This is a genomic window from Streptomyces sp. NPDC039480 (assembly GCF_055597165.1).
The window spans coordinates 55,941-109,763 of record NZ_JBVITX010000002.1 but is presented as its reverse complement, the minus strand read 5'-3'; the positions used below and the strand labels follow the sequence as shown (position 1 = coordinate 109,763).

Sequence of the window (53,823 nt, the reverse complement as noted above, 5' to 3'; positions counted from 1 at the left end):
CGCCTGCAACGCGTACGTGGAAATACGGTTGAAGACCTCGCTGGAGCTGTTGGCGTGGATCGTGGAGAGCGAGCCGTCGTTGCCCTGCGACATCGCGTTCAGCATCGTCACGATCTCGTCGCCGAGGACCTCACCGACGATGACGCGGGAGGGGTTCATACGGAGGGACCGGCGGACCAGCTCGGCCATCGAGATCTCGCCCTGGCCCTCGGAGTTGGGCAGCCGCTCCTCGAACGCGACGACGTTCGGGTGCAGGTCGGCGAACTGGTCGAGGCCGAGTTCGAGGGCACGCTCGACGGTGACGAGGCGCTCGTGCGGCGGGATCTCGTTGGCGAGGGCGCGCAGGAGCGTGGTCTTGCCGGCGTTGGTGGCGCCCGCGATCATGATGTTCTTGCGGGCACGGACGGCGCAGGCCAGGAAGTGGCCGATCTCCGGGGTCAGGGTCCCGTTCCCCACCAGGTCCGACATGAAGACCTTGCCCATGCGGGCGCGGCGGATGGAGAGCGCGGGGCGGCGCGTGACGTCCATGACGGCCGACAGACGCGAGCCGTCGGGCAGCCGCAGGTCGAGCTGCGGGTTGGCGGAGTCGAAGGGACGCGACGAAAGACCGGAGTACGCGCCGAGCACCTGGATGAGCTCGACGAGCTCCTCGTCGGTCTCGGCGACCGGGTCGGCCTTGGCCTCGCGGCCGTCGGCGTATCCGACGAAGACCTGGTCGCAGCCGTTGATGTCGATGTTCTCGACCTCGGGGTCGTCGAGCAGCGGCTGGAGCCGGCCGACGCCGAAGAGCGCGGCGTGCACGGCGGCCGCGTACTGCTCCTCGGTCTCCGCGTCGAGGGGGGTACGCCCGGCGTTGATCTCCGCGCGTGCGTACTCCTCCAGGATCTGCGCGATGACGGCGCGGGCGTAGTGCCGCTCGTCCTCGCCCGACATCGGGGTGACGCCGGAGACCTGGTCGAGACGGCGCTGCTCGGCGATGCGGTCACCGGCGTCCTGCCGGAACCGCTTGACGAGCTGGTGATCGACGGGTGCGCTCATCGGCCCGTCCCCGGCTGCTGCGCGACGGGGTTGGTCCAGGCGGCGCCGTACTGCTGGTACAGGTCGACGGTGACCTTGCGGGCGGAGCGGATGAGCAGCGACTTGTCGAGCCGGCCGCGGCGGCGGCCCGCCAACTGGTCGGAGCCCGCCGGGTCGTCGGCCAGTGTGCCCACGACGCGGGCGCCGGTCTGCGCGGCCATCAGCATGTCGTTGACCTGGTGGACGAGCTTGGCCGATGCCGACGGGTCCGCGATCAGGAGGACGCCGATGAGGGGCTGCGCCAGGGACGCGGCGCCGCGCGGGCCGCCGTGCAGCTTGGCGGCGAGGGCCGCGGCACGGTCGCGGACGCGCGCGATCGCCTCGGGCTCGGTGCGCGAGACGAGCAGCACGAGCGCCGCGTGCGGGAACAGCTCGACGGCCGGTCCGTCACCGCTGATCCGGCCGCAGTCGGCTATGACGTCGGCGGGCTGGTGCGGCGAGTCGGCGAGCTGGGAGAAGGCGCGGCCGAGCGTGGGCCAGAGCCCGGCGAGTCCGGCGGCCTGCTCGGCGATGCCGAGCCCGACGAGCACTTCGAGCCCGCCGCTCAACGGCTGGGTGTGGTCCCAGAGTTGGTCGGGCACGAGGCCGCGGCGCGCGGTGGCCGCGATGCTGAGCATGCCGGTGTTGGGGTTGAGCGGACCGCCGTGCGCGGCGGCGCTGCGGTAGACCAGGTCGCCGCCGGCCGGGTCGGTCTCCGCCACGAGCACGCGGCGCGGCCAGACGGCGGCGAGCGCGACCGCGGCGGTGGTGACGCCGGGGGATCCCTTGTCGGCGGCGAGAGCGATGAGCGCCATGTCTCTTGTACTCGCCTTTAGTTGGTGTCGTCGGAGACGCGGGCCACGACGGCCTTGCCTTCGGATGCCGCGCTGGCCAGGGCCGCGGCCTCCTCCTGCGGGACGAGGAGGGTGATGTTGAGGTTGCCGGTGCTCACGGTGGCGTCGCTCTTGGCCGCGACGGTGTTCACCTTGGCGCCGGTGACGAGCGGGGTGCCGCTCGACGAACCGCTGCTGCCACTGCTGCCGCTGCTCGAACCCTTGCCGGTGGAGGTGCCGGACAGGACCGGGTAGACGGCGACGGTGTCGCCGGGCTTCAGGTCGGAGGGGTACTGACCCTCCTTGAGCGAGAGACCGACGGAGGCCTTACCGGCGGGCAGTCCGCTCTTGGCGCCGAACATCTCGCCGACGGCGACGGTGCCGGCGGGGATGGTGCTCTTGGCCTTGAGCTTGCCGAGTGCGTCGGCCTTCTCCCACGGCACGTAGTTGATGGCGTCGTCCTCGGCGACCATCACCGACTTGATGTTCTCGTTGGCGACCGGCGACTCACCGGCCGGGATCTCCTTGACCACCTTCACGACCTCGATACGGTCACCGGCGCGCAGCACGAGCACGGTGGCGCCGAGGGCGCCGACGAGGATGAGGAGGACGGCCAGCGCGGCAAGTGCCGGTTTGCGCTCGCGAGGCGGCGCGGGAAGGCGCTCACCGACTCCCGGCTGAACCGGTGCGGCAGAACGGCTGTTGCCCGCCCCCGTACGCTCCTGGATCTTCACGCAACTGCTCCCCGCACACCCAAGAAGATTCGGTCAAATTCCGTCATTTGTGATACTCGCGGCTTTGTCGCCGCGTCCCGGACGGGCCATTCAGCCCCAGGTCCAGTGTCAAGTCATCGCACCGTATCAGCAGCACATAAGCCCCTCAAGGCGCGTTAAAGATCGCGAACCTCACAGCTCTCATCGTTATGCACGCGCAATCCGTGCCGCTTGGTTCCTCCTTGGACGGTGCCGAGTTTCCGTCCGTTTCCGGGGGTGGATATGTGTGCGTACGCGAAGTGCGGTGCCGTGCACCGGACTAGGCGCCGTGCCATGATCCGTCAGCCTCAGGGATGACGCCTCGGGGGGCGGGTCCGGTTCCCGCCCGCATCACTTGCCGCACTGCTTGCCACCTGACCCGTGAATCACGTGCACCTGACTCATGAAGGGACACGCCTCCACCATGGACACCCCCACCGAACACCCCTCACTCCTCCCCATAACCCACGCAACTCTCGCCGCGGATCCCCGACTTCTGGCGGCCGTACGGCGACACTCCTCATGGGGGCCGGAAGCTGGCTCTGGGGCCCTGGGGGCTCGGGGTGCTCGTGTGGCGCCGGTGGAAGCGGGAGTTGCGGCATCCGCTCCTGACCGGGTACCGCGAGGTGACGCGGAGGTGGGCCCTCGTCCGGAGGGTGACGCCGCACCGAAGCCCCCACCCGCCCCTACCACTACCGCTTTCGCCACCAGCCCCACCATTCCGCCCAAACCGGCTGCTGTCACGGCATATGAGGTGACAGTGGACCAGGGCGGCTGGCATGACGAGGCGGGCTGGCTCCTCTTGTTCGCGGGCGGGATCGGCATCGCCTGGGGCTACACGCAGGACGCCCCGGTGGGCTACCTGGCAGGTCTGCTCATTCCGTTGGCGATCGTGACGTGGCTGGCGGGCAGCCGCCAGGGCAAGGAGAAGCAAGAACTGCGGGACGCGGCGGTGGCGTACGTACGGGCAGTCGCGGCCGCGCAGGCGGCGGGGGCGCGGGCGCCGGAACTGTCACCGGCGTTGCAGAAGTTGCTGGCGGAGGAATCGGCCGGCGCCGGGGGACTCCCCGGGTGAACCGACGAACCCGCGACACCCGAGCGCGCGCCGGAATGAACCCGCACGACGCATTCCCCCTCTCTCCTTTCAGCGCGAGGGGAACCGTGCGAGATGATTGAACGGCTGACCAAATGCCGTTCAGGTCAACACCGTTGACCCCATTCTGGTCCGGACCTTTCGCGCGCTCAGTGAATACGCAATTCCTGCCGTACGAAAGAGAAGCCACCCCCATGCGTTTCAAGAGAACCCCCACCACCCCCACCGCCACCGCCCCCGCCCCCGCCCGCAAGACGTCCGTCGCCGCGGGCCTCGCCGCGACCACCGCCGCCCTCGCGATGGTCGCCACCTCCGCCCCGGCGGCGCACGCGATCATCGGCGGCACCGAAGTCCCGAACGACTCGTACCCGTTCATGACGGCGGTCCTGGACAAGGGCGCGGGCAGCGCGCGTGACCGTCAGTTCTGCGGCGCGAGCCTGGTCACGCCGGACACGGTCGTGACGGCGGCGCACTGCCTGGTCGACGAGGCGGGCAAGCCGGTCAAGGCGAAGACCCTCCAGGTGGCGGTGGGCCGTACCGTCCTGTCCTCCCGGCAGGGCCAGATACGCAACATCGCCAAGGACGGCGTGGTCGTGCACCCCCGCTACCTCAAGGGCAAGGAGGCGTACGACGTCGCCTTCCTCCAGCTGGAGAAGCCGGTCCGCGGCATCTCCGCGGTCGCGCTCCCCACGCAGGGCACCGACGCGCTGATCCGCCCGGGCCAGAAGGCGACGGTCGCGGGCTGGGGCAACACGGACACGGACCTGACCCACACGCCGGACCGCCTGCGCCAGGTGAGGGTCCCGATCCTCTCCCACGCGGAGTGCGGGACGAGCTACAAGGAGTACGACGCGAAGGTCAACTTCTGCGCCGGCGTGGAGACGAAGGACTCCTGCCAGGGCGACAGCGGCGGCCCCATCTTCCGCAAGGTCCCCGGCCGCGAGGCCCCGATCCTGATCGGCGTCGTCTCCTACGGCGACGGCTGCGGCGCACAGGGCGCCCCCGGCGTCTACACGTCCCTCAGCTCGAACAAGCTGTGGAAGACGCTGGACGAGTCCCGGTCGGGCAAGAAGATCAAGCGGGCGCTGAACCGCCGCTGACGCACGGCTGACACGGACGGGCGGCCCGGGGCGTACTTCCACGCCCCGGGCCGTTCGGCCTCCACCGGCGCGCCGGCGAACTCAGCGCCACTCGGCAGGATCGAGCGCAGCCGCCACGAACCCGTCTCCCACCGTGACGATCAGGCCGGACTGCCGCACTCTACGAACAGGGGGAAATGCTCCGCCCCGAGCAGGCTGTCCGCGCGGGTACGAAGACGACCCAGGGAGCGGAGGTCCCCCTGATGTCGAACCGTTTCACTACTCGACGAAGCGGAACGTGGACGTCACCGCGTCGAAGATGTCGAAGAAGGAGTCCGCGAGGCCGAGGACCTGGCTGCTGCCCGAGACTAGGGCGACCTTGCCCTCCTGGCCGGGGACCGGGATGAAGGTCTGCATCAGGACGACGCGGATCGTACGGTCGTCGCCGTCCACGGAGATGTCCTCGATGCCGTGCGTCCGGGCCGCGAGGCCGACGCCGGGGATGTCGACCGTCGTGACCTTCCGCCACGCGTCGCCCTCCCGCTTGGCCTCGCGCACGCCGAGCTGGGCGACGATGCGGTCCGGGTCGGTGGGGAGTACGTCGCCGTCGGGTGTGCGGGCGCCGACCAGGGAGACGGTGACCGATCCCGTGACCGGCGTATCGCCGCCGAAGCTCTCCGCCATGCAGCCGCAGTACAGCGCGCCGGACTGCCAGGCGTCCTTCGACGCCTTGCGCAGGAACGCCTCGAAGGTCTCCCGGTGCGGGGCCAGCTCCGGGCGGGCGCGGACACGGTCGTTGATCACCTGCCGGATGGCGGCGTCACGCGACTCGGGCCGCACGTCGAACTCCCACCACGTCTCCGGCACCTTGATGCTGAATCCGCCGCGCGCGATGGTCTGCGGTGCTGTGTAGCGGGCCATGGCTGGCACTCTCCCCGTCCCCCGGTCCGTCTGTTTCCGGCCGCCAGCCTACGGGGGCTACTCGCCGGTGGCTCCGTCGATCCGTTCCCTGAGCAGGTCGGCGTGGCCGTTGTGGCGGGCGTACTCCTCGATCATGTGCGTGAGGATGTAGCGCAGCGAGTACGTGTCGCCGCGGAAGTCGACGGTGGCGTCGAGGGAGTCGAGGGCGTCCACGATGGCGCGGGAGCGTGCGCACTCCGCGTGCCAGAGCTCGAACGCCTCGTCGGGATCGGCGTCCACCACGTCGAAGTCGGCCAGGTCGCCGGGTACGCGGCTCTTCCAGTTGGCCCGGACCGCCTCACCGTTGAGGACATTGCGGAACCAGCTCCGCTCGACCTCGGCGAGGTGCCGCACCAGCCCCAGCAGCGACATGTCGGACGGCGGCACGGCCCGCTCCTTGAGCTGCTCGGCGGTCAGCCCCGCGCACTTCATCGCGAGGGTCTCGCGCTGGTACTGGAGGAAGGCGGTGAGGGAGACGCGTTCGCCGGCGGCGGCGTGCGGGGGTTCGGTTCGGGGGGTGGGGGTGGGGGTGGAGGTGTGGGTGGTGGTCTGGGTGGAGGTCTTGTCGGGCATCGGGCCATCATGGCCGGGGCGGGGCGGCACTGTCTTGGTGGACACCTAGTGGACGGACGTTCACCTGTGCACGTCGGCCCGGCCCAGCTCCTGAAGCCCGGCGACCGTCACCTCACGCCGCTCTCCACCGCCGAGGTCCACCGTGCAGACACCGCCGGCCCACTCCGCACGCCGCACCTGACCGTGCCGGTTCTCCCACTCGACGTAACTGCCCTCCGCGCTGTCCAGCAGCCCCAATTCCCGGTGCAATGTCGCGTACTGGGTGAGCCCGCGCTCACGGCCGATGCTGTGGCTCCGCGTCCTGGTGTTGTCGTACCGCACCTTCACGAAAGGCACGGGTGTCCGGTCGAGCTTGGTCGGCCGGAGCATCTTGTGGAATCTCCCCCAGGCCTCTTCTTCCGTTTCCCTGCCGGAGAATTCCACCTGGTAGGCGGGGAAGAGCGCGTAGGTCAGCCTATTCAGTTCGGGATCGTCATGCGCGTGGTAACCGTGCACCGCGGGCGCCGCAACACCCACGGCGTCGAAAGGGCTGCCTTCGCACTGGAAACCTTCGAGGGAGGCCAACTGGGGCGTATCCCCGACGAATTCCGAACTGCACCGGCGCCCGAATTCGAGAAGCTCCCGAACAAGACCCTCGTCGCTCGCTCCCCGCACATTGACCTGGAGCAGGTGCCCACGGTCCGCGCTGAGCGCGGCGGTGAAGCTGAACAAGGGGTTGGGCGACCACCGCCAAGCGGCTTCCATATCGGGAAGCGGGGCGAATCCGGGGCGCCCGGAGAGTGCGGAGGCGAAGTCCATGGTGACCTCCTTACGGCGCGGACCGGCAAGAAGGCAAATGGGTGCGCTGGTTGTCCTGAAGAGGCCCTGAGTCGCCCGGGCCACCCGGGTCCCCTGGCTGACCCACCCAGTACAGTGCCGCGGACGCCCGCCACCGACAGGAGCCTCAGCCCCATGAAACGGACCCGGACCGCCCTCGCCGCGACCGCTCTCGCCCTCTTGTCCGTCACGGCCCTGAGCGGATGCGGAGGATCCGACTCGGGTTCCTCCGACGCCTCCAACGGTTCCGCCGACAAGGCGAAGGGATCCCCGGCGAAGCCCGCGGACCCGGCCGCCGAGCTCAGCCGCACCATCCTGGCCAAGAACGACGTCAAGGGCTTCACGGTCAAGAAGCCCGACGCCGAGTACGCGTTCGCCACGTCCCAGGGCCAGGTCAAGCTCGACAAGCCCGTCTGCGCCCCGATCGCCTACGCGACGAACCAGCTCCCCCTCGGCACCCCGAAGGCCGACCTGGTCCGTCTCGCCACGGGAGCGAAGGGGCCCGGCGCCTACACGTACGTCACGCTCGCCACCTACGAGAAGGGCGAGGCGAAGGCCACCCTGGCCGACCTCTCCAAGGCGATCCGCTCCTGCGGGGCGGGCTTCGCGGCCAAGGCGGGCGGCAACACGGGCGCGTTCTCCTCCGTCACTGCCGAACCCGCCGCCACGCCGAACGGCGCCGACGAGTCGGTCGCCTTCAGCGTCACGACGAAACACGAGGATGTCACCCACACCATGCGCGGCCAGGCGGCCCGCCACGGCGACACCCTCGCGCTCTACTACGCGGTGGACGGCTTGGCCTTCACCCAGTCACGCCCCGGCAACGCGAAGGTCAACAAGGCCGTCGTGGACGCGCAGAGCGCGAAGCTGGCGTAGGAACGCGTACTCCGCTCGCGGGGGGGGGAGGGAGGGAAAGGGGCGGTCGGCACGGCTGGATCTCGTGGGGCGCGGCCGAGAGCGGCCGCGGACTTTCGGACACGCGGCGTTACCCCGCCCCGGGATGCAGCCCTCCCAAATCCCAGGCCACTCCCCTACTCCCCCCACTCAACCAATCGGCCCCCAGTCCCTCCGCGGCCGTTCAACCTCATCCGCGGCGCCCCTCGCCGGGGCAGCAGCCGTACGCCGCCGCCCGGACCGCGCATCGCTCACCAGGCCGTACAGCAGGGCGACCAGCGCGCCGATCGCGGGCATTGCGAAGACCCCAGCGACGCCGAGCGAGAACCAGCCCTGGCTGTCACCGGCGTGCAGAGCGCGGATGCCGGTGACGGCGAAACACGTCACCAGCACGGCCCAGGGCAGCAGCCACGGCCAGAACCCGGGCTCGGGGACCGGCTCCTCGCGGCGGCCCTCGCTGTACGCCGCGTACCAGTACCGCGCACACCACCAGACCACCGTCCAGACGGACACCGCCATCGCCCCGAGCCCCACCCGCATCAGCCATCCGATGCCGTCATCGAACGCGCCGAAGGTCAGCCCGACCCCGAGTATCAACGTCACCAGGAAGAGCATCGTGCCGACGGCGAGACGGTGCCGGCGACTGCCGTCGAGAGCGCGGTGCGAGATGTACATGCCACCACTCTAGGAAGCGGGACGGGACCCCCTGGGTAACGTCACCCCGTTCGACATGCCCCTCGCCCCACCGGGAGCCGACCGTGAAACGCCGCACCATGCCCGTCGCCGCCGCGCTCGCCGCGACCGCTGCCCTGCTCCTGACGGCATGCGGCAGCGGCTCCGATTCCGGTTCCGATTCCGATGACACCATCAAGGGAGCGGATCAGGGGGAGAGCGCGGAAGCACCGGAGCCGAAAGCTTCCCCCACCGCTTGGGCCAAGGTCGCGGACTTCGGGCTCCCCGCTGACATCAAGGTCGAGATCGAGTCGAATGCGAGCGGTGACAAAGCAAAGGACCGGATCCTCGAGGAGCAGGCCGAGGCCCTCATGGCCCGGCAGCGGCTCTATGTGGACCTGGACCCCAATTCCCGTTTCCTGACGCGCTATTACGCCGGTGAGGCTCGCGAGTTCTACACCTCGGAGATCACGAAGGCGAAGGCGGAGGGCCGCAGCATCACCGGGACCTACCGCTACTACGACCGAAAGGTCGAGAAGAACACCGACGACCTCGCGATCGTGACCTACTGCGAGGACCGTTCCAAGGCGTACGCCAAGGACATCAGGTCCGGAAAGACCCGGAAGACGGAACCGACTCCCGAGGACTTCATCCGCAACACCGCGACGCTCCGGAAGACCGAGCACAACACCTGGCTGGTCCAGTCGTTCCGCGGCGAGACGGCGGCGAAGGAGTGCCGGTAGTCCGGGGCTTGGCCCGCCCCATCCGCGCGTCACGACACGGTGACAGTCGGCCAGAATGCGGCGACTTGTCCCGCTGTCGACCCTGGCGGAATCAGCGACCCCGCGGTTAACGTCGGCACGCTGAAGACACCCTCGCCCCACCGGGAGCCGACCGTGAACCGCCGCACCATGCCCGTCACCGCCGCGCTCGCCGCGACCGCTGCCCTGCTCCTGACGGCATGCGGCAGCGGGGACGACGGTGACTCGAAGGACAACGACAAGATCGCCGGGGCCGACGAGAACTCGGCGAAGCCGAAGAAGTCGGCGGACCCGTCAGGAGCCCCCGCCGCCGACAAACCGGACGGCGTGGACGTCTCGCTGCCGAAGAGCATGAACCTGGTCTTCGACTGGGACAAGCCGAAGGACAAGAACGAGGCGGCGGCGATGAACGACGCCGCGAACTTCATGCGTGCCATTTACCGGGGCGTCGACAAGCGGTCGACCAAGGACGCCGCCGTGACCGCCTACGGAACCGGCGAAGGGCTGCACTACGCCAAGGTGCAGATCAATGAGTGGATCAAGGGTGGCTGGACCGCGACAGGCACCCGGCGTCACTACCAGGCCACCACACGGTCCGCCCCGAACGGCAACTCCGTCGAGGTCGCGTTCTGTGCCGACACCGGGAAGTTCCACGGCAAGGAGATCAAGTCGGGGAAGGTCATCAAGACCGAGCCCAGCGCCAAGGACTTCGGCTACTACAAGATCGTCATGGTGAAGCACCCCACGGGCAAGGGCCTCTGGCAGGCGTCCAAGGTGTTCGTCGAAACGGAGGCGAAGAAGTGCCAGTGAACAGATCACGCTGCACATCCCTCAGTGCCGGCGCCACCACCCTGGCGCTCACCATCGGTGTTCTTGTCCTCGGGGGACCCAATGCCGCGGCGGAACCCGTCGACTTCGGCAAAGGAGGAGGAACGGAAGCGCAAGGCGGCGGCGACAAGTCCGGCAACGGCATCTACGCCGCCGCGAAAGTCCAGTACTCCGGAGCCGTCACCAAGGGCGGCGGCAGCGGCAATGTCGCCTCGGCCGACGTCAACTGGAACCCGCCGCCCTGCTGGTACGCCCCGACCTACGGCGCCAAGGAATTCAAGAAGAAGATGTCCAAGGAGCTCAAGGACGCCGCGAACTCGCCCGGGATGACCGGGCACGCGGGCGCGGCGATCAACGAGCTCCAGCGGCACTACGAGGACGACTACGGCTGGACGGACACTCCCGGCTACAAGGACTACAACGTCGACAAGGACGGCAAGGGGATGTTCTGGGCGGCCGTCGAGAACCCCGACGAGCCGGACATTCTGAAGCGGACCTCGTGCAGCGACATCCCGTTCTGGGTCGAGAACGGCGAGGCCCCGCCGCCCCAGTACGAGGAAGCCATCTCCCCGGAGATCCTCGCGGCCCTCGCCTACCAGCACATGGAGCTCCCGAAGACCAAGGTCACCCTTGCGCCCGACGGCACCACCAAGGTCAAGCTGCCCACGTGGGCGTGGCTCGACAAGGCCGCCTTCGACGAGGTGAAGGCGACCGCGGCCATCAACGTCCCCGGCTTCACCATCGAGGCGACGACGACCGCCAAGCCCAAGTCGCTCACGCTCGATCCCGGCACCGAGGACGCGACCACTCTCCCCGCCAACGGCGAATGCCCCATCGTCGACGGCAGGATCGGCGAACCCTACGCCCAGGGCAAGGCCAAGGAGACCCCACCCTGCGGCGTCGTCTACGGCCGATCGTCCGCCGGCGCCACCTTCCCCCTGAAGGCCTCCCTCACCTGGGAGATCAGCTGGACGGGCACGGGCCAGGACGCCCCGGTCGGCATGCCCGACGGGAAGATCGAGGCGGTCCAGGACGTCACCGTCGAGGAAGTCCAGTCGATCAACCGATGACAGCCGGCGACAGAGACGCGCGGAGCCAAGCATGACCGACGTTCCGCTGGAGGACCGAGTGAACGTCGCCTTCTCCCTCGACACGGACAGCGACGCCACCGTCTGGCCCGCGATGCCCATCCTCGGCGAAGGACGTGGCGCCGCCCGGGAGCGCAAGAAGTGGGCCCGCCGCACCTCGGAACTGCTCTGGGGGCTCGTCGACGACGAAACGGCCGACAAGAAGCAGATCAAGATGCTGGCGTTCGAGCTGGACTCGGTGGCGGAGCAGCTCCCCCGGACGGTCCCGGTGCATCAGGTCTTCCTCTACGTCCCCGACCCGCGCCGGGAGTTCCTCACCTTCCTCGTACACGCGGGCCCGAGCGAGGGCGACGTCGACGCGACGCTGGACGAGCTCGTCCAGAAGAAGGAGCCCGGGGCCGTACAGGACCCCGAGGTCATCGACTTCGACACCGAGCGTCTGGGCCGCGGCAAGCGCTCGATCCGTTACTTCGTCGCCGCCAAGGCCGAGTCCATGTGCGTCTCGGTGAATTACGCGTGGCGCATCGAATCCCTCGGCATCGACGTGATCGTACGGACCGTCGGCGAGGACATCGGCTGGATCACCTCGAACATCGACGAGTTCGACGCATTCGCCAGGAGCCTGTTCGTCAATCTCGACGCCCGACACAAGGGCCTGATTCCCCCACGCCCGGCTCGACCGTCGGGCCCCCTCCTGAACGGATAGTCCTTTACTCCACCCACGACAGTGAGCCCGCGATCGCGTCGCACAGCCGCTCCATCGGGCCTGCCATCCCGATGAGCGGTGCCGCGAAGGAAAGCGACACGTAGCCGACCGCGCCCGGCAGTTGGGCGTGGAGGTCGAGGGTCGTGGGTCCGAGGACACGTACAGCGGGACCCGCGGGGAGGTTCACCACCGATATCCGGCGGCGGGGGCTCCCGTCGTCGGGTTCTCTCAGTTCGAGCCACGCCGCGTACTGGTCCGGGTCCGCTGGTTTCGCTCCCAGGGGCATCAGCGACACCAGGAGCGAGGCGGGCATGCCACCGTCCCGTGAAGTCGTCAGCAGGTAGAACTCCATGGCCCCCCGCGCCCGACCGGCCTCCGCGGTGTTGCGGAGCGAGGCCCACACCTTCCGGGTGAGGTCCGGGGAGACATGGCGGCCCTCCGCCTGCCGGTCCACGAACGTCTTGAGCGTGCGGCGCCAGCGGTCCTGCGTGAGGTCGACGCGGAACCACTCACGGGGAACCAGGAGCCGGTAGTCGCTCGGGGCGGCCGCTCGCGGCACGGCGTCGGTCTCCGGTGCGTTCGTCACCCCGGCATCACCAAGGGAGATCCCTGGTCGTCGAAGAAGCGGACGCTCTTCACTATGCCGGCGAACATGGCGGAGAAGGTGTCCCACCCTTCGGCGGTCGGGGTGCCCATCTCCAGGACCAGAGCGGTTCCGTTGTTCACCGGGATCTGGACCTGTATGAAGGAGGTCTGGATGGCTTCGGGCTCCCCGGACTGGGTGAGGTTGCCGTCGACCGTGGCCGAGCGGCTGCCGACGCACGTCACCGCCGGGCCGCAGGGCAGCGACACCTCGCTCACCTCTCCGATGTCCAGGTGCCGCATCGTGGTGGCGATGAAGCCGGCGGGATGGCGTCCGGCCCTTTCGTCCAGGTCGGTCATGCTGACGTTGACCGTCGCGGTGCAGCGGACCCCTTCGACCTCGGTCGTGACGAAGCCGGCGTACTGAATGCCCGCCTCGATGAATTCGTCGTAGTTCAGCGCACACATGACGGCCCACTGAATCTGTACTTCCTCGTCGGCGCCGGGCAGCGAGGTCGCCGCGAACTCCAGAAGCTGGTCCGCGAGTTCGTCGGTGTCCTCGGCCTCGAAAGGCAGTTCAAGGAACCCTTCGGGCATGACCCAGCGGGCCTCTATGCCCTCGTCCCCCGTGAGGCTGAGGTGCGCCTCTTCGGCAATGTCAGTGGCCATCTGAACCTTCATTCTCGGACTGCCCGTTCTCGTCCGCCTCGGGGCGGAATTTCGCCGCGAAGGGGTACGGGCCGTAATGCGGGTAGTACGCCGGCACCTCGGCCCCTCCCCGGCGGGCCAAGTGCGCGATCTTCCGGTATGCGTGTGCTCGGGCACGCAGGTTCTGGCGGGCCGGATCGCCCCAGTGCGAGGCGGCGCTTCGTACGAAGAAGAAGAGCTGTGTCGCCACGACGACTCCCGCGATCGCCAGATAGGCCGTGCGGGAGGTGGAGGTTTCCCAGTACTGGGCCACGCCGCCCCAGTACGTCACGGCTCCGAAGCCCACGAGGGCGAGGGGCATGCCGTGCGCGAAGCCCGCCCGGAACATGGCCACCTCGTCCTGGTGCCGACGGCGCAACAGCACGAGCACCGCCCGGTCGTCCAGGAAGTCGAAGCGAAGGTCCTGACGGGCCTGGTCGGCGGCGCGCCTCGCCTCGGGAACGGCGGCGATCACTTCCCCGCCCACCAAAGTCACCACGTCACCGCCTCGGCGCCCGATGAACTCCCGGTCGCCGAGCGCCTCCCGCTCACCGTGCGCCATGGTCGCTCCTTCTGCCGTCAGGCCGCGAGAGCCGCGTTGAACGGCTTCGGCGAGGGCCGGGGCGAGGGGGACGGCGTGGGGGTGACGGCCGGCTTCTTGGGCGGTTCCTGGTATCCGGTCCGCTCGCCGTTCTCGCCGTGCATCATTTTGTTCAGAGCACTGGCGAGGCCCGCTCCCTTGATGGCCGCCGTGATCTTCTTTCCGTCGAGGAGTTCATTTCGGGCCTTGCGCCCCAGAATCTTGTTGGCAGTCTTGACCGCGACACCGTTCAGGAAGTTGTGCCCGACACCGTCAAGAGCGCGCAGGCCGCTGAAGCGGACAGCCTTGAGCTTGGAAAGACCCTTGAGGCCCTTCACCAGCTTGAAGCCCTTCAGGGCGCCGAGGCCGGGCAGCACTCCCAGCAGGTCGGTGCCCAGTTTCATGAAGTCGAGCTTTCCGCCGCGCGCGACCATGTCGTACGCGTGACCGGCAAGCGCGGCGGCGCTGGCCACCACGGCGAGCGTCGCGAAAATCGGCACAAGGAACTGCAGCGGTGGAACAAACGCACAGATCACAGCCAGAACGGAGAGTACGGCCGAAATGTTCGACAGTGCGTCCGCCCAGTCCGCGAGGAAGTTCATGAACCCGCCGGGATCCCGCACGTCGTCATGGTGCACGACGTTCTTGATGTGCTTGGCGGCCTTGTCTCCCGCGTCGTCGTAGATCTCGCGCGCATCGCTCACCAGCTTCCGCGCGCCGCCGATGCGGCGGAGGGAATCGGCTTCCTTCTCGACCCAGCGCTCGTACTCTTCTTTGTCCTTCGCGGGAATGTTGTTCATGGGGTACTTGTCGGTGAACTTCTTGACCTCGCGTTCGGCGATGTCGTGGTCCGCCTTGGCCTCGCGGTAGTCCCTCAGCGCCTTGTCCGCCTTCTTCTGCGCTCTGCGCATCTCGCTGGCGAACTCGTCCGAGCTTCCCTCGCGGACTTCCTCCCCGACGGCCTTGGCAGCCTCGTCGTACCGCTCGTACGCCTTCTTGAGCTTGTCCGCGGTGCCGCCCGCCATCTCGTGGAAGCCCCTGCCGGCTTCACTGTCCCAGCCCTCCACCGAGGAGAGGGCCTTGATGACCCGGGACTGCTCGTCGATCATGTCGGCCATCTTGCGGAGCTTGCGGCCGAGTTCGGCTACTTCCTCCGGATCGCCCGGAGTCGGGTCGTCATGCCACAGCGGCGGCCAGTCACTGTCCGTCCTGCTCATTTCTTCCCCTTGCTCTGCGCCTTGGCGCCCCGTATCGCCTCGGCCAACTCATGATCGATCTTGTCGTACGTCTTGGCGGCCGTGGAAGTGAACTCGGCCAGCTTCTCGAGTTCCTTCATGAGTTTCTTCCGCGTCTTCTTCCAGGTGTCCCCGAATTCCGAGAAGGCATCTTTCAGGCCACCATGGCCTACCGCATGCCCATACTCGTCAGCGGGATTGCCGTTCCGCTCGAACTCGCTGTGGATCTTGCCCAGGTCCCGCGAGCACTTCTTTATGGCGGCGAGATCCGCTTTTGTGTGGTCCCCCATGAGGACCACCCCCCTTCCGGCTGAGGCCGGCCGAGCGCCTGACAACGGCGGTCGCGCCAGCCGATTTCTTCCTCCCGGGCGCCACCCGGCACCCGATACCCTCTCGATTGCAGCAAGTCTGTTCCGTGCCGACGAGGAGAGTCCTGACGTGACATCCAGGGGCGACCAGCGCATGATCACCCAACGCCTCGGCATCCGGGCCGAAGCCGCGGGATGGTGCACGATCGACAAGATCCCCGAGCCCCCGGCCGACGCGCTTCGGGCAGCCGGTGAGCCGCGGCTGCGTCCCGCGGCCATGCCGCCGTTGGGCATGCTCGGCACGGCGCTGGCCGTACCTCTCCTGCCGTTCGTCACGCTGCTGTCCCTGCTGGACCGTCTCCGTGAGTTCTTGTTCGAGAACAACGGAGACGAGAATCGGCGGGCGCGTGAGGACGAGGCGCGGCTCAAGATACTCGTCGACAAGCAGGGGCTCGACCGCGTTTTCGACGGCAACTGGAGCGGAGAAGCAGGGCAGTTCCTGCTGCGCTGGTACAGCCATTCCTCTCACCATCAGCGTTTCGTCGTCGCGACCGAGGACGAGATCGTCCTGGCTGCTCCGCCGCGCCGCGTCTCGGTGGGGCGGGAGAAGCACATGGAGATCGTCGCCCGCCTGCCTGCCGGCGCCGCCGAGCTCGTCGACCCGTTCCACGGTGAGTTCCGGTCCCAGTTGCTGCTGCTGCAGTTTCGTGACGCGTCCTGGATCCGGCTCACGGCGGAGGAGTTCCGCAGTGAACTCCATATGCACGCCATTCGACGGCACACGGTTCAACAGCCCCAGAACGACAACTGAGCGGCGGTGCCGTCCTTCAGCCGCCGCTGACGGGACTGATAGGACACGGGGCAGGGTGTCGGAGCCGGCCTCCGACACCCCACTCCCCGTCGGCGTGACGCCGGTCGGCTACTTCCGCGCAGCCCGCCCCAGCTCGTCATCGATCTGCTCGTACTTGTCGGCGGCGTTCGTCAGGTAGTCGCCCATGCCGTCCAGGCCCTCGAGGGTCTTCTTCGCGCCCTCGACGAAGTCGTCGAAGTTCTCGTCGAACGCCTTCGAGGCGCTCTTCGTGACGAAGCCCGTCTCGACGAGGTTCTTGATGTACTTCTTCAGGCCGTCCAGCTTTTCGTTGAGCTTGTCCTTCTCCTTGACGACGTGCTTCGCCGCGTCACGCATGTCCTGATATGTGACATCAAGGTCCTTGGCCATGAGGCTCTCTCCTATCAACTCGCCGCAGGGCCAACCCCCGTGGCTCCTCTTTGCGGATGGTGCGATCTTCCGCTCGTGCGCCAGCAGCTTACGGGTGAGGTTGCTGGGAACGCAGCCCGGTTGAGTCACAGCTCTGCTATGAGCGAGTGCGAAGTGGTGGGCTTGGTTCCGGTATGGGGCAGGTGCGGGGAGTGTGTGCAGGCCGTTGCCTGTGGGAAGGGGGGAGCGGATACCGCCGGGCGCGAGCGGATATCGTCAGGCGCATTGTTCAGCTCCGGGGAGGACGATCGTGCGCCTGACTCTGACCGTCGTCGACCCGTTCGGCGGGGGCTCCGCCGACGTGGTTCTCGACGCCGATCCCGAGTCCACCGTGCAGGACATCGCGGTGGAACTGGCCCGGCAGGTCGGCCACAGCGGTGCGCAGATCATTCCGATCGGGCAGGGGCAGCAGGCGCCCGGCCGCGGCGCCCCGATGATCTACGTCGACGGGTACGCCGTCGATCCCACCGCCACCGTCGTCACCTCGCCGCTGCGCGAGGGCGCCATCGTGAGCCTCGACGATCCCGCCGGGTGTCTGCCCGGTGAGCCCTCCGGACTCGTCGAGCTGCGCGTCGCGAGCGGGGCCGCCGCAGGCGCCGTGCACCGGCTCGGGATCGGGCGTTACGACATCGGCAGTGGGCCCGCCTCGTACATCCGGATCGACGATCCCGAGATGGCTTCGCGCGCCCTCACGTTGTCAGTTGCAACCGACGGGACCTGCCACGTCACCCTCCACGGGGGAGAGAAGGAGAAGGAGGGCGTCACCGTCGACGGTGAGCCCTTCGGTGTGGAGAAGGAGGAGCCCGAGCCGGCCGGGGTGGCCGTGCCGCCCGAAGGGGAGTCCCGGAAGGAGCGGAAGGCCCGGGAGAAGCGGGAGAAGCAGGCGCGCAAGGAGTGGAAGGAGCGGCGGGACGCCCGGGTGAAGGCGCGGGCGAAAGGGCCGGCCGACACCGTCGCCTGGCCGCTCGGCGCGCAGATCGCCCTCGGCAACACCCTCCTCGAACTCGTCAGGTACACCCCTCCGAACGCCGCCCTCAAGTGGTCCGAGGACGGTGCCGGGCTCGACTACAACCGGCCCCCGCGGCTGCGCCCGCCCGAGCGCCAGACCTCCTTCCGGCTGCCCACCCCGCCCCGAGAGTACGAGGCGCGGCCGCTGCCGTGGCTGATGGCGCTGTTCCCGCTGGTCGGTGCCGTCGTCGCGGCGATGATCTTCGATCGCTGGTACTACCTGATCATGGCGGGACTGAGTCCCATCATGCTGTTCGGCAACTACTTCATGGACAAGAAGCACGGGCGCAAGTCCCATGCGAAGCAGGTCAAGGAGTACAAGGAGACCAAGGCGCGGATCGAGAAGGACGCGCAGGACGCGCTGGTCGCCGAGCGGCTCGACCGGCGCAGCGCCGTCCCCGACCCGGCCACCGTGCTCGCCCTGAGCACCGGGCCGCGGACCCGGCTGTGGGAGCGGCGGCGCACCGACGCCGATCACCTCCTGCTGCGCTTCGGCACCGGGCGGCTGCCCTCCGAGGTCGTGCTGGACGACCCGGAGAAGGACGACCACCGGCGGCAGGTGACCTGGCACATCGAGGACGCGCCGGTCGCCCTGCCGCTGAAGGGGCTCGGAGTCATCGGCATCGCGGGGCCCGACGACTCCGCGACCGCGCTCGGCCGCTGGGCGGTCGCGCAGGCCGCGACGCTGCACAGCCCGATGGACGTGCAGTTCTACGTGCTGACCGAGGCCACGTCGAAGGAGAGCTGGGACTGGGTGCGGTGGCTGCCGCACGCCCGTCCTTCGGGCGGCCAGGACATCAACGTCCTCATCGGGACGGACGCCGAGACCGTCGGCGCCCGCATAGGTGAGCTGACCCAGATCCTCGACGCGCGCGTGAAGGCCATGGAGGAGAACAAGGGACAGGGCGCGAACTTCTCCGATCCGGACATCGTCGTGGTGTGGGACGGGTCGCGGCGGCTGCGGTCCCTGCCGGGTGTGGTGCGGCTGCTGCGCGAGGGCCCCGCCGTGCACATGTACGCGCTCTGCCTCGACACCGAAGAACGGTTCCTGCCGGGCGAGTGCCAGGCCTTCGTGGTCGCCGAGCCGAAGCCGGACCCGAACGCCTACGCGAGCGGCATGGCCCCTCCGGCGCCCCGGGGTGCCGCGCACGCGCCCGCCCCGCCCCAGCAGGCCCCCGGTGCTTTCCCCTCCTTCCAGGCCTGGCACACCACCGCGCCCGACCCGCAGCAGGCCGACGCCCCGCGGGAGTTGAGGCTGCGCGTGGAGATGAGCGGGGCCGAGCGGCTGCGTGACGTGCGCCCGGACTTCGTGACGCCCGCCTGGTGTCTGCGGCTCGCGCGGTCCGTCTCGCCGCTGCGCGACATCAGCGGGGAGACCGAGGACTCCGCGCTGCCCGGGTCGAGCCGGCTGCTCGACGTGCTGCAGCTGGAGCCGCCGACGTCCGGTGCGATCACCGCCCGCTGGCAGGCGGGCGGGCAGTCGACGATGGCCGTCATCGGTGAGTCGTACGACGGTCCGTTCGGCATCGACATGCGCAAGGACGGGCCGCACGGTCTCATCGCCGGTACGACCGGTTCCGGTAAGTCCGAGCTGCTGCAGACCATCGTGGCCGCCCTCGCCGTGGCCAATACGCCCGAGAACATGACCTTCGTCCTTGTCGACTACAAGGGCGGGTCCGCGTTCAAGGACTGTGTGAAGCTGCCGCACACCGTCGGCATGGTCACCGACCTCGACGCGCACCTCGTCGAGCGCGCCCTCGAATCGCTGGGCGCCGAGCTGAAGCGGCGCGAGCACATCCTCGCTGACGCCGACGCCAAGGACATCGAGGACTACCAGGACCTCGTGCGGCGCGATCCGTCGCACGCACCCGTGCCCCGACTCCTCATCGTCATCGACGAGTTCGCGTCCATGGTGCGCGACCTGCCCGACTTCGTGACGGGCCTCGTCAACATCGCCCAGCGAGGCCGTTCGCTCGGCATCCACCTGCTCCTCGCCACCCAGCGGCCCTCCGGCGTCGTCTCCCCCGAGATCCGCGCCAACACCAACCTCCGCATCGCGCTGCGCGTGACGGACGGCGGCGAGTCCACCGACGTCATCGACTCCCCCGAGGCCGGGCACATCAGCAAGAACACCCCCGGTCGCGCCTATGTCCGGCTCGGGCACGCCTCGCTCGTGCCCTTCCAGTCGGGCCGCGTCGGTGGCCGCAGGCCCGGTGCCGCCGACCCGACGCTGCTCGCGCCCTGGGTCGACGCCCTGGACTGGTCGGCGCTCGGCCGCGCCTCGCTGGTGAAGCCGAAGGCGCAGGCCCGCGAGGAGGAGGAGATCACCGACCTGAAGGTCCTGGTCGACGAGATCATCGAGGCCAACCGGGTCATGGGCATCCCCGCCCAGCACAGCCCGTGGCTGCCCGCGCTCGGCGAGACCGTGCTGCTCGACGAGATCCCCGCGCCCGCGCCGCGCACGGCTCCCGGGGCGCTCACGCCCGCCGCGTACGGCGTCGAGGACCTGCCCGCCGACCAGGCGCGCCGCCCGGTCGTCGTGGACTTCGCGAGCTTCGGCCACCTGATGATCGGCGGCGCCCCGCGCTCCGGCCGCTCGCAGGTGCTCCGTACGATCGCGGGCTCCCTGGCGCGCACGCACTCCTGCGCCGACGTCCACCTGTACGGCATCGACTGCGGCAACGGCGCGCTCAACGCGCTGACCCGGCTTCCGCACTGCGGCGCCGTCGTCGGCCGCAACCAGACCGAGCGCGTGGTGCGCCTCATCAACCGCCTCAAGGGCGAACTCTCCCGCCGCCAGGACCTGTTGGCCGACAAGGGGTACGCGGACATCGGCGAGCAGCGGGCCGACGCCACCGAGGACGAGCGCCTGCCGCACCTGGTCGTGCTGCTCGACCGGTGGGAGGGCTGGCTGCCCACGCTCGGCGAGATCGACCACGGCTCGCTCACCGACGAGATCACCACGATCATGCGGGAGGGCGCGAGCGTCGGCATCCACATGGTGATGACCGGCGACCGGCAGATCCTGGTGGGCCGCATCTCCTCGCTCACCGAGGACAAGTACGGCCTGCGCCTCGCCGACCGCTCCGACTTCTCGATGCTCGGCATCCCGGCCCGCAAGGTCCCCGAGGAGATCGCGCCGGGCCGCGCCTTCCGCAACGAGAGCGGTACGGAGACGCAGTTCGCGCTGCTCTCCGAGGACTCGACGGGTCAGGGGCAGGCCGCCGCGATCGCCGCGATCGGCGAGCGGGCCGCGGCCCGCGACGCCGAAGTGCCGCGCCACCGCCGCCCGTTCCGCGTCGACACGCTGCCGAGCCGCATCACCTTCGAGGAGGCGTGGGAGCTCCGCGACCCGGAGGCCTCGCGCTCGAAGCTGTGGGCGCTGGTGGGCATCGGCGGCGACGAGGTCATGGGGTACGGCCCCGACCTGGCGCAGGGCGTGCCGGCGTTCGTCATCGCGGGCCCGGCGAAGTCGGGGCGCTCGACGGTCCTGATGAACATGGCGCGGTCGTTCCGCGCGCAGGGTGTACGTCTCGTCGTCGCCGCCCCGCGCCAGTCGCCGCTGCGTGAACTGGAGGGCGCCGAGGGCGTGTTGAAGGTGTTCACCGGTGACGACATCGACGAGGACGAGTTCGAGGAGCTCATCGACGGGGCGGACGCGTCGCCGGACGAGCCGGTCGTCGTCCTGATCGACGACGCCGAGATCCTGGAGGACGCGGACGCCGCGAGCCAGTTCAAGCGGATCATCCAGCGCGGCGCCGACCTGGGCCTCGCGCTGGTCCTCGCCGGTGACGAGGAGGACGTGTGCAGCGGCTTCTCGGGCTGGCAGGTCGACGCGAAGAAGGGGCGCCGCGGCATTCTGCTGTCGCCGCAGGACAGCTCCAGCGGCGAACTCATCGGGCTCAGGATCTCGCGCAGCGTGGTCGGCGGCCCGGTGACGCCCGGCAAGGGCATGCTGCACCTCGGCACCGGGGAACTCGCCACGCTGACCACTCCGTCGTAGGCGGAGGGGGCGTCCGTGGGCGGATCGGCGAAGAAGGCCCGGCGGCGGGCGGCGGGGGCCGCGCTGCGGTACGAGCATGTGCCGGGGGCGCGGACCTCGCCCCGGTCGGGGAAGCGGTCCGAGGAGCGTGAGCGGGGCGACTGGCTCTTCGGCTCGCTGATGTTCCTCACGGTGACCGTCGTGATCATGCTGTTCGCCCTGGCCGACATGGCCTGGGGCACCACGCTCTGGGGGGAGCTGGCCCCCGCCTGGCCCGGCGGGGGCTACGGTTTCGCGATCACCATCGGGCTGCTCGTGCCGCCCGCCGTCGCCGGGATCGTCGCCCCGCTGAAGCAGGCGAACTGGCGGAAGGAGACGGCCCGTTCGCTGGGCTGGGCGGTCGCCGCGCTGCCCGGCGTGGCGCTGTCGTGCCTGCTCCTGCTGCTCTGCTTCAGTGCGACCCGGCCCAAGCGCCGCCGCCGCGGCCCGGAGTGCTACGACCACGGCCGGTCCTGCTGGATCCAGGAGCAGTACCCCTACCTGTGGGTGCCCGGCATCGCCGCCGCCCTGCTGTGCGCGGCACTGGGCGGCTGGCTCGCGTACCGCTACGTCGAACGCCGCAAGGCCCGGCTCACTCCACCGGAGACAGCCGCGCCTTCGGATCCCCCGCCTTCGGGTCGTCCGACGTGTACATGAGCTTCTTGCCGTCGGGCCGCAGATAGACCGTGTGGGACGTCTGCGAGCACTGGCCGCCGTTGCCCTCCGCCCCCTTGCCCGTCGCCACGAGCCGCTCGGGTGTGGCCGACTTGAGGGTCAGGACGTCCGTGCAGGTGTTGCCGATCGGGTCGCGCTGCAGGACCGTGCCGAGGCGTTCGCCCGGCTTCGCCTGGCGCAGGGTGACCGTGAACGTGCCGAGAGGAATCGTGCCGCCGCTCGCGTCCGCCCGGCCGCGCCACGTGCCTAGATAGGCCTCGGGGACCTTCCCGGCGCCCGAGGAGTCGCCGGGCGCGCTGGGCGCGCCGGTCGCGGCCGGTGGCTGCGGTCCTTCGCCTCCCGACATGTCGTCGTCCTTCGGCAGCATCCCGAAGACGAACACCGAGCCGACCGTGACGGCGGCAAGGGCTCCGGCCACGGCGAGCGCGAGCGTACAGCTCACCTTGCGGCCGCGCCCGTCAGGCCCCTCCGGCACGGAGGTCGCGGCGACGGAGACGGAGAACTTGCCGGGCGAGGGCTCGGTGCGGGGCTCCGGCACCCGGTCGGCCCGCGGGGGCCACGCGGGGGCCGCGGCCGAGTCGTACGACGGGTCGGGCGGCCCGAACGAGCCTTCCACAGACGGGGCGTTGAACGGCACGGGACCGGAGGGAGCGTTCACCGAAGCCGCACCGGCCGCCGCCCCCGCCCCCGCCTCCACGCCCGCCCCCGTGTCCAGGTCCAGCAGCCGCACCGCGCTCCGGCTCACGCGTTCCACGACGGGGCCGGGCAGCCAGCCCGCCGCCACCAGCGCCGCCGCGCCCGCCGGGGCCAGGCGGCGGGCGAGCTCCTCCGGGGTGGGCCGCGCGGCCGCCTCCTTGGCCAGGCAGGCGGCGGCGAGCTCCCGCAGGTCACCGGTGAGCGCGCCCAGTTCGGGCTCCTCGTGGACGACTTTGTAGAGCAGCGCGGCCGACGAGTCGCCCGGGAAGGGTGACTCCCCCGTCGCCCCGTACACGAGGACCGCGCCGAGCGAGAAGACGTCCGCCGCGCCCGTGACGCCCTTGCCGAGGATCTGTTCGGGCGACATGTAGCCGGGGGAGCCGATGGAGACGCCGGTGGAGGTGAGCGACGCCGTGCCGTCGGTGGCGCGCGCGATGCCGAAGTCGATCAGGCGCGGCCCGTCGAGCGTGAGCAGTACGTTCGACGGCTTCACGTCGCGGTGGACGAGCCCCAGGCCGTGCACGTGCGCCAGGGCCTCGGCGAGGCCCGCCCCCAGGACGCGTACGGAGTGCTCGGGCAGCGGCCCGCCCTCGCGCACCGCCTCCGTCAGCGACGGACCCGCCGCGTACCCCGTGGCGACCCACGGAACGGACGCGTCCGGATCCGCGTCCAGGACGGGCGCCGTCCAGTCGCCGCCGACCCGGCGGGCCGCGTCGACCTCCCGGCGGAAGCGGGCCCGGAACTCCTCGTCGAGCGCGAAGTGCGGGTGCACGACCTTGACCGCGACGGTGCGGCCGCCCGCGCTGCGCCCCAGATAGACCCGGCCCATACCGCCCGAGCCGAGCCGGCCGAGCAGCCGGTAGGGCCCGATCGTGGTGGGTTCGCCGGCTTCGAGCGGTTGCATGACCGTGGCCTCCCCCAGGCGTGCTGTCCGGACACCTCGCGCGCCTCAGCACTCCGGATCAGCGTAGTGCGGAAGCGGGGGCGGTAACGCACCCGCCCGCATTCGCCGCCACACGTGCGCAATGACCAGAATGCTCCGCTACGTTCCCCTGACGCACCCCCGACGTACCCCTGTCCGGCAATTGCCGGAAGGCGAGAGCGGCAAGAGTCTGCCGTTCACCGTGGTGCCGCCTGGACGCAATCCGAAGGCCGGACGCTATTGCGTTATCGGCCGTATTCCGATATTGCCCGGGCGAATTGCCGCGCCTTCGCCGCCGCGGCTCGGCCGCGGCTCTCGGCCACGGCTTCGCTACGGCTTCAGGAGCTCCACGTGGACGTCCGCGGGGAAGCCCGTCGTCGGGCCGACCCGGCGGGCGAACTCGGTGACGCCGGCCAGCTGCTCGGCGCCGAAGCGGAAGTCGAGCGTCGTGAAGTACCGCTCCAGGATCTCGGCGTCGAAGGACTCCCAGCGCGCGGCCTGCTCGGCGACCTTCCCGACCTCCTCCAGGGAGAGGTCGCGGGAGGCGAGGAAGGCCTTGTGCACGGCGCTCACGACCTCCGGCTCGCGCGCCGCGTAGTCGCGCCGGGCGGCCCAGACGGCGAAGACGAACGGCAGGCCCGTCCACTCCTTCCACAGCTGTCCGAGGTCGTACACGTCCAGGCCGAGCCGCGGCCCGTCGATGAGGTTCGCGCGCAGCGCCGCGTCGCCGATGAGGACGGCGGCGTCCGCCTCCCGCATCATCAGCCCCAGGTCGGGCGGGCAGGTGTAGTAGTCGGGCCGCACGCCGTACCGCTCGGCGAGCAGCAGCTGCGCGAGCCGCACAGAGGTGCGGGAGGTGGAGCCGAGCGCCACCCGGGCGCCGTCGAGCCGGTCCAGCGGCACCTGCGAGACGATCACGCAGGACATGACGGGCCCGTCGCAGCCGACCGCGAGGTCGGGGAAGGCGATCAGGTCGTCGGCGTTCTTCAGGAACTCGACGAGCGTCACGGGCGCGATGTCGAGCTCGCCCCTGACCAGCTGCTCGCTGAGCTTCTCCGGGGTGTCCTTGGTCAGCTCGAAGTCGAGGAGCGTTCCGGTCCGCGCGAGCCCCCAGTACAGGGGCAGGCAGTTCAGGAACTGGATGTGACCGACGCGGGGCCGGGGAATGCGGCGGGAGTCGTGCGACTGTTCGGCGCCTGCCCCCGCGAAGGCGTTCAGGGGAGAATTGTCCACATCGGCGAGGCTAGCCCTCGTGCGGGAGGGTTCGGGCGCCGGGGGCCCGACGCGCCCGCGCGACCCCCTCCGTCAACCCCGTCGGGAGCCCCGTCAAACATCCGGGTGACGTGATCTTGCCCCCTATTGCATTCCCGGGTCTGCGTGCTAAGCTCGCCGCAAGTTGCAGTTTGGTTTCCCTTGCAGTACAGAGCCTGCGGAGCATGTAACCCGCAGGCTCTCGTCGTTTTCAGACTTATGCAGTTGTTTAAACAATCGCTGGTTCTGGAGCAGGGCAACCCTTTGGCCCAAGGAGGGCTTATGGCTACCGGAACCGTGAAGTGGTTCAACGCTGAAAAGGGCTTTGGCTTCATCGCCCAGGAAGGCGGCGGCCCGGACGTCTTCGTCCACTACTCCGCGATCAACGCGAACGGCTTCCGCTCCCTCGAGGAGAACCAGGCCGTTTCCTTCGACGTGACGCAGGGCCCGAAGGGTCCGCAGGCGGAGAACGTCACCCCCCAGTAATCGGACGCCTCACGTCAGTGAGTCGTGTGATTCCTCCGGTGACTTGATCCGGACATGGATGCAGTACCCAAGGAGCCCTGCTCCTCCGCGCGAGCGGGGGAAGCGGGGCTCCTGCCTTTTCCGGCCCCTGGGCCCCGGCCCTGGGCCCTGGCGGCCCTAGGTGTGCTGCATGATCATCACGAACGTCGTGCCGGGCTCCAGCGCCTCGTACGAATGTTCGACATCCCCGCGATACGACATGTAGTCCCCCGGAGCCAGCTCCACCGCCTCGCCGCGCGGGCCCGCGAGCAGCCGGCCCGTGCTGATGACGAGGTGCTCCACCGACCCCGGGATGTGCGGGTCGGACTCACGGGCCGCGCCCGGCTCCAGAGCCCCGTGGTAGATGTCGCGCCGCACGCCGGTCGGCCCGGCGGAGAGCAGCGTGCCCGCGTAGGACGAGTTCTCGGCGTGCATGGTCGGACCCTCGCCCGCGCGGATCACCGTCACGGCGGGCGCGGGAGACTCCACGAGCACGCTGAACGGCACGCCGAGCGCGACGGCCAGCGACCAGAGCGTCTCGATGCCGGGGTTGCCGGTGGCCGCCTCCAGCTGGGAGAGCGTGGACTTGGCGATGCCGGCGCGTTTGGCCAGCTCGGAGAGGGAGAGGCCGGCCCTGGTGCGCTCCCGGCGCAGGGCGGCGGCGACCCACTCGCGCGGCATGCGGGACCCGTCGGTCATCACAGTTTCCTCTGACCCTCTCCTGTTCGGCACAGCGGACTGATCGTTCGCCTTGACGAACGCGCCCCGCTCCATCCATCCTACGACCCATGCGTTCGCCACACCGAACAGACGACCCGTCCGACCGAACGGGCGCGATACCCGCGGACCCGCCCAAGGGCCTCGTCCGCCTGTCCGACCTCCCACCCGGCGTCCTGCGCGACATCGCGCTCGTCTGGCTCGCCGACGCCGTCGTCGGCGTCTCCTTCGGCGCCATCGCCGTCGGCGGCGGGCTGCCCGTGTGGGTGCCGGTGCTCATGTCGCTGCTGGTGTACGCGGGCTCCGCCCAGTTCAGCGCGGTCGGCATCCTCACGGCGGGCGGCGGCCCGGTGGCCGCGGCGGCGACCGGGCTGCTCCTCAACTCCCGCACGGCGGCGTTCAGTCTGGCGCTCGCCGACGACCTCGGCCGGTCCTGGGCGGCGCGGCTGATCGGCGCGCATCTGGTCACCGACGAGACCGCGGCCTTCGTACTGGCCCAGCGCGGGCGCCGGCAGCGCAGGGCCGCCTTCTGGATATCCGGCGTCGGCCTGTTCGTCGCCTGGAACCTGAGCGTGCTGGCGGGCGCCCTCGCCGGGTCCGCGCTCGGCGACACCGACCGGTTCGGCCTCGACGCCGCGTTCCCCGCGGTGCTGCTCGCGCTGGTGCTGCCCGCGCTGCGGAGCGACAGCGCGGCGCGACGGGCCGCGGCGGCGGGTGCCGTCATCGCGGTGGTCTCGGCGCCGCTGCTGCCCGCCGGGGTGCCGGTGCTGCTCGCCCTGCTCGGCCTGCTCGCGGCGCGCCGCCCCCGCCCCGCCTCTTCGAGGAGCACCTCATGAACGCCACACTCGCCTGCGTCCTCGCCCTCGCCGCGGGCACGTACGTCTTCCGCCTGGCGGGCCCGGTCCTGCACGGCCGCGTCGAACTCCCACCCCGGGTGCAGGAGTTGCTGGCCGTCGCCGCCACGGTCCTCCTGGTCGCCCTCCTCGCCACCGGCGCCCTCACCGAGGGCCAGGACTTCGCGGGCTGGGCGCGGCCCCTCGGTGTCCTGGTCGGCGGCGTCCTCGCCTGGCGCAAGGCGCCGTTCGCCGTGGTCGTGGTGGGCGCGGCGGCGACCACGGCGCTGCTGCGTCTGGTGGGCGTCCAGTAGCTCCCGGGTCGTGGGGCTACTGCTCGTACAGGCCCTCCACCACCCCCGCGTACCGCTCCGTCACCGCCTTCCTGCGGACCTTCAGGCTCGGGGTGAGGAGGCCGCCCTCCACGGTGAAGTCCTCGTCCAGGAGCGCGAACGCGCGGATACGGGCGGGGCGGGAGACCGTGGCGTTGGCGGTGTCCACGGCCTCCTGGACCAGTGCGCGGACGCGGGGGTCGCGGGACGGCGGGTCCGTCAGCCGCACATCCTCGCGTTCGGCCCACGCCGTGATCTCCTCCGCGTCCAGCGTGATGAGCGCGACCGGGTAGGGGCGGTTGTCGCCGACCATGACGGCCCGGGACACGAAGCGGGTGGTCTGGAGGGCCAGTTCGGTCAGCGACGGGGTGAGGTTCTTGCCGCCGGACGTGATGATGAGGTCTTTCTTGCGGCCCGTGATCGTGAGGAACCCGTCCTCGTCGAGGGCGCCGAGGTCCCCGGTGTGCAGCCACCCCTCGTCGTCGATGACCTCGCGCGTGGCACGGGGGTTGTTGTGGTAGCCGAGGAAGACCATGGCGCCCCGCGCCAGGACCTCCCCGTCGTCCGCGATGCGCAGCTCGACGCCGTCCACGGGGCGGCCGACCGTGCCGTACCGGACCGCGCCCGGGTGGTTGAGGGTGAGGACGCCCGCCGACTCCGTCATCCCGTACCCCTCGTAGACCGCGATGCCGCAGGCCCGCAGGAAGTCGACGGTGTCGGGCGCGATGGGCGCGCCGCCGGTCAGCGCCCACCGGACGCGGCCGCCGAGCGCCTGCCGGACCAGGCTGTAGAGGGCCTTGTCGGCCGCTTCGTACGCCTCCCTCAGCTCGGCGGGCAGCTTGCCGTCGGCGGCGAGGACCCCGATGCGGACGGCCTCCTCGAACCGTTCGCGCCCGCCCTCCTGCGCCTCGGCGGGGGACAGCACCACGGACCGCACCTTCTCGAACAGCCGGGGTACGGACGGCAGATGGGTGGGGCGCGCCTCCGCCAGCTCGGAGACCACGTCCTCGATGCGCCCGCCGAAGAAGGTGAGCGTGCCGCCCCCGATGAGCGTCGTGAACTCGATGAGCTGGGCGAGGAGATGGGCGAGCGGGAGGTAGAGGTACGTCGTGTCGCCGGGGCCGCCGTCGACGAGCGGCACGGCGGCAGCCTGCACGGCGAGCAGATTGCCGTGCGTGAGCAGACAGCCCTTGGGCGGCCCTGTCGTGCCGGAGGTGTAGATGATCGTGGCGAGGTCGTCCGCCCGGCGGCCCTCCGCCCGCGCCAAGAGAGCGTCGAGTGCGGCCAGTTCGGCGGGTTCCTCCGTCATGAGGATCACGTGCCGCACGTCCGGGAACCGCTCCCGCAGCCGCTCGATCTTCGCCGCCTGCGCCGCGTCCTCGCAGATCACCACCGTCGCGCCCGAGTCCGACAGGACCCAGGCGACCTCGTCGTCCCCCGCCGTCGGATAGACCGGGACCACGACGGCGCCCGCCGCGAGCACGCCGAAGTGGGTGCACGTCCACTCGGGACGGGTCTCGGCGAGGACCGCCACACGGTCGTCCGAGAGGACGCCGAGTGCGAGCAGGCCCCGGCCCACCCGCCGTGCGGCGTCCCGGAGTTCCGCGTACGACATCTCGGCCCACGCCCCGTCGCGCCGGAAGCGCAGAGCGGGCAGATTCCCCGGTGACTCCCCCGGTGACCCCGGCGGCTCCCCGTGCCGCTCCGCCGCCCACTCCGCCAGGAGCGCCAGACTGCCGGGCAGTTCGGACGGCTTGAGTGGGTCCTTCCGCGTCTGCTGCATGCGTACGACGCTAGGGACCGCACCCGGCTCCCGGGATGACGCGAAACGTCAGCAGCACTGGCCGGTCCGCTCAGCCGTCACTACCGTCGTGACATGGCCAGGCGGACGATCACCGTGCACCATGTACGGGCCGTGCTGCGCGGCGCCGAGCGGCGCGGCGTGGACACCGTGCCGCTGCTGCGCGGGGCGCAGATCCCGCCGCTGCTCCTCGGCGACGACCGGGCCCGGGTCACCGCGCCCCAGTTCGCCCGGCTCTTCCGCGAGCTGTACCGCGTCACGCAGGACGAGTTCCTCGGCCTCGGCTCCGCCGTCAGCAGACCGGGGACGTTCGCGATGATGTGCCAGGCCTCGCTGGGCTGCGGCGACCTCGGCTCCGCGGTGCGGCGCGGCGTCACCTTCTACGGCCTGTTCCCCGGCGGCCCCGACCTCGTCCTCGAACGCCGCGACGACGAGGCGGTGTTCGGCGTCCGCGACGACCTGGAACAGGACTACTTCCTCGCCGAGTGTCTCGTCATCATCTGGCACCGCCTGTGCAGCTGGCTGATCGGCCGCCGCATCCCGCTGCGCTGGGCCGAGTTCGGGCATCCGCCGCCCCCGCACAAGGACGAGTACGAGCTGCTCTTCGGCTGTGCCGTGCGGTTCGGCGCCGAGCGCACCGGCGCCGGCTTCGACCCGCACTGGCTGGACGCGCCGCTGATCAGGGACGAGGCGGCGCTGGACGAGATGCTGCGCCGGGCACCCTTCGAGCTGCTCTCCCGGCGCGAGTACGGCACGACGGTCGCCGAGCAGGTGCGCCGCGTCCTCGCCCGCGCCCTGCGCACCTCGCCGCGGCTGCCGTCGCTCGGCGAGATCGCGGCGCGCCTCGCGGTGAGCCCGGCGACGCTGCGCCGCCGCCTTGCCGAGGAGTCCACGTCGTACCAGCAGCTGAAGGACGCGGTGCGGCGGGACGCGGCGATCGCCGGTCTGGTGGAGGGACGGGAGCCGATCGCGGAGCTCGCGGCGCGGCTCGGCTTCTCCGAGGACACGGCGTTCCACCGGGCGTTCCGCCGGTGGACGGGGACGACGCCCGGGGCGTACCGGACGGAGACGGTCCGGTCCTGTGTCCCGGGCCCCGGCTCCGCCGCTCCCGCCTGCGCCCCTTACGACTCCTCGCCGCCCGTCGGCTCGCCCCCCGCACCATCAGGCGCCGCCCCCGTCCGACCTCCGGACGACGCACCCCGAGCCTGACCGCCCGGCTCGTCGAACACCGCGCCGTTGACCGCCGCGGCGTCCGCGCGCACCGTCGTCTCGCCCTCCAGTTTGCCGAGGCGCCGGCTGGTGCGGCCGAGTGCGATGAGCACCGTGATCAGCGACGTGGACGTCTCCTCGATGCGCCGCGTGTAGCGGACGGCCTCCTCGTAGGCGGCGTGTGCCTGCGCCACCATGTCCTGCGCGTCGTAGGCGTCGCCCATGTCCTTGAGGACGGAGGCGTACCAGCCCGGGTCGCTCTCGCCGTCGACCAGGGCGAGGACGGCCTGGCAGGCGGCGACCCCGTCGGCGTAGGCCCCCTCGACGCCGGCCCGCCCCAGCTCCTCGTACGTGAGCGCCATGTTGTGCAGGACGGCGGCCCGCCGCTCGGTGTCCGGGATCTTCGGGGCCTCCTCGGCCAGCCGCGCCAGGACGTCGCGCGCCTCGCTCCGCTCGCCCAGCGCCGCCAGGGTGTTGGCGAGGGCGGTCATCGTCGTCGCGAGGTCGCTCGGGTTGCCGGCCCGCTGCTTGTACGAGACGGCCTGCCGGAAGTACTCGGCGGCCTCCTCGAGGTCGTCGGCGTCGCGGTAGGTGTCGGCGATGTCGTGCAGGACGATGCCGTAGACGCCCGGCGAATCCTCGGGGTCCGTCAGGCCGCGGGCCTCGTAGAAGCAGGCGAGCGCCTGGTCGAGGCGGGCGGGCCGCGGCTGGCTTGTCTCTTCCGGCATGACGGTCTCCGTTCGGGGTCGGGCGGTGGGTCTGCTCCCGGCGTGTGACTCCTGCTCTCGTGGTTCCTGCTCTCGCGGTTCTGCGCTCGTGGTTCTGCGCTCGTGGTTCCTCGTACGCCGTGACGGCACCGGCGGCGTCACCCGCGTGCTCCCGGCAGCCCGCGGCTTCCCTTCTGTGAACGTAGCGTTGGGGCGGCCCGCTGGATACCTGTGAGCGGAAGACCCGGTCGGCTGAGTGTGAGCAGAAGTCAACGAAGGTGAGCGTCCGGGTCACCCATGGATTACTCGCCGGTCATTACGGTCATTGTCAGAACACCCCTCCGCCCCTGAGGACAGTTGGGAGAGCCGCATGCACACACGTACCAGCGTCAGAGCGTGGGCCGTGGTGGCCGCGCTCGGTCTGTCGGCCGTCACCCCGCTCACCGCCGCGCACGCCGAGGACTCCGGGTCCCCCGGCTCGGCCGGCGGCCCCCTCAGCTCTTCCGGCGCCCTCGGCTCCGCCGGTCCTCTCGGCCCCTCCGGCCCCCTCGGACTGCTCGGCCCGTCCGGCTCGGCCGGCTCCCCCGGCGACGTCGTGAGCTCCGAGCCGAGCAGCTTCCACCCCCTGCCCGGTCAGCCCACGAAGACGAAGGCCTGGAAGATCCACTACCGCTCGACCACGGCCAAGGGCGCGCCGAACACCGTCTCCGGCACGGTCATCGTGCCCCAGGACGGCCGCGAGGGCCCCCGCCCCCTGATCACGTACGCCGTCGGGACCGTCGGCGTCGGCGACCACTGCGCGCCCAGCGCGGGCTTCCCCAAGGGCACCACCGTGGAGGCCAACCTCATCCAGCAGCTGACCCTGCGCGGCTGGGCGGTGGTCGTCACCGACTACGAGGGCCTCGGCACCCCCGGCGACCACACCTACACGGTCGGCCGCGCCGAGGGCCACGCCGTGCTGGACGCCGCCCGCGCCGCGATCCGGCTGCCCGAGGCGGGCCTCGGCGAGGACACGCCGGTCGGCATCATGGGCTACTCGCAGGGCGGCCAGGCCTCGTCGTGGGCGGCCGAACTGCACGGTTCGTACGCCCCCGACCTCGACGTCAAGGGCACGGCGACCGGCGGCATCCCCGGCGACCTCATGAAGGTCGCGAAGTTCAACGACGGCTCGTACGGCTCGGGCCTGATCTTCCTGGCGGCGATCGGCCAGGACGCGGCCTTCCCCGAGCTGAACCTCGCCTCCTACCTCAACCCGAAGGGCGAGAAGCTCATCGCGGCCCTGCGGAACGCCTGCGTCGCGGACGCCGCCGTGCTCGGCGCGTTCAAGCCGATCTCGTCGATGACCACGAAGAACCCCCTCCACCAGGCCGACTGGCAGCAGCGCCTGAACGAGTCACGGGTCGGCACGGTCAAGCCGGACGCACCCGTGTACCAGTACCACGCGCTCGGCGACGAGCTCATCCCGTACAGCGTGGGCAAGAAGGTCCGCGAGGACTGGTGCGCGCGGGGCGCGAACGTGGAGTGGCACAAGGTGGCCGTCGGCGAACACGTCAGCGGGGTGATCACGCAGTCGCCGTTCGCGGCAGGGTGGCTGGCGGACCGGTTCGCGGGCAAGCCGGCGCGCGGCAACTGCTGACGCGGGCGCGGGGATTGGGACGGCCTGCGGGTCGTCGGTGAAAAATTAGTGGGCAGCGCGGCGGAGTCCCCCTAGGATCTCGAGGTTTGCACGACTTCGAGAACCGGGGGGATTTCTCGTCATGCTCTTGGCACCCACGGCCCTGTCCCTGGCCATGCTGGCCCTGTTCGTCCTGGCGATGAAGGCGTCCGACACGATGCCGCACCGCCCCACGGCGGAGCCGGGCGCGGAGCCGGAAGGCACCGCCGGAAAGGAGGCCGCCCGATGACGCCACCCGTGACGTCCACTCACGTGACGTCCGCTACGGAGGCGGCGCCGTTGACGCCACCGCCGAGTGACCCCTCGCGGGCGGACCCCGCGCCGGGTCCCGACTTCGTCACCCCTGTGGACAACGTCTTCGTACGCACCCACCTGGGCCTCCCCGAGATCGACCCCGCGACCTGGACACTGACGGTCGAGGGCCTGGTGGCCCGCCCCCTGCGCCTCGACCTGCCGGCGCTCCTCGCCCTCCCGCGCGAACAGCTCACCGCCGTCCACGAGTGCTTCGGCAGCCCGTTCCGCCCCGACACGCCCACGCGCGCGGTGACGAACATCGAGTGGACGGGCCTGCCGCTGGCCGCGCTCCTGGACCGCGCGGGCCCGCTGCCCGCCGCGCGGCACGTGCGCTTCGAGGGCGCGGACACCGGCTCCTTCCAGGGCGAGGACGGGCTCTCGTACGTGAAGGACCTCCCGCTGGAGACCGCCCGCCGTGACGTGTTCCTCGCCCACGGCATGAACGGCGAGCCGTTGCGCGCCCGCCACGGGTGGCCGCTGCGGGCCGTGGTCCCCCGTATGTTCGGCACCAACTCCGTGAAGTGGCTGACCCGCGTCGTCCTCACGGAGGAGCGGCCGCAGCACATGTTCACGACGAGGTTCTATACGCGGGTGCTGCCGGGGGACGACGCCCCGCAGCCGGTGCGTGCGGTGGACGTCAACAGCAAGATCCTCGCCCCTGCGGACGGCTCCCGTGTCCTGCCCGGAGATGTGGTCTTCCGGGGCCGCACCTGGAGCACGACGGAGGTCGTCCGCCTCGACCTGTCCGTCGACGGCGGCCCATGGGAGCCCGCCACACTCGACACCCTCGGCGCCGAGCCGACCTGGCAGGGCTTCTCCCTCCGCCGCACGCTCCGGCCGGGCCCGCACACGGTCCGCTCCCGCGCGACGGACTCGGCGGGCCGCGTCCAGCCGCCGCCCGGCGCCCGGAACTCCGTCCACGAGGTGCGCTTCACGGTGGGCTAGCGGCGGGCTGCCCCTCGTGGCGCAGCTCGGCCCAGACGGTCTTGCCGACGACGCGGTCGGTCACGCCCCAGGCGCTGGCCAGCGCCTCGACGACGTACAGCCCGCGTCCCGACTCGCCGTCGGGGCCGGCTCGTTGGATCTCCGGCCGTCGGTCGCCCCGGCAGTCCGCGACCTCGATACGGAGCGTGTCGGGCCTCGTCCGGACGAGGCGCAGCTCGAAGTCGCGGCCGGCCACGTGGCCGTGCGTGACGGCGTTCGCCGCGAGTTCGGCGACGATGTGTGCGGCGGCGTCGGAGAGTTCGCTCCCGTGCGGGATGCCCCAGAGGTCGAGCTGGTGGGTGGCGAGGCGCCGTGCGAGACGGGCACCTCGCCGGGTGGGGCTGAGCAGTTGGGCAAACCTTTGGGGTGCGGCCTCGGAGTCGCTGACGTGGGTGGTCATTCGGGGATTCATGTGACTCAGCGTGGCCGAGCGGTTCTACGCTGCCCAGGTACGACGCCATGACGCCGGGTAGATGTACGAGTACGGGGCCCTGGCTGTACGAGGCGTCAACCGTGACCACGCGAGGACGGTACGGGCATGGCGAGCACAGACCATGAGGAACGACCGGAGCGGCCGTCCCAGGCGGACGGCACGACCCACCTCTTCAGCGCACTCGGCAAACAGATCAAGGCCCTGCGCGAACACGCGGGCATGAGCCAGCGGGAGCTCGGCAAGGTGGCGCATTGCGGGGAGGCGCTGATCTCCTCCATGGAGCGCGGCGTACGGACTCCGCAGCCGGAATTCCTGATCCGTGTGGACGGGCCGCTCGACGCGAGGGGAGCGCTGGCGGCGGCTGCTGATGACGTACGGGAAGCGCAGGCGAAGTCGCGGACTCGGCACCCGGATTGGTACCGGGGGTACGCGAGCATGGAGGCGCAGGCGGTGGAGCTGCACCACTACTGCAACCAGACCGTGCACGGCCTTCTGCAGACGGAGGACTACGCTCGCGCCGTATTCACCTACCGGCGCCCCCTCCTCGACGACGCCACCATCGAGAAGCGGGTGTCCGACCGCTTGGCCCGCCAGCAGATCTTCGATCACTGGCCCTCTCCGGCTGTGACCTACGTGCTGGAAGAGGTTGCGCTGCAGCGTCCGATTGGCGGACGTGTGGTGCACGAGGCCCAGTTGCGGCACTTGCTCCGCATGGGCCGCAAACGCAACGTAGAGCTGTACGTGCTGCCGACCGATCGCGAGGAACACCCGAACCTGGACAGCGCCTTCAACCTGCTGACCCCCAAGGGCAAACAGCAGGTGGCTTATACGGAGGCGCAGGGGCATCCTCGTCTGATCACCGACCCCGAAGAGGTACGGCTGATCGCCGACCGCTATGGGAGCATGCGCGGACTGGCTCTCAACCCACGAGAGTCCCTAGCCCTGATCGAGAAGATGCTGGGAGAGCGATGAGCACCGAGGAACTGGACTGGTTCAAGTCCAGCTACAGCAGCGGCGAAGGCGGCGACTGCCTCGAAGTCGCCTACAACTGGCGGAAATCCAGCTACAGCGGCGGCGAAGGCGGCGAGTGCCTCGAAGTCGCCTACAACTGGCGGAAGTCGAGCCACAGCGGCGGTGAGGGCGGCACATGCGTAGAGCTATCGTCCTGCGCCCACGCGATCCACATCCGTGACTCCAAGAACCCCACCGGACCCACCCTCTCCATAGCCCCCACCACCTGGTCCCACTTCCTCCCGTACGCCAAGGCCTGACGTGGAGGAGGTCACCGAGACCCTGATCCGCGCCCTCCTCAAGGAGCAGCACCCCGAGCTCGCGGAGTTGGAGATCCACTCCCCGGTCAGGGGATGGGACAACGAACTCTGGCGCCTGGGCCAGAACCTGGCCGCCCGCCTGCCCCGCACGGAACGCGCCCCGGAGCTGCTCCGCAAAGAACACCGCTGGCTCCCGGCGCTCGCGCCCACGCTCCCCCTCCCCGTACCGACCCCCGTGCACCTGGTCGAGCCGACGCCCCGCTTCCCGCAGCCGTGGACCATCGCCGCCTGGGTGCCGGGCTCCCCGGCCGACCGCACTCCGGTCAGCCAGGCCGACCACGCGGCCGAGGCGCTGGCGGAGTTCCTGCGCGCGCTGCACAAGGAGGCCCCGGCGGACGCACCCCGCGTCCAGGAGCGAGGGGCACCCCTCCCCACCCTCACCCACGTCTTTGAACAGCAACTCCGCGACCTGGCACCGGAGGTGGGCGGCGGCGCGTCAGCCCTCCGTACCGTCTGGGAGGACGCCGTCACGGCACCCCCATGGCAAGGCACCCCCGTCTGGCTGCACGGCGACCTGCACCCCGCGAACGCGGTCGTCACCGACGGCACCCTCTCCGGTGTCATCGACTTCGGCGAACTCTGCGCGGGCGACCCGGCGACGGACCTCGCGGCGGCGTGGCTGCTCCTGCCCAACGGGGCGGCACCACGCTTCTTCGAGGCGTACGCGCGGGCCGACGACGCGACGATCCGGCGCGCTCGGGGCCGGGCGATCCTGCAGGCCCTGGTCCTCATCGCCATCGGCCGCAACGGCGAACGGGGCCTGCCGGGCGGCAAGGTGACATGGGGCCGCGCGGGCCGGGCGACGCTTCAGAGACTGATCGCCCGGTAGCTCAGCAACGCATCGACGACCTGCCCCGCCGCGTCGGCACCGCTCTCCGGCCCCAGGTCCGCGCCCAGGACCAGGTCGCGGGCGCGGGGGTGCGGGACGTTCGCGGCGAGGAGCAGCAGGTAGTGGTCGCAGTCCGGGGACGCCGGGTCGGCCAGAACCCGCCGTACGATCTCGACGAGCTCGTCCCGCGTGACATCCGGCACCCGGGGCCAAGCGGGCCGCGCGGCCTCCCGAGCGAACTCCTCCAGGCTCCGCCACCCGTCGTACTCGACGAAGTCGAACGGCCCGTACCGGTGCCCGGTCGCCGCGTTGAACGCCGCAACGTGCTCGTCCCCGGCCCCGTCACGCACCAGCTCGGCGACCCCCTCGATCTCGCGGCTGAGCGCGACCAGGCGTTCCGGGGATACGGGCGGGGGCAGCAGCTCGGGTCGTAGGTCCACGGTGGGAATTATGCGGGTCAGTCGCGAGGGAGCAGCCACGCCGCGAGGGCCGTCGTCGCGCAGAGCGTGGCGCCCGCGACGACCAGCCCCGTGTGCATCCCGGAGAGCGAGAACCCCGAGGCGCCGTCACCACTTCCGCCGCCCGCGAGGAGCGCTCCGAAGAGGGCCACGGACATCGCTCCGCCCGTCTGGCGGAGGGAGTTGAGGAGGCCCGATGCGGTGCCGGCGCGTTCGCCGGGGACGCTGTCGAGGAGTTGGGCGGTCAGTGCGGGGACCGCGAAGGCGCCGCCGAGGCCCGTGGGGACGAGCAGGACGAGGACGAGCCACAGCGGCGTATCGGCGGTCAGCGGGACGAGCGCGAACATGGCCACGGCGAGGATCGCCTGCCCGAGGACGATCACCGTACGCCGCCCGAGCCGTTCGGCGGCACGCGGCGAGACGAGGTTCGTCCCGGTGATGAACGCGGCGAGCGGCACGAACATCAAGCCCGCCTCGACGCCCGACATGCCGCGCAGCTGCTGGTAGTAGAGGCCGAGGAGGAAGGTCACGCCGTAGAACCCGGCGTTCACGGCGAAGCCGACCGCGAGGGCGACCGAGACCGGCCGCCGCCGCAGGAGTTCGAGCGGCACCATGGGCGCGGGGTGCCGCTTCTCCGCGCGGTGGAAGGCGAATCCGGCGGCGACGGCCACGGCGAAGGCGGCGAGCACCGGTGCGCTCCCCCAGCCCAGGTGCCCGCCCTCGATGACCGCGAACGCGAGGCCGGCCAGGGCGAGTACGGCCGTCACCTGGCCCGCGAGGTCGAGCGGCGCCGGGCGGCGCGGGGAGCGTGCGACACGGGCCAGGAGGACGAGGATCACCGCGCCCACGGGCAGGTTGAGGAGGAACACGGACCGCCACCCGGCGGCCTCCGTCAGCACCCCGCCGAGCACAGGCCCCACCGCGACGGATGCCGAACCACCCACCGTCCACAGCGCGATGGCGCGGGCCCGGCGACGCGGATCGTCGTACGCCTGCCGTATCAGCGCGAGCGAGGCGGGCATCACGACGGCGGCGCCCGCGCCCTGGGCGACCCGGGCCGCGATCAGCGCGCCGATCCCGGGCGCGAGCGCGCACGCCAGCGACGCGACGGTGAACAGCCCCACGCCCCACACATAGGCCCGCCGCGCCCCCGCCCGGTCGGCCAGCGCCCCGGCGGACAGCATCAGCGCCGCGAACATCAGCGTGTACGCGTCCACGACCCACTGCAGTCCCGCCATGCCCCCGTGCAGGGTTTCCCGGATGTCGGGCAGCGCGATGTTCACGGCGGTGACGTCGATGGTGATGACGGCGAAGCCGAGCAGGGCGGCGACGAGCGCGACCGGGCCGGAGCGAGCGGGCCGGGCGGCACCGTCTTGGACGGAGCCGGGCGCGAGGACGGCGGCGGACATGGGGGCTCCTACGGTGAGATGGACGGCGGGTGGGACGGGTGGGGGAAGGCCCGTCGCGGAGCGGCAAGGCGATGGACAACCGGTACCGCGAGGCGCAGGCGGCTCGGGCCACCGCGGCCGCGGCCCGGTGCCGTGCACCCCCTGGGCCACGGCGGCCGAGCCGCCTGACGTCATCCACTCTGCGCCGAAGCCCCACGCCGTGGCAGGCCGCACCTCACCGGGGTCCCGCGTTCCTGGCCCTGACACAGCCCCCCACGCCACCCCCGGCCCTCGTACCCCGCCAGGGACAATGAGCGGATGACGGACAGCGCAACGCGAGCCACCAGCACCAGCACCAGGACCGGCACCGGTGCCGGCACCGGCACGGAACTGGGCCGGTACCTGCGCGCCCGCCGCGCCCAGGTGACCCCCGCCGAGGCGGGCCTCCCCGCAGGCGCGGGGATCCGCCGCACACCGGGCCTGCGCCGCGAGGAGCTCGCCACCCTCGCCGGGGTGAGCGTCGACTACTACACGCGGATGGAGCGCGGCCGCGAGACGAACCCCTCCCCCGCCGTCGTCGACGCCCTGGCCCGCGCCCTGCGCCTGACGGGCGACGCCCACGACCGCCTGCGCGACCTGGCCGAACTCGCCTCGGGCCGCCTCACGGAACCGCACCCGACGCCCGACCACACGGTCCGCGACTCCACGCTGCGCACCCTGGAGGCGCTGGCCCCGCTGCCCGCGTACGTGGTGAGCAGGCACAACTACATGCTGGCCGCGAACGCCCCCGGCAAGGCGCTGCTCCCGGGCCTGTGGGAGTGGCCCGCCGAGCAGCGCAATCTCATCCGCTACGTCTTCCTGCACCCCGTCGGCCGCACGCTGTACCGGCCGTGGGAGGAGACGGTCGCCAAGTCCGTGTCACACCTGCGCGCGATCGGCGGCACCGACACCGATTCGCCCCAGCTGACGAACCTGGTCGGCGAACTCCTCCTGAAGTCCCCGGACTTCGCCCGCATATGGGAGCGGTACGACGTGAGCGAGCGCGGCGGCGGCACCAAGACGATCGAGCACCCGAAGGTGGGTCCGATGACGCTCACGTACGAGGTGATGGCACTGGCGAGGACGGGCGGCCAGCGCATGGTGGTCTACCAGGCTCAGCAGGGCACGCCCGACGAGAAGGCGATGCTCGGCCTGACCACCCAGGCCTGACCACACCGGCCTGACCGACCCAAGTGACCGCCCGCGCTCACTCCGCCGCGCACGAGCTCCCCGACTTGGGTGTCTCGCCGTACAGCAGGAACCCGTTCACCTTGTCCTGCACGCACTCCGAACCCAGGTAACCCGTGTGCCCGTCGCCCTTGTTGTCCAGGACGACGGCCTGCGAGCCGAGCCGCCGCGCGGTCTCCTCCGTCCACCGGTACGGCGTGGCCGGGTCGCCGCGCGTGCCGACGAGCAGCAGCTTCGGCGTCTTCACGTCGCGTACGTCCTCACGGATGTAGGTGGTCCCGGGCGGCCGCCCGAAGCAGAGCAGCACGGGCATCAGCATCGACTTGCCGAAGACGGGCGACGCGGCGTCGAACTCCTTCTGGAGCCTGCCGACTTCCTTCTCTATGCGCGCGGCGTCGGGCCGGTCCGGATCGTCGGCGCAGTTCACGGCCATGAGGGCGGCGGCCATATTGTCCGCGGGCACTTCTCCCCCCATCCCGTCTTCACCCCTGTCGACCGCCCCTTCCCGCACGGGCGCGTGGGCGAGCCCGCCGCTCATCCGGATCAGCGCCCTCGGATCACCGTCCGCGAGCAGCGCCCCCAGGGCCTGCGAGAGCGCGGGCCAGGCCTGCCTGCTGTACAGCGCCTGACTGAGTACGCTGACGACGTCCTGGCCGGTGAACTCGGCGCCGTCCAGGGAGCGCAGCGGCATCTCGTCCATCTCCTGGATGAGCGTGACCATGCTCTGCCGCGCGTTGCGCGCGTCCGTGCCGAAGACGCAACCGGCGTTCCCCGTGCACCAGGTGAGGAAGTTGTCGAGGGCGGTCTGGCGTCCCTCGGTGGTGGCGAGGGACTGTGCGGCGACGGGCTCGGTCAGCGTGTCGACGCCGTCGAGCGCCATCCGCCCGACCTTCTTCGGGAACTGGGCGGCATAGACGGCACCGAGCCGGGTCCCGTACGAGAACCCCAGGTAGTTCAGCTTCTTGTCGTCGAGGGCCTGCCGCATGACGTCCAGGTCGCGGGAGACGTTGACGGTCCCCATGTGCGGCAGGACGGGTCCCGATCTGTCCGCGCACTCCTTGGCGACCTTGCGCATCTCCTTCAGCACGGCGGCCGGGTCCTCCGCGCCGCCGGCCATGGGGTCGCTGCTCTCCTCGGCGTCGCCGCAGCTGACCGGGGCGCTCTGGCCGACCCCGCGCGGGTCGAAGGAGACGATGTCGTAGTCCTTGCTCAGGAAGCCGAACTCCTTCTGCGCCCCGGCGAGGGCGGAGACGCCGGGCCCGCCGGGTCCGCCGAAGTTCAGCAGCAGGGAGCCGCGCGGCTTGCCGCTGGTGCTGGACTTCATCCGGATCATCGCGAGGTCGACGGTTCCGGCGCCGGGCTTCGCGTAGTCGATGGGGACGGTCACCTTCCCGCACCGGATGTCGTCGGCGCCGCCCGTGGCCTCGGCCACGGCCTCGGTGTCGCCCTCGCAGGCGGCCCACTTGATCTTCTGCGTATAGAAGCGCGCCAGGTCGGGCCGCCCACCGCCGTCATCGGCGACGGCGGCACCAGGCCCGCCCGATATCCCCGTCACGCCCGCTCCCGCGACGACCAGAACGGTGACGCCGGCGACTGCACAAGCCTTGCGCACGGCAACCTCCCAGGGTGTGCCCCTCGCTCACCCTAAGCGCGGGACGCGCCCCTCGCCCGTTCAGGACGAATACCTCGAACAGCTCATAACCGACGAGTAACCCTACGTAGGAGTAACCACCCCGAGCCGCGCCTCAAGGAGACGGGAGGGACGACCACCGCCGCCCCTCCATCAGCCCCCCGAGCCCCGCCCACGCGAAGTTCATGAGCGTGCCCGCGGCCTCCTTGGCCGATACGGACCCGTCCGTGTTGGCCCACCCCGCCAGCGACTCCGCCGCCCCCACGAGCGCCTGGGCGAGCCCCGCCACCTCCCGCTCGGGCAGCGAAGGGTCACCGTGCGCGGACCGCGCCGCCTGCGCGATCAGCGACGTCACGAACGTGACGATCTCCTCCCGCGCCGCGGCGACCTCGGCCGCGAACGGCTCCCCCTGCGTGCGCGCCTGGGTGTGCAGCACCGACCAGCCGTCGGGCCGCTCGGCGGTGTGCGCGAAGAACGCCCGCAGCCCGTCCCACAGCTGCCGGTCGGCGGGCTCCCCCACGGCCCCGTCGGCACCCTTGCGCACCGCGGCGACGAGCGCGGCGGCCTCCCGCCGGATGCACGCGCCGAAGAGCTCTTCCTTGGAGTTCAGATACAGATACACGAGCGGCTTGGAAACACCGGCGAGCTCCGCGATCTCGTCCATGGAAGCGGCCCGGTACCCCCGCTGCCCGAAGGTCCGCACCGCCGCGTCCAGCATCTGCTGCTCACGCACGGCCCGCGGCATCCTCTTCTGCCGCCGCTTCTCACCCACACCCACCCCGGCCCCCGCCTTCCCACGCTGTCCGTTCCCCCGCCAGCGTACGGTCAACGGACACCGGGCCACGATCACCGGAAAGCCCCGCCCCGGAATCCCGGGACGGGGCTTCAGCCGATGGACCGGCCGCGGCTCAGGCGGTGGCAGGCACCGCGTGGGACGAAGGCGACTCGTCGAAGTCGTCGAGCGGGGACGCCGACGCGCTCTCGTACGCCTCCCGGTCGAGAATCTTCTCGCGGGCGGCGACGATCACCGGCACCAGCGCCTGCCCGGCGACGTTCGTCGCCGTGCGCATCATGTCCAGGACCGGGTCGATGGCGAGGAGCAGGCCCACGCCCTCCATCGGCAGGCCGAGGGTGGAGAGGGTCAGGGTCAGCATGACCGTGGCACCCGTCAGGCCCGCCGTCGCGGCCGAGCCGACGACCGAGACGAACGCGATGAGCAGGTACTCCTTGATGCCCAGGTTCACGTCGAAGATCTGGGCGACGAAGATCGCGGCGATCGACGGGTAGATCGCGGCGCAGCCGTCCATCTTCGTGGTCGCGCCGAAGGGCACGGCGAAGGACGTGTACTCCTTCGGGACGCCGAGGCGCTCGGTGACCTTCTGGGTGACCGGCATGGTGCCGACCGAGGAGCGGGAGACGAAGGCCAGCTGGATCGCGGGCCAGGCGCCCTTGAAGAACTGGAGCGGGTTGACCTTGGCGACGAACGCGAGCAGCAGCGGGTAGACGCCGAAGAGGACCAGGGCGCAGCCGACGTAGATGTCGGCGGTGAACGTCGCGTACTTGCTGATGAGGTTCCAGCCGTAGTCCGCGATGGCGAAGCCGATGAGGCCGATGGTGCCGATCGGGGAGAGCTTGATGACCCACCACAGGGCCTTCTGGAGCAGGGCGAGGACGGACTCGCTGAGCTCCAGGATGGGCTGCGCCTTGTCGCCGATCTTGAGGACGGCGATGCCGGCGACGGCGGCCATGAAGACGATCTGCAGGACGTTCAGCTCGGTGAAGGGCGTGATGACGTCCGTCGGGATGATCCCGGTCAGGAAGTCGATCCAGGAGCCGGCGTCCTCCGGGGCCTTGCCGTCCTTCGGGGTCAGGCCGGTGCCCGAGCCGGGGTTCGTCAGCAGGCCGATGGTGAGGCCGATGGCGACCGCGATCAGCGACGTGATCATGAACCACAGCAGGGTGCGGGTGGCGAGCCGTGCGGCGTTGTTGACCTTCCGCAGGTTGGTGATCGACACCAGGATCGCGAAGAAGACGAGCGGGGCGACCGCGAGCTTCAGCAGCTGGATGAAGGTGCTGCCCACCTTGTCCAGCGTGGTGACGAGCCAGGACACGTCCTGGTCGCGGGCGATCCAGCCGAGCAGCACACCGAGGACCAGACCGCCGAGGATCTGCGCCCAGAAGGGGATCTTGAGGAACTTGGGTATCCGAAAGCCGGACTGGGGCTTCTCGGGCTGGCCGGCCTTGTCGGCGGGCGTCGCGGAATTCGCGGACACGGACACACTCCGGTGAGGAAAGTCAGGGTGAGGGGGACGTACGGGAGCGGCGACCGCGAAGGGTCAGCAGCGCCGCTGCAGCGGGGGTCACGTTCAGATGTGACAGGCCGCGGACATGCAGCGGCAGAGGTCGACATGCAGGCGCGCCACGAGCGGGACGCTCACGGCGTGACGGTGCGCTGCTGCTGTCTTCATGACAAACACGTTAACACTCGTGCTTTGAGAACATCAAAGGTCTTGTTTGAGGTAGCGGCCGTCCGCGAGGCCCCGGAACCGCCCGGAACGCACGGAACCCCGGCGCCGCAGCGCCGGGGTTCCGGTGAGAGTGATGAACGTTACGAACTACGAACTACGGACTACGGACTACGAACGCTGGGCGCGCGCCACGTCGTCCGCCTCGTCCTCCTGGGTGCGGTTCGCCTCCAGGTTGGCCTTGGCGCGGTCCACGCGCGCGACGACGTCCATCGAGGCGCGGTCGCGCTCCTTACGGAGGGCCACGAAGCTGATGGGCGCGGAGACGACCAGCGAGAGCAGCAGCACCCACAGCAGGTTCGAGTCGCCGAGTCCGCGCGGCAGGATCTCGGAGTAGACGAGGCCCCAGACGACCAAGAAGCAACCCACGAAGATTCCGAGGCGCATCAGCGTGTAGCGGAGCATGTCAATCCACTCTTCCGTTCCGAAATGGGCCCGAGCAGGACGAGCCTCTCCAGTGAAGCATGGAGTGGCCCGACCCCGGCAAGGGGGTCGTCCCCGGCAGGGGGTCGTCCCCGGCAGGGGGTCAGACCCGCATCGCCTGCGGCGTCTCCCGCAGCAGCGGGTCCGGCCCCTCGTACTCGCGGATCGCCTCGTAGCGCGTGTTCCGCTCGACCGGGCGGAAGCCGGCCTCGCGGATCAGGTCGAGGAGGTCCTCGCGGGTCAGCTTGTTCGGCGTACCGAAGTTGTCGGCGTCGTGCGTGATCTTGTACTCGACGACCGAGCCGTCCATGTCGTCCGCGCCGTGCTGGAGGGCGAGCTGCGTCGTCTGGAGGCCGTGCATGACCCAGAAGACCTTGACGTGCGGGACGTTGTCGAAGAGGAGCCGTGAGACCGCGAAGGTCTTCAGGGCCTCCGCGCCGGACGCCATGGTGGTGCGCGCCTGGAGGCGGTTCCTGACCTTGCCGTCCTTCATGTCCACGAAGTCGTGCTGGTAGCGCAGCGGGATGAAGACCTGGAAGCCGTTCGTCTCGTCCTGGAGCTCACGCAGGCGAAGGACGTGGTCGACGCGGTGGCGCGGCTCCTCGATGTGGCCGTACAGCATCGTGCACGGGGTCTTCAGACCCTTCTCGTGCGCGAGGCGGTGGATGCGCGACCAGTCCTCCCAGTGGGTGCGGTGGTCGACGATGTGCTGCCGCACCTCCCAGTCGAAGATCTCCGCGCCGCCGCCGGTCAGCGACTCCAGGCCCGCCTCGATCAGCTCGTCCAGGATGTCGGAGGCCGACATGCCGGAGATCGTCTCGAAGTGGTGGATCTCGGTGGCGGTGAAGGCCTTCAGGGAGACGTCCGGGAGCGCCTTCTTGAGCTCGCTCAGCGACCGCGGGTAGTAGCGCCACGGCAGGTTCGGGTGCAGGCCGTTGACGATGTGCAGCTCGGTGAGGTTCTCGCCCTCCATCGCCTTGGCGAGGCGGACGGCCTCCTCGATGCGCATCGTGTACGCGTCCTTCTCGCCCGGCTTCCGCTGGAACGAGCAGTAGGCGCAGGACGCGGTGCACACGTTCGTCATGTTGAGGTGGCGGTTGACGTTGAAGTGCACGACGTCGCCGTTCTTGCGGGTGCGCACCTCGTGGGCGAGGCCGCCGAGCCAGGCCAGGTCGTCCGACTCGTAGAGCGCGATGCCGTCCTCGCGGGACAGCCGCTCGCCGTCCCGGACCTTCTGCTCAAGTTCGCGCTTGAGACCTGCGTCCATGCCCTCGCCCTTACCTCTCCAGCAACCTGCGGCCTGCGGCCCGCGCCCTACGACAAACTCCCGCCAACCGTACGCCCCCGCGCCTCACTCCTCTTCGGGCAGCTCTCCGACCCGGTTCTCCCACTTCGTGGAGAGCACGATCGTCGTACGCGTCCGGGAGACGCCCCGCGTGCCGGAGAGCCGGCGGATCGTCTTCTCCAGGCCGTCCACGTCGCTCGCCCTGACCTTGAGCATGTACGAGTCGTCGCCCGCGATGAACCAGCAGTCCTCGATCTCGTGCAGGTCCTTCAGGCGCCGCGCCACGTCCTCGTGGTCGGCGGCGTCGGAGAGCGAGATCCCGATGAGGGCGATGACGCCGAGGCCGAGCGAGGCGGAGTCGACGGTCGCGCGGTAGCCCGTGATGACACCGGCCGCCTCGAGGCGGTTGATCCGGTCCGTGACGCTCGGCCCGGAGAGGCCCACGAGCCGCCCGAGTTCTGCGTACGAGGCCCGGCCGTTCTCCCGCAGGGCCTGGATGAGCTGCCTGTCCACGGCGTCCATAGGTGCGATGCCTTTCATTATTCAGCGATACCGCGAGTCTATGTGCAGAATCTAAGGCGCAACAGGGTCTAAACCCTGCGAATCTTTCCCATGTGTCCACAGGACGGCCGAGCTGGAGGCACTATTCCCCCCGGGAGCCGGAGCCGAGCTCTCCCTCCCACCGGCGGTACAAGCCGTGCGGCACCCGTGCCGCGTCGAGCACCCGCCCGGCGACGAAGTCGACCAGGTCCTGGATGTGCGTCGCCCCCGCGTAGAACGCCGGGGAGGCGGGCAGCACGATCGCGCCCGCGTCGTCCAGGCTCACCAGGTGCCTCAGCGTCTGGCCGTTCAGCGGCGTCTCGCGTACGCAGACCACGAGCCGCCGGCCCTCCTTCAGCGTCACGCTCGCCGACCGCTGGAGCAGGTCCTTCGACAGCCCCAGCGCCACCCCGGCCACGCACGCCGTGGACGCCGGCACGATCAGCATCCCCTTCGTCGCGTACGACCCCGAGGACGGTCCCGCCGCCAGATCACCGGCGGCCCAGTACCGCACGTCGGACACGTCGGGGTCGAACACCGCCGGCTTGCCGTCCGCGCCGCGCGCCAGCCACTGCCGCAGGTCGTCCCGCCAGTGCGCGTCCCGGAAGGCGATGCCCGTCTCGTCGAGCAGCGTCAGCCGCGACGCCCGCGAGACGACGAGGTCCACGCTCTCCCCCGCCGCGAGCAGCGCGCGCAGCACCGCGGCGGCGTACGGCGTCCCGGAGGCGCCCGACACCCCCACGATCCAAGGCCTACGCTGCGTATCTCCTGGGTTCACGCTGTGCAGCCTATCCGTCGGCGTTTCAGACGGTGAGCCCGCGTACGAGCAGATCCAGCAGCGCGCACGCGAACAGGGCGATCCCGATGAAGCCGTTCACCTGGAAGAAGGCGCGGTTCAGCCGGGACAGGTCGTGCGGCTTCACGATCGAGTGCTCGTAGACGAAGGCACCGGCCACGACCGCGAGGCCGAGCCAGAAGAACACGCCCGCGTCGGTGGAAGCGGCGTACCAGACGAAGAGCGCCGTCGTCACGAGGTGGCAGCCGCGCGCGCCCCAGATCGCGGCGGGGATGCCGAACCGCGCGGGCACCGACTTCACGCCGACCTCGCGGTCCGTCTCCACGTCCTGGCAGGCGTAGATCAGGTCGAAGCCGCCGATCCACACGCCGACCGCGAGCCCGAGGATCACCGCCTGGCCCGACCACTCGCCGGTGACCGCGATCCACGCGCCGACCGGGCCCATCGCCTGGGCGAGGCCGAGGATCGCCTGCGGGAAGTTCGTGAACCGCTTGCCGTACGGATAGACGACCATCGGCACCACGGCGACGGGCGCAAGCGCCAGACAGAGCGGGTTGAGCAGCGCGGCCGACGCGAGGAACACGGCGAGCGCGATCAGCGCGCCCGTCCACGCGGACTTCACCGACACCGCGCCCGTGACGAGCTCGCGGTGCGCGGTGCGCGGGTTGCGGGCGTCGATCTCGCGGTCGATGATCCGGTTCGCCGCCATCGCGAACGTGCGCAGGCCGACCATGCAGACGGTCACCAGGAGCAGCCGCCCCCAGTGGATGTTCTCGTCCAGCCGGAACATCGCGGTCAGCGCGGCGATGTACGCGAACGGCAGCGCGAACACGGAGTGCTCGATCATGACGAGCCGCAGGAATGCCTTGGTGCGCCCCGGCTGCGGGATCGCGGCTGATGCTGAACTCACGAGAGTCCGTACTCCTTCCAGCGACGGTCGACCTTCGCCGCCGTCTCCGGGTCGGACTCGACCATGTCCGGCCAGCCGCCGTCCCGGGTGTAGCCCTCCTCGGGCAGCTTCTTCGTCGCGTCGATGCCCGCCTTGCCGCCCCAGAACTGCTGGTAGGAGGCGTGGTCGAGGTGGTCGACCGGGCCCTCGACGACGGTGAGGTCCCGGGCGTAGTCGGTGTTGCCGAGCGCCCGCCAGGACACCTCGTGCAGATCGTGGACGTCGCAGTCCTTGTCCACGACGACGATCAGCTTCGTCAGGGACATCATGTGCGCGCCCCAGATGGCGTGCATGACCTTCTGCGCGTGCTTCGGGTACTTCTTGTCGATCGAGACGATCGCGCAGTTGTGGAAGCCGCCCGACTCCGGCAGGTGGTAGTCGACGATGTCCGGGACGATCACCTTGAGGAGGGGGAGGAAGAACCTCTCCGTCGCGCGGCCGAGCGGCCCGTCCTCCGTCGGCGGGCGGCCGACGACGATGGACTGGAGCAGCGGCCGCTTCCGCATCGTCACGCAGTCGATCTTCAGCGCGGGGAACGGCTCCTGCGGCGTGTAGAAGCCGGTGTGGTCGCCGAAGGGGCCCTCCGGCAGCATCTCGCCCGGCTCCAGCCAGCCCTCGATGACGACCTCGGCGTGCGCCGGCACCTGGAGCGGGACCGTCTTGCAGTCGACCATCTCGACGCGCTTGCCCTGGATGAACCCGGCCAGCATGTACTCGTCCATGTCGCCGGGCAGCGGCGCCGTCGACGCGTACGTCACGGCGGGCGGGCAGCCGAAGGCGATCGCGACCGGCAGCTTCTCGCCCCTGCGGGCGGCCACCTGGTAGTGGTTGCGGCTGTCCTTGTGGATCTGCCAGTGCATGCCGATGGTGCGCTTGTCGTGGCGCTGGAGGCGGTACAGGCCGAGGTTGCGCACCCCGGTGTCCGGGTCCTTGGTGTGGGTCAGGCCCAGGTTGAAGAAGGAGCCGCCGTCCTCGGGCCAGGTGAAGAGCGCGGGCAGCTGCTCCAGGTCGACGTCGTCGCCGGTGAGGACGACCTCCTGGACCGGCGCCTCCTTGACCTTCTTCGGCGGTACGTGCGTCATCGCGCCGAGCTTGCCGAACGCCTCGCGCACCCCGACGAAGCCGTGCGGCAGCTCCGGCTTGAGCAGGCCGCCGATCTTCTCGCTGATCTCGCCGTACGACTTCAGGCCCAGCGCCTTCAGGAGGCGGCGGTCCGTCCCGTACACGTTCATCGCCAGGGGCATCGCGGAGCCCTTGACGTTCTCGAAGAGGAGCGCCGGGCCGCCGGCCTTCTGGACGCGGTCGACGATCTCGCCGACCTCCAGATACGGGTCGACCTCGGCCTTGATGCGCTTGAGATCGCCCTCGCGGTCCAGTGCCCGGAGCAGGGAGCGAAGATCGTCGTAAGCCATGCGTTCCAGTATCCGGCACCGGTTACCCTGGCCCCGTCACCGGGGGTTCGCACGGCCTCCGCCGCCACTGCTTGGGGGATCGCGCCACCATGCTCAGGTATCTGCCGTTCCTGCTGGTCCTGGCGGTGTGGATCTACGCCTTCATCGATGTCCTGAACACTCCGGAGAAGGAGGTCAGGCATCTGCCCAAGGTGGTGTGGGTCATCATCGTGCTGCTCTTCGGAGAAGTGCTGCTCGGCCCGATCGCCTGGTTCGTCACCGGCAAGAAGCGGCACGCGCCCGGCACCGGAGGCGGCAGGACCCGCTGGGTCGCACCCGACGACAACCCGGAGTTCCTGAAGTCCCTCAAGGAAGAGGACCCGGACGAGAAGAAGCGCGACAAGGGCAACGAGGGCTGAGGAGCCGTGGAACTGCGGCTCCTCCTGACCTTCGAGAAGGTCGCCACCGTCCTCTCCTTCACCCGCGCCGCCACCGAGCTGAAGTACGCGCAGTCCAGCGTCACCAGCCAGATCCGCGCCCTGGAGACCTCACTCGGCACCGAGCTCTTCGACCGGCTCGGCAGCCGCATCCGCCTGACCGAGGCGGGTGAGCGGCTGCTCCCCTACGCCCGGCAGATCATCGACCTCGCCGACGAGGCACGGGCCGCCGTCGTCGACGCCGAGGAGCCGTCCGGCGCCATCGCGGTCGGCACGATGGAGTCCCTGACGTCCTACCGCCTCCCGCCGCTCCTCGAACTCTTCCACCACCGCTACCCGAAGGTGCGGCTCTCGCTGCGCCCCACCCTGGGCGACGAGACCCGGCGGGCGCTGCGGCAGGGGACGTACGACGTGGGTTTCCTGATGGAGCCGGAGACCGCGCACCAGGGCCTGGAGACGGAGGTCCTCGCCGAGGAGCCGCTGGTCCTGGTCTGCGCACCGGCCCACCCGCTGGCCGCGCGGGGAGCGGCGGACCTCACCACGGACGACCTGGCCTCCGCGCAGCTCGTCGGCACCGAGCCCGGCTGTCCGTACCGGGACCTCTTCGAGGAGGAGCTGCGCGGCCGGACCGGCACGCCGCCCCCGTTCATGGAGTTCGGCACCATCGAGGCGACCAAGCAGGGCGTGGCGGGCGGCCTCGGGGTGGCGCTGCTGCCGGCCGTGGCGGTGGCGCGGGAGCTGGCGGACGGCACGCTCGTACGGCTGCCGTGGGAGCCGCCGTTCACGCTGTGGACCCAGCTCGCGTGGCGGTCGGGGAAGCGTCTGCCGCCGCAGGTGCGGCTGTTCGTGGAGCAGGCCGTGCGGCTCGTGCGGGAGCAGGGCCGGTCCCCCGGGCCAGCGTGACCCTGAGGCTCGCCAGGACGATCAGCGGGACGCCGAGGGCCTGGACGGGCCCGATGTGGTGGCCGTAGACCGCCCAGTCGGCGACCATCGCGACCGCCGGGTAGGTGAAGGCGAGCACGGCGATCTTGGCGGTGGGCAGCTTGGCGTACGCCGCGTACATCAGGACGTACATCAGACCTGTGTGGATCACGCCGAGCCCGGCGAGCCAGGCCCACCCGGCACCCGTGCCGCTCATCGCGCCGAAGTCGGCGAAGGGCAGCAACAGCGGGATGCCGACGACGACTTGGACCAGGGCGATCAGGTGCGGGCGGACGCCGGTTATGCTCCCCCACTGCTCAACGCGTGGGGGGACCCCCATGGTGACGAGGGTGGACAGGGCGTAGAGGGCGGCGGCGAGGAGCGCGAGCCCGATGCCCGCGAGCGATCCCGTGTCGCCCGGGCGCACCCCGGAGACCAGCACGAGCCCCGCGAACGCGGCGACGAGCCAGCCCAGTTGGGAGCGGCTCAGGCGCTCGCGCAGGACGACGGCGCTGAGCAGCACCAGGAAGAACGGCTGCGTGTGGTAGACGACGGTGGCCAGGGAGATCGAGGTGGCCTCGTACGCCTTGAAGAGGAACACCCAGTTGAAGACGATGAACACGCCGCCGAGCGCGGCGAGTCCGAGCTTCCTGAGGGTGAGCCCGTGGTCGCGGAAGTAGCCGCGCGCGAAGGCGTACGCGCCGAGGGCGAGGGCGCCGAACAGGACGCGGAAGAAGACGACGTCGAATGCGGCCGCGCCGGACTCGACGACGAAGATCCCGAGGGTGCCGGAGAGCACCATCGCGGCGGTGAGCTGGGCGGTGCCCGTGCGCTCCGAGGACTGGGTGGTGGTCATGCCGCCGAAGCTACGAGCGGGCGCGCACGCTGGTCCACGCGCCAGTGGGGCGTCCTCCCGATGGCTCCATCGGCGTGGCCGATGAGGCCTGACCGGGGGCCCGGAGGGGCACGATGGGAGGCATGAGCAGCGCATCCCGCATTCCGACGGTCGACCTGCGGCCGTGGCTTTCCGGTGACCCCGACGCCCGCGCGCGGACGGCCCGCACCGTCGACGAGGCCCTGCGGACCGCCGGGTTCCTCCTGGTGACGGGGCACGGCGTCGACCCGGCGCTGCGCACGGCGATCCGGTCGTCGGCCCGCGGCTTCTTCCACCTGCCCGCCGAGGCGAAGCGGCCGTACGCGGTACGGGTCGGCGGGCGCGGCTGGCTCGGCCCCGGCGCCGAGGCGAACAGCTACGCGGAGGGCACGCCCGCTCCCCCGGACCTGAAGGAGTCCCTGTCCTTCGCGGCGGACGACCCGACGGGCGACCCGGCCGTGGACGCCGAGTGGTTCACCCCCAACACCTGGCCGGAAGAGACCCCCGAGCTACGGGCACTCGTCCAGACGTACCTCCACGAGATGCGCTCCCTCTCCGACCGCCTCCTCGAACTGCTGGGCGTGGCACTGGGCGAGGCCGACGACTTCTTCACCCGCCACACCACCCACCCCACCTGGGGCTTCAACATCAACTGGTACCCGGGCCGGGAGCGCGTCGGCGCCCCCGAGCCGGGCCAGTTCCGCATCGGCCCGCACACGGACTTCGGCACGGTCACGGTCCTCGACCGGCAGGCGGGCCGGGGCGGCCTCCAGGTCTTCACGGACGAGGGCGGCTGGGAGGACGCCCCCTTCGACCCGGAGGCGTTCACGGTCAACATCGGCGACCTGATGGCCCGCTGGACCGGGAACCGCTGGCAGTCCGGCCGCCACCGCGTCCTCCCCCCGCCCGCCGACCACCCCACCGAGGAACTGATGTCCCTCGTCTACTTCTACGAGTGCGACCCGGGCACGGACGTGAAGGGCATCGACTCCCACGTCTACCTCCGGGGCCAGCTGGACGCGATCACGGTGGAATAGCCGGCCCGTGCAGCCCGGCGGACACGCACCTACGGACGCCGTCCCGCCTTGTCGACGACGACGCGCTCCAGGACGGCGGTGTGGGCGGTCACCGTGCCCTTCTTGAAGCCCGTCGGCAGGTCCTCGACCGCCACCTGCCGCTCACCGAGGAACTGCTTGGTCTTCTCGTCGAAGATCAGCTCCTGGCGCTCGCCGTCGTTCTCACGGGTGATGGCCACACCGCGCCGCCCCGCCGCGTCCACCACGTCCTCGCGCACCTCGACGCCGGGGATCGTCGACGCGGCGAGGTAGAGCGCGGCCGCCTGCTCCGGCGGCATCAGACCACCGCACAACTCGCCGACCTGGACGAACGCGTTCTGGTCCTTGCTCTCGCCGCCCGCGGCCACCCGGTACAACCAGTCCCGCATGTTCACCGGATCGGTCGGCAGCTTCTGCAGGCTGCGGTAGTGGGAGTCGCTCTCCGTGAGGGGCAGGTCCGGCGGCAGGCGCTCGTGGTCGAAGTGGTCGACCCGGTCGTTGATCACCTCGGTGTGCCTGCCGTCCACCGACGCCCAGTACTCCCGTACGTGCAGGGGCTGGAGGCGCGACTTCTCGTCGCTGCCCGTCTCCATGTACCGCTCTTTGGTCCTGACGTACACGAACTGGTCGTCGCGCAGGTCCTTCGGGGCGGGCTGGGCCCGCGCCGCCGCGGCGATCTCCTCCAGCATCCGCACGGTCTCCTCCGACGGCGGCCCCGCCTGCGCCGCCCGGTCACCGAACGGCGAGGCGACCAGGACGCCCGCCGTGACGGCCGCGGCCACCGCTCCCGCGACGAGCGCGGGCCGGAACCAGACCTTCCGTGTCGCGGGCGCCTTCGTCTCGTGCTGCCGGCCGTGCTGCCGGATCTCGGTCAACAGGTGCTCCTTGAGCAGGTGATGCCGGCCCGGCGGAAGGTCGCGCTCGGGAAGTTCGTTCATCGT

Annotated in this window: 56 protein-coding genes and 1 pseudogene (2 of these 57 running past the window's edge); 24 read left to right on the top strand and 33 right to left on the bottom strand. The window is 70.6% G+C overall.

Translation table 11 applies throughout. The features are described from left to right. The 3 genes in view from ACZ56E_RS06440 to ACZ56E_RS06430 are tightly spaced (at most 17 nt apart) and all read right to left on the bottom strand, a layout consistent with a single transcriptional unit that may run on beyond the window. Positions 1-1,038 carry the 5' portion of a CpaF family protein gene (locus ACZ56E_RS06440; protein WP_471211798.1) on the bottom strand. The gene continues 273 nt to the left of window position 1, outside the view, so the window shows 1,038 of its 1,311 coding nt (coding positions 1-1,038); it begins with the start codon at positions 1,036-1,038; the stop codon falls past the left edge of the window. Beyond that, positions 1,035-1,871: a hypothetical protein gene (locus ACZ56E_RS06435; RefSeq protein ID WP_468604346.1), complete on the bottom strand. Its 837-nt coding sequence runs from the start codon at positions 1,869-1,871 to the stop codon at positions 1,035-1,037. Before ACZ56E_RS06435 ends, ACZ56E_RS06440 begins: the two co-directional genes overlap by 4 nt. A 17-nt stretch (positions 1,872-1,888) precedes the next feature. Beyond that, complete coding sequence (locus tag ACZ56E_RS06430; RefSeq protein ID WP_471211794.1) at positions 1,889-2,623, bottom strand: hypothetical protein; 735 nt, start codon at positions 2,621-2,623, stop codon at positions 1,889-1,891. Positions 2,624-3,395: 772 nt separating this feature from the next. Here ACZ56E_RS06430 and ACZ56E_RS06425 point away from each other — a divergent pair. Continuing rightward, the gene (locus ACZ56E_RS06425; protein WP_471211790.1) at positions 3,396-3,716 is read left to right on the top strand and encodes a hypothetical protein; all 321 of its coding nucleotides are present in this window, start codon (positions 3,396-3,398) and stop codon (positions 3,714-3,716) included. Positions 3,717-3,928: 212 nt separating this feature from the next. After that, the gene (locus ACZ56E_RS06420; RefSeq protein ID WP_471211787.1) at positions 3,929-4,834 is read left to right on the top strand and encodes a S1 family peptidase; all 906 of its coding nucleotides are present in this window, start codon (positions 3,929-3,931) and stop codon (positions 4,832-4,834) included. A gap of 258 nt (positions 4,835-5,092) precedes the next feature. On the opposite strand, the gene ACZ56E_RS06415 is transcribed toward ACZ56E_RS06420, so the two are convergent. From ACZ56E_RS06415 to ACZ56E_RS06405, 3 genes are read right to left on the bottom strand one after another with little or no spacing between them, the layout of a single operon-like run. Then, complete coding sequence (locus ACZ56E_RS06415) at positions 5,093-5,734, bottom strand: hypothetical protein (protein WP_471211784.1); 642 nt, start codon at positions 5,732-5,734, stop codon at positions 5,093-5,095. A gap of 57 nt (positions 5,735-5,791) precedes the next feature. Further along, a complete protein-coding gene (locus ACZ56E_RS06410; protein WP_471211781.1) occupies positions 5,792-6,346 on the bottom strand; it encodes a DinB family protein in 555 nt (184 codons plus the stop codon). 60 nt (positions 6,347-6,406) lie between these two features. Then, a complete protein-coding gene (locus tag ACZ56E_RS06405) occupies positions 6,407-7,144 on the bottom strand; it encodes a hypothetical protein (RefSeq protein WP_471211779.1) in 738 nt (245 codons plus the stop codon). A 153-nt stretch (positions 7,145-7,297) separates the two neighbouring features. Here ACZ56E_RS06405 and ACZ56E_RS06400 point away from each other — a divergent pair, with 153 nt between their 5' ends. After that, entirely contained in the window at positions 7,298-8,038 is a 741-nt protein-coding gene (locus ACZ56E_RS06400) for a hypothetical protein (protein WP_471211777.1), read from the top strand. Between the two features lie 168 nt (positions 8,039-8,206). On the opposite strand, the gene ACZ56E_RS06395 is transcribed toward ACZ56E_RS06400, so the two are convergent. Then, entirely contained in the window at positions 8,207-8,731 is a 525-nt protein-coding gene (locus ACZ56E_RS06395; protein WP_471211774.1) for a hypothetical protein, read from the bottom strand. Between the two features lie 83 nt (positions 8,732-8,814). Between ACZ56E_RS06395 and ACZ56E_RS06390 the strand changes: the two genes are divergently transcribed. From ACZ56E_RS06390 to ACZ56E_RS06375, 4 genes are all read left to right on the top strand, one after another. Beyond that, positions 8,815-9,471 carry a hypothetical protein gene (locus ACZ56E_RS06390; protein ID WP_471211772.1) on the top strand — a complete coding sequence of 219 codons (657 nt, stop codon included), beginning with the start codon at positions 8,815-8,817 and terminating at the stop codon, positions 9,469-9,471. 153 nt (positions 9,472-9,624) lie between these two features. Next, a complete protein-coding gene (locus ACZ56E_RS06385; RefSeq protein ID WP_471211771.1) occupies positions 9,625-10,299 on the top strand; it encodes a hypothetical protein in 675 nt (224 codons plus the stop codon). Next, the gene (locus ACZ56E_RS06380) at positions 10,296-11,387 is read left to right on the top strand and encodes a hypothetical protein (RefSeq protein WP_471211769.1); all 1,092 of its coding nucleotides are present in this window, start codon (positions 10,296-10,298) and stop codon (positions 11,385-11,387) included. The genes ACZ56E_RS06385 and ACZ56E_RS06380 overlap by 4 nt, the downstream gene beginning before the upstream one ends. Positions 11,388-11,418: 31 nt before the next feature. Beyond that, the gene (locus tag ACZ56E_RS06375; RefSeq protein WP_471211767.1) at positions 11,419-12,111 is read left to right on the top strand and encodes a hypothetical protein; all 693 of its coding nucleotides are present in this window, start codon (positions 11,419-11,421) and stop codon (positions 12,109-12,111) included. Between the two features lie 4 nt (positions 12,112-12,115). Here the strand turns inward: ACZ56E_RS06375 and ACZ56E_RS06370 are convergent, their stop codons facing one another. Genes ACZ56E_RS06370 through ACZ56E_RS06350 form a run of 5 tightly spaced genes read right to left on the bottom strand, consistent with a single transcriptional unit; the run spans position 12,116 to position 15,485 of the window. Further along, positions 12,116-12,697: a hypothetical protein gene (locus ACZ56E_RS06370; RefSeq protein WP_471211765.1), complete on the bottom strand. Its 582-nt coding sequence runs from the start codon at positions 12,695-12,697 to the stop codon at positions 12,116-12,118. Continuing rightward, positions 12,694-13,362: a hypothetical protein gene (locus ACZ56E_RS06365; RefSeq protein ID WP_471211763.1), complete on the bottom strand. Its 669-nt coding sequence runs from the start codon at positions 13,360-13,362 to the stop codon at positions 12,694-12,696. The genes ACZ56E_RS06370 and ACZ56E_RS06365 overlap by 4 nt, the downstream gene beginning before the upstream one ends. Beyond that, on the bottom strand, positions 13,352-13,942 hold the full coding sequence (locus ACZ56E_RS06360) for a hypothetical protein (RefSeq protein WP_471211762.1): 591 nt from the start codon (positions 13,940-13,942) through the stop codon (positions 13,352-13,354). The genes ACZ56E_RS06365 and ACZ56E_RS06360 overlap by 11 nt, the downstream gene beginning before the upstream one ends. 17 nt (positions 13,943-13,959) lie before the next feature. Continuing rightward, a complete protein-coding gene (locus tag ACZ56E_RS06355) occupies positions 13,960-15,177 on the bottom strand; it encodes a putative T7SS-secreted protein (protein ID WP_471211760.1) in 1,218 nt (405 codons plus the stop codon). Then, a complete protein-coding gene (locus ACZ56E_RS06350) occupies positions 15,174-15,485 on the bottom strand; it encodes a type VII secretion target (RefSeq protein WP_468557187.1) in 312 nt (103 codons plus the stop codon). The genes ACZ56E_RS06355 and ACZ56E_RS06350 overlap by 4 nt, the downstream gene beginning before the upstream one ends. A gap of 148 nt (positions 15,486-15,633) precedes the next feature. Here ACZ56E_RS06350 and ACZ56E_RS06345 point away from each other — a divergent pair, with 148 nt between their 5' ends. Further along, positions 15,634-16,314, top strand: a complete 681-nt coding sequence (locus ACZ56E_RS06345) for a hypothetical protein (RefSeq protein ID WP_471211758.1) — start codon at positions 15,634-15,636, stop codon at positions 16,312-16,314. 108 nt (positions 16,315-16,422) lie between these two features. Here the strand turns inward: ACZ56E_RS06345 and ACZ56E_RS06340 are convergent, their stop codons facing one another. Continuing rightward, positions 16,423-16,722: a WXG100 family type VII secretion target gene (locus tag ACZ56E_RS06340; protein WP_127910200.1), complete on the bottom strand. Its 300-nt coding sequence runs from the start codon at positions 16,720-16,722 to the stop codon at positions 16,423-16,425. Between the two features lie 289 nt (positions 16,723-17,011). Between ACZ56E_RS06340 and ACZ56E_RS06335 the strand changes: the two genes are divergently transcribed. Continuing rightward, complete coding sequence (locus ACZ56E_RS06335; RefSeq protein WP_471211756.1) at positions 17,012-21,772, top strand: FtsK/SpoIIIE domain-containing protein; 4,761 nt, start codon at positions 17,012-17,014, stop codon at positions 21,770-21,772. 15 nt (positions 21,773-21,787) lie between these two features. Further along, positions 21,788-22,447 (top strand): hypothetical protein, encoded by a 660-nt coding sequence (locus tag ACZ56E_RS06330; RefSeq protein WP_471211754.1) that lies wholly within the window; start codon positions 21,788-21,790, stop codon positions 22,445-22,447. Here ACZ56E_RS06330 and ACZ56E_RS06325 read toward each other — a convergent pair. Further along, entirely contained in the window at positions 22,383-24,065 is a 1,683-nt protein-coding gene (locus tag ACZ56E_RS06325) for a serine/threonine-protein kinase (protein WP_471211751.1), read from the bottom strand. The two genes, ACZ56E_RS06330 and ACZ56E_RS06325, sit on opposite strands and share 65 nt — an antisense overlap. 348 nt (positions 24,066-24,413) lie before the next feature. Next, the gene (locus ACZ56E_RS06320) at positions 24,414-25,250 is read right to left on the bottom strand and encodes a menaquinone biosynthetic enzyme MqnA/MqnD family protein (protein WP_471213072.1); all 837 of its coding nucleotides are present in this window, start codon (positions 25,248-25,250) and stop codon (positions 24,414-24,416) included. Between the two features lie 366 nt (positions 25,251-25,616). On the opposite strand from ACZ56E_RS06320, the gene ACZ56E_RS06315 reads away from it, so the two are divergent. Next, positions 25,617-25,820 carry a cold-shock protein gene (locus tag ACZ56E_RS06315; protein WP_018528239.1) on the top strand — a complete coding sequence of 68 codons (204 nt, stop codon included), beginning with the start codon at positions 25,617-25,619 and terminating at the stop codon, positions 25,818-25,820. Between the two features lie 156 nt (positions 25,821-25,976). Here ACZ56E_RS06315 and ACZ56E_RS06310 read toward each other — a convergent pair whose 3' ends face one another. After that, positions 25,977-26,537, bottom strand: coding sequence for a helix-turn-helix domain-containing protein (locus tag ACZ56E_RS06310; protein ID WP_468604298.1), 561 nt, complete (start codon positions 26,535-26,537; stop codon positions 25,977-25,979). Positions 26,538-26,626: 89 nt separating this feature from the next. On the opposite strand from ACZ56E_RS06310, the gene ACZ56E_RS06305 reads away from it, so the two are divergent. Then, positions 26,627-27,391, top strand: coding sequence for an AzlC family ABC transporter permease (locus ACZ56E_RS06305; RefSeq protein WP_471211749.1), 765 nt, complete (start codon positions 26,627-26,629; stop codon positions 27,389-27,391). Beyond that, entirely contained in the window at positions 27,388-27,702 is a 315-nt protein-coding gene (locus ACZ56E_RS06300; protein WP_471211746.1) for an AzlD domain-containing protein, read from the top strand. Before ACZ56E_RS06305 ends, ACZ56E_RS06300 begins: the two co-directional genes overlap by 4 nt. Before the next feature lie 16 nt (positions 27,703-27,718). Here ACZ56E_RS06300 and ACZ56E_RS06295 read toward each other — a convergent pair whose 3' ends face one another. Next, complete coding sequence (locus tag ACZ56E_RS06295) at positions 27,719-29,503, bottom strand: AMP-dependent synthetase/ligase (protein ID WP_471211744.1); 1,785 nt, start codon at positions 29,501-29,503, stop codon at positions 27,719-27,721. Positions 29,504-29,596: 93 nt separating this feature from the next. Between ACZ56E_RS06295 and ACZ56E_RS06290 the strand changes: the two genes are divergently transcribed. Next, the gene (locus ACZ56E_RS06290; protein ID WP_471211742.1) at positions 29,597-30,730 is read left to right on the top strand and encodes an AraC family transcriptional regulator; all 1,134 of its coding nucleotides are present in this window, start codon (positions 29,597-29,599) and stop codon (positions 30,728-30,730) included. Here the strand turns inward: ACZ56E_RS06290 and ACZ56E_RS06285 are convergent. Further along, on the bottom strand, positions 30,643-31,458 hold the full coding sequence (locus tag ACZ56E_RS06285; RefSeq protein WP_471211740.1) for a tetratricopeptide repeat protein: 816 nt from the start codon (positions 31,456-31,458) through the stop codon (positions 30,643-30,645). The genes ACZ56E_RS06290 and ACZ56E_RS06285 overlap by 88 nt on opposite strands. A gap of 349 nt (positions 31,459-31,807) precedes the next feature. Here ACZ56E_RS06285 and ACZ56E_RS06280 point away from each other — a divergent pair, with 349 nt between their 5' ends. The 3 genes from ACZ56E_RS06280 (at position 31,808) to ACZ56E_RS06270 (ending at position 34,351) form a co-directional block, all read left to right on the top strand. Continuing rightward, positions 31,808-33,073 (top strand): lipase family protein, encoded by a 1,266-nt coding sequence (locus ACZ56E_RS06280; RefSeq protein WP_471211737.1) that lies wholly within the window; start codon positions 31,808-31,810, stop codon positions 33,071-33,073. Between the two features lie 121 nt (positions 33,074-33,194). After that, positions 33,195-33,341, top strand: a complete 147-nt coding sequence (locus tag ACZ56E_RS06275; RefSeq protein WP_468604285.1) for a hypothetical protein — start codon at positions 33,195-33,197, stop codon at positions 33,339-33,341. Then, entirely contained in the window at positions 33,338-34,351 is a 1,014-nt protein-coding gene (locus ACZ56E_RS06270) for a molybdopterin-dependent oxidoreductase (protein WP_471211734.1), read from the top strand. The genes ACZ56E_RS06275 and ACZ56E_RS06270 overlap by 4 nt, the downstream gene beginning before the upstream one ends. Here the strand turns inward: ACZ56E_RS06270 and ACZ56E_RS06265 are convergent. Beyond that, a complete protein-coding gene (locus ACZ56E_RS06265) occupies positions 34,338-34,802 on the bottom strand; it encodes an ATP-binding protein (protein ID WP_471211733.1) in 465 nt (154 codons plus the stop codon). The genes ACZ56E_RS06270 and ACZ56E_RS06265 overlap by 14 nt on opposite strands. Before the next feature lie 126 nt (positions 34,803-34,928). Between ACZ56E_RS06265 and ACZ56E_RS06260 the strand changes: the two genes are divergently transcribed. Genes ACZ56E_RS06260 through ACZ56E_RS06250 form a run of 3 tightly spaced genes read left to right on the top strand, consistent with a single transcriptional unit; the run spans position 34,929 to position 36,983 of the window. Continuing rightward, complete coding sequence (locus ACZ56E_RS06260) at positions 34,929-35,795, top strand: helix-turn-helix domain-containing protein (protein WP_471211732.1); 867 nt, start codon at positions 34,929-34,931, stop codon at positions 35,793-35,795. Next, positions 35,792-36,094 carry a DUF397 domain-containing protein gene (locus tag ACZ56E_RS06255; protein WP_471211730.1) on the top strand — a complete coding sequence of 101 codons (303 nt, stop codon included), beginning with the start codon at positions 35,792-35,794 and terminating at the stop codon, positions 36,092-36,094. The genes ACZ56E_RS06260 and ACZ56E_RS06255 overlap by 4 nt, the downstream gene beginning before the upstream one ends. A gap of 1 nt (position 36,095) precedes the next feature. Next, positions 36,096-36,983: an aminoglycoside phosphotransferase family protein gene (locus ACZ56E_RS06250; protein ID WP_471211728.1), complete on the top strand. Its 888-nt coding sequence runs from the start codon at positions 36,096-36,098 to the stop codon at positions 36,981-36,983. On the opposite strand, the gene ACZ56E_RS06245 is transcribed toward ACZ56E_RS06250, so the two are convergent. Together ACZ56E_RS06245 and ACZ56E_RS06240 are read right to left on the bottom strand one after the other, a co-directional pair. Next, on the bottom strand, positions 36,962-37,423 hold the full coding sequence (locus tag ACZ56E_RS06245; protein ID WP_471211725.1) for a hypothetical protein: 462 nt from the start codon (positions 37,421-37,423) through the stop codon (positions 36,962-36,964). The genes ACZ56E_RS06250 and ACZ56E_RS06245 overlap by 22 nt on opposite strands. Before the next feature lie 17 nt (positions 37,424-37,440). Then, positions 37,441-38,850, bottom strand: a complete 1,410-nt coding sequence (locus ACZ56E_RS06240) for an MFS transporter (protein ID WP_471211723.1) — start codon at positions 38,848-38,850, stop codon at positions 37,441-37,443. Positions 38,851-39,147: 297 nt separating this feature from the next. Here ACZ56E_RS06240 and ACZ56E_RS06235 point away from each other — a divergent pair, with 297 nt between their 5' ends. Further along, positions 39,148-40,038 carry a helix-turn-helix transcriptional regulator gene (locus ACZ56E_RS06235; RefSeq protein ID WP_471211720.1) on the top strand — a complete coding sequence of 297 codons (891 nt, stop codon included), beginning with the start codon at positions 39,148-39,150 and terminating at the stop codon, positions 40,036-40,038. A gap of 37 nt (positions 40,039-40,075) precedes the next feature. Here the strand turns inward: ACZ56E_RS06235 and ACZ56E_RS06230 are convergent, their stop codons facing one another. The 9 genes from ACZ56E_RS06230 to ACZ56E_RS06190 all read right to left on the bottom strand — a co-directional run bounded on the left by ACZ56E_RS06230 (position 40,076) and on the right by ACZ56E_RS06190 (position 49,616). Continuing rightward, positions 40,076-41,668 (bottom strand): alpha/beta hydrolase, encoded by a 1,593-nt coding sequence (locus ACZ56E_RS06230; RefSeq protein WP_471211718.1) that lies wholly within the window; start codon positions 41,666-41,668, stop codon positions 40,076-40,078. A 133-nt stretch (positions 41,669-41,801) separates the two neighbouring features. Beyond that, on the bottom strand, positions 41,802-42,431 hold the full coding sequence (locus tag ACZ56E_RS06225) for a TetR/AcrR family transcriptional regulator (protein ID WP_471213070.1): 630 nt from the start codon (positions 42,429-42,431) through the stop codon (positions 41,802-41,804). A 163-nt stretch (positions 42,432-42,594) separates the two neighbouring features. Then, on the bottom strand, positions 42,595-43,959 hold the full coding sequence (locus ACZ56E_RS06220; protein ID WP_471211716.1) for a dicarboxylate/amino acid:cation symporter: 1,365 nt from the start codon (positions 43,957-43,959) through the stop codon (positions 42,595-42,597). A gap of 363 nt (positions 43,960-44,322) precedes the next feature. Continuing rightward, complete coding sequence (locus ACZ56E_RS06215; protein WP_362996552.1) at positions 44,323-44,616, bottom strand: DUF4229 domain-containing protein; 294 nt, start codon at positions 44,614-44,616, stop codon at positions 44,323-44,325. Positions 44,617-44,737: 121 nt separating this feature from the next. After that, the gene (gene mqnE / locus ACZ56E_RS06210; protein ID WP_471211713.1) at positions 44,738-45,901 is read right to left on the bottom strand and encodes an aminofutalosine synthase MqnE; all 1,164 of its coding nucleotides are present in this window, start codon (positions 45,899-45,901) and stop codon (positions 44,738-44,740) included. 84 nt (positions 45,902-45,985) lie between these two features. Next, the gene (locus tag ACZ56E_RS06205; protein WP_030791839.1) at positions 45,986-46,441 is read right to left on the bottom strand and encodes an Lrp/AsnC family transcriptional regulator; all 456 of its coding nucleotides are present in this window, start codon (positions 46,439-46,441) and stop codon (positions 45,986-45,988) included. Positions 46,442-46,562: 121 nt separating this feature from the next. Then, the gene (locus tag ACZ56E_RS06200) at positions 46,563-47,237 is read right to left on the bottom strand and encodes a UbiX family flavin prenyltransferase (protein WP_468604262.1); all 675 of its coding nucleotides are present in this window, start codon (positions 47,235-47,237) and stop codon (positions 46,563-46,565) included. 25 nt (positions 47,238-47,262) lie between these two features. After that, positions 47,263-48,165 (bottom strand): menaquinone biosynthesis prenyltransferase MqnP, encoded by a 903-nt coding sequence (gene mqnP / locus ACZ56E_RS06195; protein ID WP_468718989.1) that lies wholly within the window; start codon positions 48,163-48,165, stop codon positions 47,263-47,265. Then, positions 48,162-49,616 (bottom strand): menaquinone biosynthesis decarboxylase, encoded by a 1,455-nt coding sequence (locus ACZ56E_RS06190; RefSeq protein WP_468604258.1) that lies wholly within the window; start codon positions 49,614-49,616, stop codon positions 48,162-48,164. The genes mqnP and ACZ56E_RS06190 overlap by 4 nt, the downstream gene beginning before the upstream one ends. Positions 49,617-49,705: 89 nt before the next feature. On the opposite strand from ACZ56E_RS06190, the gene ACZ56E_RS06185 reads away from it, so the two are divergent. Beyond that, the gene (locus tag ACZ56E_RS06185) at positions 49,706-50,014 is read left to right on the top strand and encodes a PLD nuclease N-terminal domain-containing protein (protein ID WP_471211709.1); all 309 of its coding nucleotides are present in this window, start codon (positions 49,706-49,708) and stop codon (positions 50,012-50,014) included. Positions 50,015-50,020: 6 nt separating this feature from the next. Continuing rightward, a pseudogene (locus ACZ56E_RS06180) lies at positions 50,021-50,911 on the top strand (LysR family transcriptional regulator); the annotation flags it as partial. Here ACZ56E_RS06180 and ACZ56E_RS06175 read toward each other — a convergent pair. Next, positions 50,814-51,809 carry a DMT family transporter gene (locus ACZ56E_RS06175; RefSeq protein WP_471211707.1) on the bottom strand — a complete coding sequence of 332 codons (996 nt, stop codon included), beginning with the start codon at positions 51,807-51,809 and terminating at the stop codon, positions 50,814-50,816. The pseudogene ACZ56E_RS06180 and the gene ACZ56E_RS06175 overlap by 98 nt on opposite strands. Before the next feature lie 122 nt (positions 51,810-51,931). Between ACZ56E_RS06175 and ACZ56E_RS06170 the strand changes: the two genes are divergently transcribed. Further along, a complete protein-coding gene (locus tag ACZ56E_RS06170) occupies positions 51,932-52,864 on the top strand; it encodes an isopenicillin N synthase family dioxygenase (RefSeq protein WP_471211705.1) in 933 nt (310 codons plus the stop codon). A 29-nt stretch (positions 52,865-52,893) separates the two neighbouring features. Here ACZ56E_RS06170 and ACZ56E_RS06165 read toward each other — a convergent pair whose 3' ends face one another. Together ACZ56E_RS06165 and ACZ56E_RS06160 are read right to left on the bottom strand one after the other, a co-directional pair. Then, on the bottom strand, positions 52,894-53,820 hold the full coding sequence (locus ACZ56E_RS06165) for a CU044_5270 family protein (protein WP_471211702.1): 927 nt from the start codon (positions 53,818-53,820) through the stop codon (positions 52,894-52,896). Then, on the bottom strand, positions 53,817-53,823 hold the 3' end of the coding sequence (locus ACZ56E_RS06160) for an RNA polymerase sigma factor (RefSeq protein WP_471211701.1). Its footprint extends 587 nt past the window's final position; 7 of the gene's 594 nt are visible here — the last part of the coding sequence; its start codon lies beyond the right edge, outside the window; the stop codon is at positions 53,817-53,819. The genes ACZ56E_RS06165 and ACZ56E_RS06160 overlap by 4 nt, the downstream gene beginning before the upstream one ends.

Bases quoted from the DNA above. Each gene is read 5' to 3' on its own strand.
- ACZ56E_RS06435 (WP_468604346.1), bottom strand. From the start codon at position 1,871: ATGGCGCTCATCGCTCTCGCCGCCGACAAGGGATCCCCCGGCGTCACC.
- ACZ56E_RS06420 (WP_471211787.1), top strand. From the start codon at position 3,929: ATGCGTTTCAAGAGAACCCCCACCACCCCCACCGCCACCGCCCCCGCC.
- ACZ56E_RS06415 (WP_471211784.1), bottom strand. From the start codon at position 5,734: ATGGCCCGCTACACAGCACCGCAGACCATCGCGCGCGGCGGATTCAGC.
- ACZ56E_RS06410 (WP_471211781.1), bottom strand. From the start codon at position 6,346: ATGCCCGACAAGACCTCCACCCAGACCACCACCCACACCTCCACCCCC.
- ACZ56E_RS06405 (WP_471211779.1), bottom strand. From the start codon at position 7,144: ATGGACTTCGCCTCCGCACTCTCCGGGCGCCCCGGATTCGCCCCGCTT.
- ACZ56E_RS06400 (WP_471211777.1), top strand. From the start codon at position 7,298: ATGAAACGGACCCGGACCGCCCTCGCCGCGACCGCTCTCGCCCTCTTG.
- ACZ56E_RS06395 (WP_471211774.1), bottom strand. From the start codon at position 8,731: ATGTACATCTCGCACCGCGCTCTCGACGGCAGTCGCCGGCACCGTCTC.
- ACZ56E_RS06375 (WP_471211767.1), top strand. From the start codon at position 11,419: ATGACCGACGTTCCGCTGGAGGACCGAGTGAACGTCGCCTTCTCCCTC.
- ACZ56E_RS06365 (WP_471211763.1), bottom strand. From the start codon at position 13,362: ATGGCCACTGACATTGCCGAAGAGGCGCACCTCAGCCTCACGGGGGAC.
- ACZ56E_RS06360 (WP_471211762.1), bottom strand. From the start codon at position 13,942: ATGGCGCACGGTGAGCGGGAGGCGCTCGGCGACCGGGAGTTCATCGGG.
- ACZ56E_RS06355 (WP_471211760.1), bottom strand. From the start codon at position 15,177: ATGAGCAGGACGGACAGTGACTGGCCGCCGCTGTGGCATGACGACCCG.
- ACZ56E_RS06350 (WP_468557187.1), bottom strand. From the start codon at position 15,485: ATGGGGGACCACACAAAAGCGGATCTCGCCGCCATAAAGAAGTGCTCG.
- ACZ56E_RS06340 (WP_127910200.1), bottom strand. From the start codon at position 16,722: ATGGCCAAGGACCTTGATGTCACATATCAGGACATGCGTGACGCGGCG.
- ACZ56E_RS06325 (WP_471211751.1), bottom strand. From the start codon at position 24,065: ATGCAACCGCTCGAAGCCGGCGAACCCACCACGATCGGGCCCTACCGG.
- ACZ56E_RS06315 (WP_018528239.1), top strand. From the start codon at position 25,617: ATGGCTACCGGAACCGTGAAGTGGTTCAACGCTGAAAAGGGCTTTGGC.
- ACZ56E_RS06310 (WP_468604298.1), bottom strand. From the start codon at position 26,537: ATGACCGACGGGTCCCGCATGCCGCGCGAGTGGGTCGCCGCCGCCCTG.
- ACZ56E_RS06305 (WP_471211749.1), top strand. From the start codon at position 26,627: ATGCGTTCGCCACACCGAACAGACGACCCGTCCGACCGAACGGGCGCG.
- ACZ56E_RS06300 (WP_471211746.1), top strand. From the start codon at position 27,388: ATGAACGCCACACTCGCCTGCGTCCTCGCCCTCGCCGCGGGCACGTAC.
- ACZ56E_RS06295 (WP_471211744.1), bottom strand. From the start codon at position 29,503: ATGCAGCAGACGCGGAAGGACCCACTCAAGCCGTCCGAACTGCCCGGC.
- ACZ56E_RS06290 (WP_471211742.1), top strand. From the start codon at position 29,597: ATGGCCAGGCGGACGATCACCGTGCACCATGTACGGGCCGTGCTGCGC.
- ACZ56E_RS06285 (WP_471211740.1), bottom strand. From the start codon at position 31,458: ATGCCGGAAGAGACAAGCCAGCCGCGGCCCGCCCGCCTCGACCAGGCG.
- ACZ56E_RS06280 (WP_471211737.1), top strand. From the start codon at position 31,808: ATGCACACACGTACCAGCGTCAGAGCGTGGGCCGTGGTGGCCGCGCTC.
- ACZ56E_RS06275 (WP_468604285.1), top strand. From the start codon at position 33,195: ATGCTCTTGGCACCCACGGCCCTGTCCCTGGCCATGCTGGCCCTGTTC.
- ACZ56E_RS06270 (WP_471211734.1), top strand. From the start codon at position 33,338: ATGACGCCACCCGTGACGTCCACTCACGTGACGTCCGCTACGGAGGCG.
- ACZ56E_RS06265 (WP_471211733.1), bottom strand. From the start codon at position 34,802: ATGAATCCCCGAATGACCACCCACGTCAGCGACTCCGAGGCCGCACCC.
- ACZ56E_RS06260 (WP_471211732.1), top strand. From the start codon at position 34,929: ATGGCGAGCACAGACCATGAGGAACGACCGGAGCGGCCGTCCCAGGCG.
- ACZ56E_RS06255 (WP_471211730.1), top strand. From the start codon at position 35,792: ATGAGCACCGAGGAACTGGACTGGTTCAAGTCCAGCTACAGCAGCGGC.
- ACZ56E_RS06240 (WP_471211723.1), bottom strand. From the start codon at position 38,850: ATGTCCGCCGCCGTCCTCGCGCCCGGCTCCGTCCAAGACGGTGCCGCC.
- ACZ56E_RS06235 (WP_471211720.1), top strand. From the start codon at position 39,148: ATGACGGACAGCGCAACGCGAGCCACCAGCACCAGCACCAGGACCGGC.
- ACZ56E_RS06225 (WP_471213070.1), bottom strand. From the start codon at position 42,431: ATGCCGCGGGCCGTGCGTGAGCAGCAGATGCTGGACGCGGCGGTGCGG.
- ACZ56E_RS06215 (WP_362996552.1), bottom strand. From the start codon at position 44,616: ATGCTCCGCTACACGCTGATGCGCCTCGGAATCTTCGTGGGTTGCTTC.
- mqnE (WP_471211713.1), bottom strand. From the start codon at position 45,901: ATGGACGCAGGTCTCAAGCGCGAACTTGAGCAGAAGGTCCGGGACGGC.
- ACZ56E_RS06205 (WP_030791839.1), bottom strand. From the start codon at position 46,441: ATGGACGCCGTGGACAGGCAGCTCATCCAGGCCCTGCGGGAGAACGGC.
- ACZ56E_RS06190 (WP_468604258.1), bottom strand. From the start codon at position 49,616: ATGGCTTACGACGATCTTCGCTCCCTGCTCCGGGCACTGGACCGCGAG.
- ACZ56E_RS06185 (WP_471211709.1), top strand. From the start codon at position 49,706: ATGCTCAGGTATCTGCCGTTCCTGCTGGTCCTGGCGGTGTGGATCTAC.
- ACZ56E_RS06175 (WP_471211707.1), bottom strand. From the start codon at position 51,809: ATGACCACCACCCAGTCCTCGGAGCGCACGGGCACCGCCCAGCTCACC.
- ACZ56E_RS06170 (WP_471211705.1), top strand. From the start codon at position 51,932: ATGAGCAGCGCATCCCGCATTCCGACGGTCGACCTGCGGCCGTGGCTT.
- ACZ56E_RS06165 (WP_471211702.1), bottom strand. From the start codon at position 53,820: ATGAACGAACTTCCCGAGCGCGACCTTCCGCCGGGCCGGCATCACCTG.